The following is a 52,644-nucleotide window of genomic DNA, read 5'->3' as shown; positions in this document are numbered from 1 at the left end:
TGATTGGCTGACAGGAATGCGGGGCGGGGAGAAATGTCTTGAAGTTTTCTGCCGGCTTTGCGTTGATTCTGACTTGTTCACTTCTTACAAGTATTCCAAAAAGCGTTACTTCCTTTTTTTTAAACCTATCAAAAATACCTAGAATTTTACAAATAGGGTCTGCTAAGTGCTGTTTTTTGTTGAAAAAATATGTGTTCCTTTTCTATTTGGTGTGGAAAGGATATGAAAATTGCGATCTTATCTGTCAACCTTTTTGATGATGCCAATGGAGGGGTTGAAAATCATATCCTATTTCTCTCGAAGGAATTTATTCAACTGGGTCATGAGATTTTGTTGTTTAAACCTGTTTGGGAGGACCAGTATAAAGAGGCCGAGCGGAAGTGGGATGAAAAGTTAACCATTGCTTATGTTAATTTGGGCAAGCGCCCTTACGATTTTCGGCGTTGGACCAGTTTGGGAAAGTCTGGGTACTTGGCTGGTTTCCTGGGCAAAGTTGCTTATATGATTGCCGCAGGGGAAATAGCCAGGGCCATCGCATCTTGGAAACCAGAGTTGGTTTGGCAACATGATTTTTCTTCAGGATGGTTGGCGACCAGGAAACTCTCCCGCCGATTTCCAATTGTCTTGACCAATCATCGTGGCGAGTATCTGGTCTTTAAACGACATGCCCTGGGAAGGCTATTGCTCCGATGGGCGTTGAAGCACTATAATGCGGTGATCGGTCCCAGTAAAGAGTTGACACCGGATTTTGTCAGAAATGCTTATACAATTCATAATGGTGTGGATACAAGCCTCTTTTTCCCTTTGAGTTTGGAAAAACGCATTGAGAAAAGAAAGCAGCTATATGGAATGACTGACCGGTTTGTGATTTTATGTCCGAGACGATGGGCTCCGACCAAGGGAATTATTTTTCTTGCTAAGGCAATTCGCCAGTTGGATCAGGTTGATGAATTAAAATCAAAACTAATTTTTGCTTTCGCGGGTAATGATACCCAGTTCCCTTTGTATACTGAAAAAATTAATTCAGAACTTAACGATCTAAAAATACAGGTGGTCAGACTGGGGGAGTTAAAAGTTGGCGAGACGATACCCTATTATCAATCGGCTGATTTGGTCATTATTCCATCTCTGATGGAAGCGGTGAGCTTGGCGGCATTAGAAGCTATGGCTTGCGGAACCCCAGTACTCAGCACAAATGTGGGGGGAATGCCGGAAATCATTGAAGAGGGTAAAACGGGATTTTTAGTTAATCCTGGCCAGCCTGATGAGTTGGCTCAAGCAGTTCACAGAATATCTAATGAGCCTGGACGGACTGACGTAGCGATGGAGGCGTTAAATATGGTCAGGAGGCAATACGATTGGTCTGCCATTGCCAAAACTACTGAAACCGTTTTGAGGGAAACCCTGCATGAAAGACAGGCAATAAACTCATGAAAAATGTGATCCTGGCTTTTGGAACTCGGCCAGAGGCCATTAAAATGGCACCTGTTTATTTCGCATTAAAGGAAATTGCAGGTCTTGAGCCAGTGGTTTTCCTTACAGGCCAACATCAGGAGCAGCTGCACCAGGCTCTTTCCATATTTAAGATTCCGATTGCCGCTGATCTGGAAGTTATGACCGACCGGCAATCACTCACTGATCTGGCTGCCCGTGTTCTTCCTCGAGCTGCAAAAATTTTTGAAACTCTGAAGGCGGATTATGTTCTGGTTCATGGCGACACGATGACAACGTTTGCTGTGGCCTGGGCGGCATTTCTAGCTCAAATCCCCATTGGCCACGTTGAGGCAGGACTGCGTAGCTTCAATTTGCAGGAGCCATTCCCTGAAGAAGCCAACCGACGCCTAACCGATATTCTTACGGAACTTGATTTGGCCCCAACCGCACTTGCTAAATCGAATTTAATTCGAGAGGGAAAATCCCCTGAAGGGGTTGTTGTCACTGGACAGACAGGTGTTGATGCTGTGCTCTATGCCAGGGAGTTTGGCCAGCTTTCTTTGGACCTGCCTGATACGCCTTATGTGACGGTGACTCTTCATCGACGGGAGAACTGGTCTCGCCTCGGTGATATTGCCAGAATTCTGGCAAAGGTAGCGGGGTGTCATCCCGAATTCACCTTCATTTTTCCTGTGCATAAGAATCCCATCGTGAGGGAGCAGGTGTGGCCTATCCTTGAGTTGGTCCCAAATTTCAAATTGACGGAACCCTTGGAATATTCAGCCATGGCATCTTTATTGGCACGTAGTGAATTGATCGTGACTGACTCTGGAGGTTTGCAGGAGGAAGCAACAACGTTGCAGGTTCCCGTGGTGGTTGTGCGGAATTGTACCGAACGACCTGAGGGGGTGGAAGCGGGGAACATTAAACTGGCGGGAACGGAGCCAGAAAAGATTTTTCAAATTGTTGACTTTCTCCTCAAAAACCCCAGTGAGCGGGCCAAAATGCGAAACGGTAAAAACCCTTATGGGGATGGGTTTGCCAGTCAGAGAGTTGCCCAAGCGGTTGCCTGGAAGTTGGGACTTGCTAAGAGACCTCAGGACTGGGAATTTTAGGCTACGATAAATGGGCGTTTTACTGCATTGACTCCCCACCTTCATCTTGAAAATGGTTAGATTTGTCGGTTGAAGGTTTTAATAATTTAAGCTATCCTCTTCCGATTACTAGAAACAGGTGGAAAAGAATTATCCCATAGGCCTGTTCTTGATTAACCAATGCCGCAAAATCCCCGTTTTTCAGTTGGTATTTTAGTGTGATTGGGAACCCTCATGAACCCGAATTGATTAGAAACCATGCATTTCAGTTTGATTTAAATATTTTTTCTGATCGCATTCAGCGCTTTATTGAAAACCGGTATCGAAAACATCAATGCTGAAAAAGCACGGCCAACTTTTCCTTTCCGCAATTTTTATTTCCGACAGTCTAGCTATCTTCTCTTCCTGGTTACTGGCGTATTTCATCCGGTTCCAGGTTCCGTTCATTCCAGTGACGCAGGGGATTCCTCCGGTAGGAAATTATTTTGACGCCCTGATTCCAATCTGGATCGTTTTCCTGATCAATATTAAAATTTGCGATCTTTACCAGCCCTTGCGGGGTAAGTCGGGTGCGGGTGAAATTTTTCCTATTCTAAAAGTCACCTCCATTTCCGTTTTGATACTGACGGCCATCACATTTTTTTACCGGGAGTTCAGTTATTCACGGGTTGTGGTTGTTTATTTTTGGGTTTTGGCCACTTTGTTTATGGTCATTTCTCATTGGCTGGTCAGGAAAATTCTTTCACTGGTCCGTGGCCGGGGATGGAATTTACAAAAGGTATTGATTGTCGGGGCTGGAGAGCTGGGGCAAACGGTTGCCGAAAAGTTGAACCTGCATCCTGAGATAGGATTTCAGGTCGTAGGCTATTTGACTGGACATGCAGGGAAAATCGGTAGCAGCTTCCAGGGACACCCGGTTTTGGGCGAATACCCCGAAGTCTCCAAAGTGATCCGCGAACACGAGGTGGACCAATTGTTTATTGCCCTGCCGCTGAAGGCCCATGATAGATTGGAGCAGGTCTTGAAGTATTTAGGGGAGGAGACGGTCGATGTCAAAGTGGTTCCCGACCTCTTAAAGTACATGAATATTCACTCTGGCGTGGAGGAGTTTGACGGGTTGCCCATTGTGAATCTGGCGGAGTCTCCTCTTCACGGTTGGAATGTTGTGATCAAGCGAACTTCCGATATTATTTTGTCGAGTCTGGCCCTGATTATTTCTGCCCCTCTCATGTTGTTGATCGCGGCGTTGGTCAAAATGGGATCTAGCGGGCCTGTATTTTATCGGCAAGAGAGGATGGGGTTGGACCAGCGGGTTTTCTGGATGCTCAAATTTCGGTCGATGAAACAGGAAGCGGAAAAATCCACAGGCCCGGTTTGGGCCAAGGAAAACGATGAGCGCAGAACATGGATCGGTACTTTTTTGCGAAAAACCAGTCTCGATGAACTGCCGCAACTATTTAATGTTTTGAGCGGAGAGATGAGTCTGGTGGGTCCGCGCCCTGAGAGGCCGGTTTTTATTGAAGATTTCAAACAATCGATTCCTCATTATATGTTACGTTTAAAGATGAAAGCGGGCTTGACCGGCTGGGCCCAGGTGAACGGATGGCGCGGCAATACGTCGTTACAGAAACGAATTGAGTGCGATTTGTACTATATCAAGAACTGGTCGTTGCTTTTTGACCTCAAAATTCTGTTCATGACCCTGTGGAAAGGTTTTATAAATAGGCATGCCTACTAAGCCAAAAGTCCTCGCCGTCATTCCGGCGCGTTGGGCTTCATCTCGTTTTCCTGGAAAGCCACTGGCAATCATACGCGGCAAACCTATGATCCAGTGGGTGGTGGAACAAGCCAGCAAAGCTCGTTCTGTGTCGGAGGTGATCGTGGCAACGGACGACGACCGTATCTTGGAAGCGGTCAAGAATTTTGGCGGAACCGCCGTTATGACTTCCAGGGACCATGCATCGGGAACGGACCGGGTGGCCGAGGTGGCGCAGACCCGCTATTGCGAGATTGTCGTCAATGTGCAGGGGGATGAGCCTTTGATTCCCCCGGAAAATATTGATTTCATTGTTTCTCCCTTATTAAAGGACCCTTCCCTCAAAGTTTCTACATTGAAGATCAGGATTCACGAAGTCGAGCAAATCATTGATCCCAATATTTGCAAGGTGGTGGTGGATCATCGAGGGAATGCACTTTATTTTTCACGAGCGCCTATTCCTTTTGATCGGGACGGATGGACACAGGATTTAAAGGCGGGGGAGGGTATCTGGCCCAAGAGTAAGGGAATGACGGCGTATAAACATATAGGCCTTTACGCTTACCGGAAACCTTTTCTCATGGAGTTTTCGCGTTTGCCGGTTTCCCAATTGGAAATGATAGAAAAGCTGGAGCAGTTGCGAATTCTGGAAAACGGAACCCCCATTCGGGTGATGGAAACCGAAAAAGATTCGATAGGAGTGGACCGAAAGGAAGATTTGGCTGAGGTCGAAAAATTGTTGAGTCAAACGTCTTATTAATTGGTTTTGGGACTTTATCAGGTGCCTAATTGAAAAAAAGATCTAAAGGCAAAAACGTAAAATATATATTTGTCACCGGTGGTGTGCTTTCGTCACTGGGAAAAGGCATCGCCGCCGCCTCGATAGGAAGCCTTCTGGAATGTTGCGGATTAAAAATCACCATTCTCAAACTCGACCCCTATATCAATGTCGATGCCGGGACCATGAACCCGTTCCAGCATGGGGAAGTTTACGTTACGGATGACGGCGCGGAAACCGATCTGGACCTTGGCCACTATGAGCGGTTCACTCACGCCCAGATGCGGCGCGACAATAACGTGACGACCGGGCGGATCTACAATGACGTGATTCAAAAGGAACGCAAGGGAGAATACCTGGGGTCCACTGTGCAGGTCATTCCTCATATTACCGATGAAATCAAGCGTCATATCCTTAAAGTCGGACACAATGTCGATGTTGTCTTATGTGAGATCGGAGGAACGGCTGGGGATATAGAAAGTCTGCCTTTTCTTGAAGCCATTCGCCAGTTCAAATTTGACATGAAGTCAAAGAATGTCCTGTACATTCATCTCACCCTGGTTCCTTACATCAAAACCGCAGGCGAACTCAAAACCAAACCCACCCAGCACAGCGTGCAAAAATTGCGCGAGATCGGTATTCAGCCGGATATTCTGCTTTGTCGCACGGAGAAAAAACTTTCCAAGGACATTAAAAAGAAAATCTCCCTGTTCTGTAACGTGGAAGTGGATTCAGTTATTACAGCGATGGATGTTGAATCCATTTACCAGGTTCCATTGAGTTTGCACAAGGAAGGGATCAGTAAAATTATCCTGAAAAAATTAGGTTTCCCCTTCACCGAACCCAACCTCGATCAATGGCAGGATATCAATCAGAAGATCACCAGGCCGCAAAGTGAAGTCAATATCGGCATTGTAGGAAAATATCTCGACTTGAAGGAAGCTTATAAAAGTATTACCGAAGCCCTGGTGCATGGAGGAGTTGGAAACAACACCAGAGTCAACCTGCATTGGGTGGATGCGGAGGATTTGGAGAAGGACGGCGGATCTGAAAAGTTAAAAATCTGCGAAGGCATTCTGGTTCCTGGTGGGTTTGGGGAACGGGGAATCGAGGGGAAAATTCAGGCGGCGCATTACGCCAGGGTTAACAAAGTTCCTTATTTCGGGATTTGTCTCGGCATGCATTGCGCGGTGATCGAGTTCGCGCGCGGGGTGGCCAACCTTAAAAACGCCAACAGTGCTGAATTTTCCAGCACCTCGCCTTATTTAGTCATCGACCTGATGCAAGATCAGAATGAGCATGGCGACAAAGGCGGAACGATGCGGTTGGGAGAGTATCCCTGTCAATTGCGCAAGGAATCGCATGCATACAATGCTTATGGCAAGCGGGAAATTTATGAGCGGCACCGGCACCGTTATGAATTCAGCAACAAATACCGAATCCAAATGGAAGAAGCCGGGATGAAGATCAGCGGCATTTCACCTAATGGAAACTTAGTTGAGATCATTGAGTTGGGGGACCATCCATGGTTCCTGGCGGGTCAGTTTCATCCGGAATTCAAATCCTCTCCTGGGTCGCCGCATCCCCTGTTCAGGGATTTTGTTGCCGCATCCCTCAAGTATAGAGAAAGCAATCATAAACCCACCGACTCCTGAGGGGAGCCTTCAGGCCATTGCCCGGATCAGGTCCAGTTTGCCGATGACCCCCACCAGCTTGCCATCATCCAGCACCGGCAGAGTGTGAACGTCCTTTTCCGCCATGATCGTGGCGATTTCGCCAAGTTCTGCATCAACTGAAATGGTGATCGCATCGGTGCTGTAAATATCCCGCACCTTGTTAGCTGTAAGTTTTTTGATATCGGCTTCGAATTTTTTTTCGCTATCCAGAAATAGGACCGCATCAAACAGGGTGATGACCGTAGGAATGTGCAGGTTTTTGTTTTGTTCGATCAAATCGCCCTGGGTTACGATTCCGATCACTTTTTCATCGTCGTCCACAACGGGTAATCCGTTGATGTTGTAACTGATTAACAGGTCCGACAATTCACTGATAGGGGTGTCTTTTTTTACAGTGATGACGTTTTTGCTCATGATGTCTTTGGCGGTCTTCATTCCTTGCTCCTTGAAATCATCCACATTTTTTTGATCCTTGGATTATAGCTCAAATTGGGTGACGTTCCGGGTTTTTATTATTGGCGGGTGGGCTAAAAACAGACAGATCGTTCCATTTTTAAGAGGGGCAATCAATGCCGGATCAGTTTTTGTAGAATTCCGGTTTCGTTTTGCATTTTATAAGTCAGATAAATCGCCGGCAGTAAGGCCACGATATTGTGTATCCAGACCGATAGATAGGGATTGAGGGTTCCTAGCATCCCAAGATTTTGACTGCTGATGAGGCAGAAATAATAGGCAAGCACGATTCCGAGACAAATGGCCAAACCACCGGACTTTCCGGAATCCCCGGATTGGATACCGAGGGGGATACCGAGCAGTGCGAATACCAGGCAGGCAAATGGAATCGAGAATTTTTTGCTCAGCTCCACGGCGGGTCCAGACGCCTTCAAGCCCTGACGCTTGAACAGTTTTATACGTTCGATGAGTTCGCCGGGAGAGAGTTCTCTGTCTGCCACATAGGCCGTCGTCTTGACCGGGGCGGGAACATCCATGATCAAATCGTACCCGTCGAAATTGATCGTTTGGTAATTTCCCACGCTCCTGTTGACTTCATGAATCGTCCCTTTTTTGAGCTGGAAGTGGATTTTTGAGGCATCCGGTGATTTGATGAGAAAACCCTCTTCAGCGGAGATGATTTGCTGGGCATCCGGTTTTCTCATATTGGAAATAAAAATTCCTTTGAAATGAGAATCCTTCTCCTTCTCCTTGACATATAGAGTCAGATTATTAAGATCGCGGTTGAAGACATTTGGTTTGATGTTTATTGGAGTGTGGTTGATAGTAAGAGTGTGAATCAGATCTTTATACGATTGATTGCCCCAGGGAAGCGCGACAAAAATGATGGCGCTGGAAATAAAATAAGCGGTGCAGGCAAAAATAACCCCTGGGCCCAAAAGTCGAAAAAAACTCCATTTCCCAACTTTCATGGCGGTCCATTCGTTGGTGGATGAAAAATGATTGAAAACCACCACCGTGGCTACCAGCACACTCATGGGAATGGTGACGGCAAGATAGGCCGGAGCGAGGTAGACGATCAACCTGAGCATATCCAGAATGCCAACGCCCCAGCGGACCAGCATTTCCGCCATCAGCAGAAATTTGTCCAGGTACAGAACCCCGGTGATGGCGCCCATGCTGATGAAAAATACTTTCAGTAACTCACCAATAATGTAGCGATCGAGGATTTTCATAGAGTTAAAATAAATGGAGAGCGTTTTTTAAAGGTTTTTGGGTGCCTATAAAAACTTTCTTTTATCCCGGATTGATTATAGTATTCGTTAAAAAGTGCAAAATTTTGCACATGTCTTTTGTCTTTCTCGGGATATTGAGAGATTCTCTTAACCCTCTAATTTAAAATAGTTTCCTTATTTTTGTGTCTCCAATGAACTCTTCTTTAAATGCTCCCAAAAGACGGCTTCCGGACTGGGTCAAAGTTCAATTGCCCAAGGGAGAAAATTATTTCCGTTTAAAATCGCTGGTGCGCAAGCATTCCCTGCATACTGTTTGCGAATCGGCTTCCTGTCCCAACATTGGCGAATGCTGGGATGCGGGAACATTGACGATCATGATACTTGGCGATACCTGCACACGGGCCTGCCGCTTCTGTGATGTTCCCACCGGAAATTTGCTCTCGCCCCGGCAGGAAGAGCCGCAGGAAGTGGCCGAAATGCTTGCCAAACTGAACCTCCGCTATACGGTCATCACGTCCGTGGACCGCGATGACCTTAAAGATGGGGGAGCTTCTCACTGGGCGGAAACGTTGCGGGCGGTGAAAAGTCATTGTCCGCAAATGAAAGTGGAAGCGTTGATCCCAGATTTCAAAGGCGAGATCGGTTGCATCCGGATCGTGTGCGAGGCGGAGCCGGACGTGTTGGCGCATAATCTGGAAACGGTGCCTTCGCTCCAGGCAAAGGTTCGACCCCAGTGCCGGTACCAATGGTCATTGGATACTTTGTACTTCGCCGGTAAAAATTTCGACCGCATCACTAAAAGCAGTTTGATGCTGGGATTGGGAGAAAAAAAGCCAGAGGTGATTCAAACCATGCGCGACCTGGTCGGTATCGGGTGCAATATTTTGACGCTCGGTCAGTACTTACGCCCGTCGCGCCAGCACATGGAAGTGGTGGAGTACCTTCCTCCAGAGATTTTCGCCGAGTACAAGGTAATCGGCGAATCTCTTGGTTTTGACCATGTGGAGGCCGGGCCTTTGGTCAGAAGTTCCTATCACGCTGAAAAACAGTCACAGATTTTGAATCAAAAATAGTGTCTGTTCAGAAGTGGTATTTTTCGGCACGAGGTTTGCTCTAATTTAAGTTACTAACGGAAGGCGTCAAAGATTTAACGGTCAAAAAATGGTCGATATAAGTTCAATCAGCGCCGAGGGGTACGAAAAGATCGGGATTAAAGCGTCCCAAGGAGGGGGCTCCGATGAGCGGGACGCTTTATCCTTCCAATCTATTCTTCTTGAAACCCAACTGCAAAGGCTGAACGCCTGGAGCCAGACCGATCTGAATTCGCCTGAGCCGGTGAATTTGTTTAATGAATACCGGATCATTCTGGAGCAGGCCAGAGGACAGCAAACTCCCGAAAGCCCAACCACCACCCGTCCGTCCATCGTCAATCCCAGCCTCGTTGTCAAATATTATGAATTGGAAGCCGCGCGTATTTCTTTAGGTGCGGAGAATCAGAATACTGGAGGTTCGCAATCATTTTCTATTCCCGATCTCGCTCTGCTTGCGGGCGGAGTGCGAGGCGTGCCGGGTCCGCTATTTCAGAAATTGATTCAAAACGAGTCGGCGTTCAACCCTAACGCCATCGGTTCGCGAGGCGGCCTGGGGCTGGGTCAGTTGATGCCGGACACCGCTGAAAATTTAGGATTGCGGACCGGGGGAGATCGATTGGAAGGATCGGTTTGGCATCCTGCATCCAACCTGGACGGGTCGGCCCGTCATCTGAGTGCTTTATACGACCAGTTTATTGAACGCGGCGTATCTGTCGGTGAGGCCTGGCGTTTTGCGACGGGAGCCTATAACGCAGGCATCAGCGATATCACAAAGGCGATGGAGTTGCTGGAAGGTGGGGATCAGACGCAATGGGATCGAGTGGCCAAGGAACTGCACCGAATCACCGGCTCCAGAGCGCAGGAGACGATTGGGTATGTCGATCGTTTGAAGTGAGTTTTCCTTTTTATCCCTGGGAACGATTCAACAGTTGCTCGGCCTCCTTGATGATTTCCCCACTCCAGTCAAAGACAAACCGTTTCTTATCTTCCAGTGTCGATTCCGATAACTTGTCGTAATACTCAGGGTCTTCGATCGCACGGACTATTTTTCCGGCCAGAGCGGATGGCTGGTCGGGACAAAAATGCTGTTCGGGATTCGTGACCACCTCCCGGTTTTCGGGAACATCGCTCACCAGGCAGGGAAGGTCTGCGGCAATAGCTTCGAGAAGGGAATTGGACATACCCTCCTGGGCAGAGCCAAAGACAAACAGGTCGGCTCCCTGAATGAGTTCCAAAACGTCCTCCCTCCACCCGGTAAATATCGTTCTTTCCTCTACACCCAGTTCCGCAGTCAGTTGCTTTAGCGGTTCCTTCTGCTCCCCATCGCCGATGATTAATAGAACCGATTCCAGTTTCCCGGCTTCGGCAAACGCCCGTAGCAGACAATCTTGATTTTTTCGCTTGTGCAAAATTCCTGTAGTGGCAACGATGAAAGGATTTTCGGATAGGGCGAATTCCTGGATCAGGCGGTCTTTGCGAAAGGTTTTATCAAAATTAACTTCCTGCAAATGGTTATAAAGGACTGCGGTTTTTAGTCTCCCCCGTGGGTAGCGCTTGATCACGGCATCGCGGACTGCTTCTGAGGTAGCAAGAACCCGGTCTGAAAAAGCCAGGCCCAGTTTTTCTAGAAAACTTTCCACCCAGGTGATGAGGCACGATTCCCGATATGAAAAAATCGGGTTCTGATGTGGCGGAAAGCGAACCAAGGTGATCATGGGAACCTGTAAAACCCATTTTGCCGGAGCCGAAATGAGGGCGTACAGCGGGGAAAAAACAGAAATAAGATCAACCCTGTGTTTTATTCCAACCAACGCCATGTAAAAGGGAGCGGTGAGAAAAAAATAAATCCAGAAGGGAATAGAGTCATGGTTCCGCATGGGAGTGAGCAGGATGTGAGGAATCAGGTTTGGGTGATTGTAGGGGAAAGGTTCCACCGCGACATAATGAACCGTCCAGCCACGGTCGAGGTAGGCTTCGATTTTCATCTTGAGCCGTTTGCAGAACCCGCCCGGCTTGTGTCTGTAATAGATGGTTAGGATTTTGATTGGTTTCGTCATCCTGGTGTCTTATTTTGCCGTCAGGTTTTCATAGATGGTTTTTAATTTGGCGGATTGCCTTTTCCAGGTTCCATAATTGGCCTGAACCATTTTTAAGCCGTTTTGGCCTAATTTTTTCCGCAGGGTTTTATCCCGGATCAAAGTGGTGATTTGCCGGGCAAGTGCTTGGGGAGATTTGGGCAGGACCAGTAATCCCTCCTGCTTATCCCGGATCATATCAGGAATGCCGCCGACCGCTGTGGAAACAACGGCAAGGCCGCAAGCCATGGCCTCCAGCAGGACGTTGGGGTTGCCTTCGGACAGACTGGGTAAAACAAAGATGTCCGCAGCATTGAGCCAAAGGGGGATTTGCGAAACATTTTGCATTCCAGCGAACAGGACATATGGGTTCAATTCGCTTGCGCTCACCAGAGATTCCAACTCTTTCCGCACCTCCCCGTCACCTACGAAGATGAATTGAACATGTTTGTCCTTGGCAATAATTTCGGGAATGGCTTCTACCAGATATTTCTGTCCCTTTACAGGGGACATGCCGCCAATATTAAGGATAATTGTTTTGCCTTCGAGTAAACCCAGTTGCTGGCGGGCGGACGGCTTGTCTCCGACCTTGAATTTTTCCAGGTCAATGCCGTTGGCAATCACGAAAATTTTGCCTTTGGGAATACCCAGTTGATGCAAGAGGTCGCGAAAATAATCGCTCTCGCAAATGATGGCATCGGCTCCCCGGAGCAGGTTTCTGCAAATAAAAGCGAAGCCTGGAATTCGCAATAAAAGAAAATCAGAGCCCCACAAGTTTATGGCGACGGGAACCTTTGTGAACCACTTGACAAGCAAGGCGATCATTCCTGCCGGAATCCAGTATGCCTGGAGCAAGTCAGAATCTCGGCTTGCCCGAAGCGCCGATAAAAAGAAAGATGCCAGAAAAAAGGGAATCAACAATAGGCGCAAACCATTTTGTTTGATGCGGCTGATCATGCCGGCACCGTAGGCTAAAGTCTGGAAACTTTGCGGCAGGAAATATTTGAAATATTCCACCTTCACATCGCACCATTTGTCCGGTTCTTTCACCTCAGAGTCATGCGGGGCGATGACCTTCACATTGTAGTCGAAACGGGCAAGTTGCTGGGGTATTTATAAATGAAGTGTCCGGCAAAATCCCCTTCATAGCGGGGGAAGGAGGTGGTCAGGAGAGTGACTTTCAATTTTTCTTTTGAGTTTGTGTGAGGGGCCATTATGAAGTCAGTATGCAATTTATTTGATTTTTCTAAGGCCGAACGTTTCCCTGAACAAATTTTTTATCACAAACAGCATATTTTCCTTCTTCTCCATCAGCCGTCTTAGCGTGTAGGGGAGCCAGGCGTTTCCGAAGGGCGTGTAGATGCGAACCTGGAAACCTTTTGCCAAAAGAATTTTTTGCAAGTCCCTGCCGACTCCGTAAAGCATCTCGAAATAAAAAGAATCGGGGTCGATTTTTTCCTTGGAGATAAAGGACAGAATTTCTGCCAGTAAATATTCATCGTGAGTGGCGATGGCTGGTAGATGTCCTTCCTTTAATAATTTGAAGGCTAAGGTCAAAAAGTTCTGACGTATATCGTCCATGGACTGATAGGCGATGGATGAAGCTTCCTTGTAGGCTCCCTTGCACAAGCGGACGGAGATCTGTTTTTCAATCAATGCGTCGATATCGCCTTGCGATCGGAACAAATACGCTTGAACCGCCTGCCCCAGGTTTTTGTACTGGGAATGAAAATCAAAGCACATATCCAGAGTGGGTTGGGTGTATGTTGATCCCTCCATATCAAAGCGTACGGTCTGGCTTCCCGCAGTCAACAAGAGGCTTTCAAGGTTGTCTCTACAAAATTTTTTATCAATGTCCAATCCCATCTGAGTCAATTTGACCGAATAGTCCATCGTCAAATTTCCCTGATCAACGGTTTTAATCAGATCGATATAGACCTCTCGAGCCGCATTGGCCTGTTCACGGCTGGTGACATTCTCGCCAAGGATATCCAGCGATGCCAGGAAACCTGCTTTATAAAGTTTTTGAATGGATATCAGAGCGGAAGGTGAGTCTTCCCCGGCAATAAATCTTTTGGCAAAAGGATATAAAAGGTGCATAAAGTCTATCCACGGAAAGAAAATAGCCTCCCTCTGGCGGTCGGAAAGGGCGAACCAGTGGAAAGCGATCTCACATTTCAGGGTGTGTATGGCATCATAATAAACAGAAGGCAGGCGGTAAACCACTCACTGCCCTTCCAATATACCGCCAATAAAAAATGAAGTAAATGATTGATAAATCAGGAACTCAGGGAATTCAGGCAGAAAAGGTGCTGGAGTTATTTGGCAGGGAGATTTTCTTTGCTGAAGTCCAAGCCTTCCGCAAAGTTGACTGTGTCAATTTGGGAATTGCCGAGTAAATATTTTTCAGTTTGAACCATTATATCATTGCCTATGGAGGCAGGCTCTTCGCGACTGGTTAATTTTATATCAACTTGCATGCGGGTGGAGGATTGCGTCACCGATATCAATTCAATGGAAATATCCTGATCCAAAGTGGCGGCTTTAATGGATTTGCCATTAGGGGAGGGGGTGACATCGATAACCATTATTTCCATTTGATCAAGAACTTCAACAATGGCTTTATCCACCCATTGCAAAGAATAGTTATGAGTAACAGAGGTCGCTTGCGTATCATTTCCTCCCAAATTGGTTCCCTGCCAATTTTTGGGAACTACAGAGCAACTGTACAAAAGCAGAGTTGCCATAAAAGCTATAAAAATCGGAACTTGTTTCATGAGCACTTTCGCTATATTTAAATTAGTCCAGTAGTCGCATTAATAGCAATCCTTGTGCCAAAAGTAACATTCGAAAAATCAAAGTGGGTTTATTTGAATAGTAGTGAAAAGTGACAAAATATGTAATTAGGCACTAAGCTTGATTAAATAATGATAATTCCTTGCCTGAATTGCCTGAAACGGCATAAAGGAAGAATGGTTGAGAAATCGCGGCTTATTTATTTTTCAGTTAATTGTACAATATATTGATTTTTGAATGAATATTAAGTTTAATAGCGCGAGTATCTTGAAGAGAAAGTGATTTTATCCCCAGATTTCCAACCCTGATAAAATCTGGAGCTGGTCGGCGGGAAGATTCCTCAGGACAATTTGAAACGCAGGCCATCAAATCATCCTGAGTCGGCCGCTTTTTGCAAAGCCTTGGTCAATGTGAACCGGAGAGAAAATTATGTCTATAGGGTGTTTGTTTGCATGGGGGATAACGGGGATTGTGATTGTCGCTGTTCTGTTTTACTTCTATTCTTCTGCAAAGAAGTGATTTCCTGAATTTCAAAGTTTTCCTGGTATGGGGTAGCCGGCGGCGTGGCAGGCGACAAAGTCCGTTTCGGTTCCGGTTTTTTTGGGGTATTCGGAACGGCATTTTTGGGCCAGTGGCGATCCCTCAGGTTCGTTTAAATAGATGGGGCAGCGCTGGTGAAAATGGCAGCCTGCTGGAGGGTTGCGAGGGGACGGGACATCTCCCACCAATGGATTAAATGGTTTTCGCTCCTCCAAGCTGGGAACGGCATCCAGAAGCGATCGGGTATAGGGATGACGGGGATTTTTGAACAATTCCGTTACCGGTGCTTGTTCCACGATTCGGCCCAGGTACATGATGGCCACCGTGTCGGCCATATAGCGCACAACGCTCAGGTTGTGGCTGATGAACAAATAGGTCAGGGAGTGTTTGCTTTGTAGTTCTTTCAGCAGGTTTAACACTTGCGCCTGAACGGACACATCCAGCGCGCTCGTCGGTTCGTCCAGCACCAGGAACTCGGGTTCGAGGACAAGCGCCCGGGCTATGGCGATTCTTTGCCGTTGCCCTCCTGAAAACTCATGAGGGTAGCGTTCCCGCACTGATTCTGCGAGTCCTACTTCTCCCAATACATCAGCAATGCGCTTGCTTTTTTCTTCCGCACTTTGCTCGGCAAAATGGATTTCGAGCCCTTCACCAATGATATTCTCCACTGTCATTCGCGGCGACAAAGAACCATAGGGGTCCTGAAAAACAATTTGTAAGTGCTTGCGGATGAGTTTCAGTTCCGGGGTTTTTAATTTCATGATGTCTTTGTCATGAAACATCACGGTCCCTTTGGTGTTTCGATTCAAGCGCAAGAGGGATTCGCCAAAGGTTGTTTTTCCGCACCCGGATTCCCCCACCAGCGCCAGCGTGGAACCGCGTTTGAAATTCAGGCTGACATCATCCACGGCTTTGACGTACTCCGCCACTCGTCTGAAAACACCTTTCCGGACGGGAAAATGGGTTTTGAGCGACTGCACGGAAAGAATCTCGGTGGGTTCAATATTTCGGGGTGGGGCGGGGTGCCGTTCACGGTCGTGATCCAATGCCGGGTTTTTCCCCTGATCAAACAGGTGACAGGTGACCTGATGCTTAGGTTCCATCGAATAGACAGCACTTTCCTTTTTAGTACAAATGTCCATAACGAATTCACAGCGATTGGCAAACAGGCAACCTTCGCCATACTCGGTCGCTGGCGGAACCATGCCTGGAATGGTGTTCAAGAGGTATGGGGTGTCGCCCGGCTTGGGAATGGAGTCAAAGAGCCGCCGCGTGTAGGGGTGAAACATATTTTGATATACTTTTTCCCTGGGGCCCTGCTCGGCGATTTTTCCGGCGTACATGATGCAGATGGAATCGGCCATCTGATTGACGATGCCCATGTCGTGGGTGATCAGAAGAATGCCCATCCCCGTCTGCTGTTGGAGCTCGGACATCAGATGCAGGACCTGCGCCTGAATGGTGACATCCAGGGCGGTTGTGGGTTCGTCGGCGATCAGCAGTTTGGGTTCGCAGGCTAAAGCCATCGCGATCATCACTCTCTGTTTCATGCCGCCCGACAACTGATGAGGAAAATCGTCGATGCGTTTTTGCGGTTCGGGAATCCCGACTCGATCGAGCAGTTCGATGCAACGTGTTCTTGCCGATCCCTGATTAACTTTGCGGTGCAGTCTTAACGGTTCTTCCAACTGGTTGCCGATGCGGTACAGGGGATTCAGGGAGGACATGGGTTCCTGGAAAATCATGGCGATGTCGTTGCCGCGAAGCTGGCGCATGGATTCCTCGCTGAACTGGAGCAGGTCCTTCCCTTGATAAAGCACCTTTCCCGAGGGGTTGGTTCCGTTTTCGGCAAGCAACCGGATGATCGAGTAAGCGGTCTGGGTTTTCCCGCATCCCGACTCTCCGACCAGGGCCACGGTTTTCCCCTGTTCCAATTGGAACGACACGCCATCCACCGCTTTGGCGGTTTTATCGAAGCCGACCTTGAAGTGCGTTTTAAGATTTTGTACGTCTAACAGCATGGCGTTGTCTCTAACGAATGCATGGTCACACCGATTTTCTCGGATCGAAAGCGTTGCGGACGCCCTCACCCACGAAGGTCAAGCTGGTGATCATCACCGTTAATACCGTGAAGGTGGGGAGAAGAATCCACAGGGCATGCAGATTATTTTTCCCTTGTGCCAGTAATTCTCCCAGGCTCGGCGCCGGACTGGGCACACCGAGATTGAGGTAGTCGAGACTCACCAACGCCAAAATGCCCGCCGTGACTTCAAAGGGAAAAAAGGTAATCACCGGAGTCAGGGCATTGGGCAGAATGTGCCGACGCATGATTTTAAAATTAGAAACTCCCATAGCTTTGGCGGCTTTGACGAATTCCAGAGTGCGGATTTTTAAAAATTCCGCGCGGATATACGCCGCGATTCCCATCCATGCGGTCAAATTCAGGATGGCAAACAGCAACAAAATTGAAGGCACAAAAAACGAACTGAGAATGATTAATATATAAAGTCTGGGAATCGACCCCCAGATTTCCGTTAGCCGTTGGCCGATAAGATCCACCAGACCGCCAAAAAACCCCTGCGTCCCGCCGATCAGGCAACCAATGAGAGTCCCAAATACGGCCAGGGACAATCCGAATATCATGGATATTCTGAATCCGTAGATGAGACGGGCAAGAACGTCACGTCCGCGGTCATCGGTCCCCAGGTAATGTTGGTCTCTAAGGGACGAATCGATGGTTTCTTTTCCATCGTAAGAAAGAGTTTTGTAGGGAGCGGCTAAAACCACCCTGCCTGTTTTGGATTGGCTGGGAATGTATTTATAATCGTAGGGTATGATGGGCCAGAGAATCCAGAAGTCTCTTACTTTGGTTGACAGTGTTTTTACTGTGTCCGGTGGGCTGATGACAGTAATGTTTTCATCTTCTTCGTCCTCAAAATCTCCCAAGTTCAGGCCCAGGTTTTCTTCACCAGCATCGTCTTCCTCAAAATCCATTAGGAGTTTATTGGCGGCGACGGTTGCGTCTTGCTTTCCGCTGATGAGCTGGAGGAACCGGTCGGATTTATAGTCTGGTTCGCTCAGTAGATCGCCTCCAAAGTCTTTCTCATTGTATGAAAATAAAATAGGGAAGTAGAGCCGACCATCCACGGATAATAGAACGGGACGCACGTTGCATAACCATTCGGCGGGAAGCGACACGAGAAAAAATATGGTGATAAAGAGAAAACTATAAAATGCCCGTCGATCGCGCCGAAAACGTTGCAGTTTAATTTTGAATTCTTTATTCAAGGACAGCATGGATTATCTCTAACCCTGGCTTTCATCAAAACTGATTCGCCGGTCGATGAGAACGTAGGAGAGGTCAGTCAGGAGTTGACCTAAGAGAGCGATCAGGGAAAAAATAAACATTGAGCCCAGCACAATCGGATAATCACGTTGGATCACAGCTTGGTAAGAGAGCAGACCGAACCCGTCGAGGGTGAATATCTGTTCGATGAGAAGTGACCCGGAGAAAAACATGGTGAGAAAGCCGATGGGAAATCCGGTCACTAGAGGGATCAAGGCGTTCTTCAAAATATGCTTGAACAGCACTTTTTTTTCAGATAATCCTTTGGCTCGTGCGGTGATGACGTACTGCTTTCTCATTTCCTCTAGTATTGCGTTCTTGGTCAGCATGGTGAGGGTGGCGAAGCCCCCCAGCACATAGCAGAAGAGGGGTGCGGCCAGATGATGCAGGTAGTCGATAATTTTCTTTCCCATGGACCAATCCGCATATCCGGGAGTTCCTTCGGAAGTGAGACCGGCAAGGGGGATCAAGTGGGCGATGGCTCCGTCACCGGGGCCGATCAACACAATGAGAAAAATTCCCATGACAAATCCGGGAACGCTGTATCCAACCAGAACGATCACGCTACTCACAGTGTCAAATCGCGTCTCATTTTTTACGGCTTTAGCGATTCCCAAAACGATGCAAATGATATAGGTCATGAAAAAACTGGAAACGCCGAGAGAAACGGAGACCGGGAGTTTTTCCTTAATCAGCTCTAAAACAGACCGATTGCGGTAAAAAGAATCGCCGAACTTAAAAACCAGAAACCCCTCCCAGTTATCATAATTGAAAAAATTATCTGCCAACGGAGCTTTTGGGTCTTGCGGCGAATACCATAAGAAGGTCCGCAAATACCTTTCCCAAAGAGGGCGGTCGAGATGATAGATTTTTTTTAACTGCTCCATCTGCTTGGGGTCCAGTTCTCCGGATTTTGAGCCCTGTCTTTCCATTGCTCCGCCTCCCGCTTCTGTCAGGACCCCACTGTGTCCTCTGAGGAGGGTCCGCAGTTGGTCGATGGGGCCGCCGGGAACGAACTGCGTGACGATAAAGGTGATCGTTACGATTCCGATAAGGGTGGGAAACATCAGGAGTAATCGACGGAGGATATAACTGGGCATTGAAAAACTTAGGAAAAGGGGGGGTAGTTTTTAATATTCAGAAAGACACAATTTATTCTACTATGATTACATTTTAGTTTCAGTCACTATTTTGCATTGCACGAATCATTTCAGGGCATCTCTAAAAATTGACTAAATGTTCTTATATCGTCAATTCAAAGAGGTGTCTTTGTTATAGTGGGACAGGCGACCTACCCTTAAAGGTTATACGGAAGTGCGGAATTTAATTCCGCCTTTCCAGCCTGTTCGCACGGGCTGGAAAGCCCGTGCCACTGATTTAAGAAACTCTTTACAATGTTCGATTCTCTTTTAAAAACTAATTTTTAGAGGTGCCTTTCAATAATTGAAGATTTATTTTTCGGAATCAGATAGACGCGAAACAACATAGTAGGCGTTTTCAAACACGACTTCCCCAATTCTGGGCCTTTTTGGGGTCGTAACATAATAATCCAGTTGATATTTTTTTCTCAGAGCCGCCATCTGTTCTTCATTTTCCACCTGCACCTGAAGACGCTGATACCACTCGTACCATTTGTTTTTGTCTATGGGGACAAATTTTTTCAAAACAAAAACATCTCGGTCAGAATTTCTGGAGAACGTCCAGCTGGTACTTTCGGGAATTTCTTTAATTAGAAAGATGGACTCCTTCTTCGTGTGATTCTTTGCGAAAGATGTCACTTCGTTCCAGGCTGTTTTTTCTCCATCTTGCAGGAAATAAACATTAATATATTTTTCATTTATATTGCGACCGATGCCGTAAGTGAAAAGAACAGCCAGGATGGCTATGGATAGACTCGATACAAGGGAATTTGGGCTGGTAAGTTTCAGTTTGCTATAAAGAACTATCCATATCAGAACAAAAAATGTGAAAAGCGAGGCTCCCCGGAAAGGACGGTATTTTAAAATATCGCCCGAACGATCAAAATAGGCCACTACCAGAAATATAAAAATAAAGGAACCTATTATTAGAATAAAACGAGTGAGAAATTTTGCTTCCGCTGGAAGCCCATTTTTGCGGTATAAAAATATTGCGAAAACGAAACAAACAGCTACTGTGAAAATTCTCAGTCCCTCCCAACTTGCGGCTACATTTAATTCTCCATCCACGAATGGAGCTAAATTAGGAATCCGATAAAAGACATAGATCCAATTGAGATGAAGTCCATTCACGTCACTGGGGCCTGAAAGGACCGTGGGAGCTAGATAGACCGCTAGAGGAAGGGTGCCTGCCAGATAAATTCCCGAAACCTTGGCCACGGTGAGTAGATTTGTTCTGTTCCAGATCAAGTAAATTATAAAGTAAATAAAAAACCAGCTCACAACCAGCACATGAAAATAAGTCGCCCCAATCAGGTAGAGCGTGGATAGTTTTAGATTGCCTCTCAAAAGTTCCGTCAGGCTGAGAAAAACTAACGGATAAGCAAAAACTTTGGACTCCACAGACATAAATACCCAATCGCCGGGAAGAAAATTTTGTCCCATTGAAATAAACACCATCAGCACTAGCAACGAATCCAGATTGGTAAATTTTATTTGTCTGAATAACCTGGACAGTGCATAGGCCATGGCGGTGGCGGCAAGGAGTCTGCCAATCACCACGACGGTTTCAAAACTGAGATGGCTTAGCAGGAATCCAAAAAATATTTCGAAGGCATATCGGTGACTCACCCAGTGATCGTAGACGAATGAATTGGGCAGCCAGTCTGGATCGAAATAAGACTTGGCCCAGCCAAGGTAAATTTCTTCGTTCCCTGTGACCACAGAGTTCAGAAACAGGCAACAGAGGAACGTGAAAATCAGGTAAGCCGGATTTCGATCATTGATAAAGTTTATGAATTTTTGAATTTGCATGGACCTGTCTGGGGTGCAATTAAAGTTTCGATGTAAACGTTCCTGGTAGTATTAGGATAAAATTTAAAAATAGGTTGAATGGTGTAGGATGGAGATTAATTGTTTAACCCTAAAGCTTCTCCCGAGGCTTGAGCTTTCTCTAAACGTGCCGCCTTTTCTTTGTCCCACCACCACCATTCGATGATGTTGTTCAAAATGGAAGCCTGGGATGGATTGATTTTAGGACGGGAAAATTTGTTCCAATAGACGACCCGGTCGATACGGATATACCAGTGGGGAACGACGTAGTATTGGTGGGTCAGAATGCGATCCATCGCCTGAATGGCGGTCACCAGTTCCTTGCGGGTTTTTCCCTCCACGATCATTTCAATCAATTCATCAATGGCCGGGTTTTCGATTCCCATGTAATTCCGGGAACCTGGAGTTTTGGCGGCTTCGCTTCCCCACATGGACCGTTGCTCGTTTCCCGGTGACCGGCTTTGCGGGTAGCCGACAACCAGCATGTCAAACTTAAAGTTCCGCAAGCGCTCTTCATATTCGGCGACCTGCACGATTCTTATTTTCATATCGACGCCGATTTTAAGCAGGTTGTTTCTATAAGGTTCTGAAATTCGCATGAAATCCGGGCTGGTGAGCAATTGCTCAAACTCGAACCGCTTTCCGTCTTTTTCCCGGATTCCGTTCTTTCCCACTTTCCAACCTGCGGAATCCAGAAGTTCATTGGCCAGTTGAATATTTTTTTCCAGAGGCTGTCCTTCTCCAGGTGTGCCGACGGGTTTGGTCAATGCTGTTTTAGGCACATGGGTTTTATATTTTTCTCGCAATCGTTCGAGGATTTGCTTCACCTCTCCTTGCGGCAAACCTTGAGCTTTCATTTCCGGGTTATTATCGAAATAGTTTTCGTTGCGGGTGTATTGCTCGTAAAAAAGATTTTTATTGCTCCATTCGAAATCGAAGACCAAGGCAATGGCCGCCCGGACTTTGCGCGATTTAAAAAGCTCGTTGCGGGTGTTCATCGCGTATCCCTGCATGCCCGTCACGCGCTGATGAGGAACTCCCTCGCGGATGTAATAGCCCTTTTTGACGAAGTCTCCCTTGTAATCCAAAGCCCAGTCACGGGAACTGTTGACGAGGTTGACATCGAATTCGCCGCCCTTGAACCCTTCGCGAATGGCCACCGGGTCGAGAAAAATTTTCCAGGTAATATCGTCAAAGTTATAGCGTCCGCGGTTTATCGGCAGGTCTTTGCCCCACCAGTTGGGGTCGCGCTTGAGGGAGATGTATTTTCCAAACTCATATTTATCGACCACATAAGGGCCACTGCCGATGGCGATGTTGTCGAAATCCGCTCCGAAGGATTTTCCTTTCTGACCGTAGATGTGCTTGGGGAAAATTGGCATCTGCCCGGTGATCAGCGGCAGTTCCTGATTGTAAATGGCGAAATGATATTTGACGGTGTGCTCGTCGATTTTTTCGGCCTTTTTTATATCTTTGAAATATTGCTTATACACCGGGTGGTATTCCGGGTCTTTGATGATATCAAAAGAGAAAACGAAATCATCCGCCGTGACCCGATGTCCGTCGGAAAACCGGGCATTTTTATAAAGATGGTAGACCATCGACATGTGGTCCTTGGCCAGATCGACCGTTTCCACGAGGTTGCCGTATTGCGAGAACGGTTCGTTGTCGTCCGAGGAACTGTCCATCGGCGTTTGAAACACCAGCCCGGATATTCCGGGAGCGGGAACACCCTTCAAAGATGAGGGGTTTAGTTTGGTGAAGGCGCCAAAATCTGAAAGCACGAGGTGCCCGCCTTTCGGGGCCTTGGGGTTGGCGTACTCGTAGGCGGCGTCCGCCTTGTATTTCAGTCCCTCGGGACCATAAAGGGACAACCCGTGTTGCGGTTCCGCGATGACCGGCAGAGCGCTGGTCATCAGAAAAAGGGTGATTAAAAACAGTCTATTGAAAAGGATGGATTTCAGGGGCATTTGTTTTTTGTTTCAAAAATGGTGTAAAATTCCATAATAACACCGTCGCATGACCGAAAACCAGTATCCATTATTCAGGAAAACAAATGCAAGCGGCTTATCTCAATTTATCTCCAGGCGAATTGCAGCAAAGGGCGGAAGAAGCTTACGCGCTGTATCGCAATTGCACCGTGTGTCCGCATGCCTGTGAAGTGGACCGTACCGGAGAGGGCAGGGGCGTGTGCGGACAAAGCGACCGCTTGGTGGTAGGAGCATCGGTCCAGCACTTTGGAGAAGAACCTCCCTTCACGGGGACCCGAGGCGTGGGAAACATCTTTGTCACGTCCTGTAATCTTCGTTGCGACTATTGCCAAAATTTTCAGATCTCGCAAGATAACCTGGGCAAGGAGTATTCCTGTCAGCAGGTTGCGGAGCAGATGCTGGACCTACAGACGCAGGGAGTGCATTTTATCGGCTGGGTGTCGCCTTCGCATGTGGTTCCAGGATTGCTGAGAAGCCTGGCTCTGGCGAGGGAAAAGGGACTGCATCTGCCCGTTATATATAACACCAACGGCTACGATGCATTGCCCACTTTGAAACTTCTGGACGGCATCGTCGATATTTATCTGCCCGACCTCAAGTATGCCAAAAATGAAGTGGCCCGTGAGTTTTCGCATATCAAGAATTATGTAGATCATTCCCGTTCCGCCGTGCTGGAGATGCACCGGCAGGTGGGGCCGTTGACCCTGAACGAATCCGGATTGGCCGAGAGCGGTGTGGTGGTCCGGCATCTGGTCTTGCCGGACGATACCGCCGGAACCTGGGAAACGTTGTGTTTCATCGCCCTGGAATTGTCCCCGAAAGTTCCTGTGAGCTTAATGAGTCAGTACCAGCCCGTCCACAAAGCAGGTGCGAACCCCCGGATATCCAGAAGGATATATTCGGAGGAATATGAAGCGGCCCTGCAAATGACGCGGGAACTGGGAATAGAAACCGTGTTTACCCAGGACCTTGAAGATGAACAGCACAACCTTCCGGATTTCCGCAAGAAGGAAAACCCGTTTCCGTTGGATGGGGCGAGTTTAAGGGAGAGGATTGAAGCGGGATAGGGCAAGAAGAAAGAAGCTATGAAAGTTTTTGATGTTAAATAATCACAAATAGGGGATGGAAAAATGGAAAATGAAGAATTAAGGAGGGATGACCCAGATGAGCAAAGAGAAATATTACATGCCCATTTGCTAATGCTTCATCTAATGCGAAGCCCGGAATTCCAAGAAGCGTTAGAAAATGGATATTTCAGTGTGATTGGTAAAAAGATCAATCTTTATCAATGTAAAGATTTCAGTGAAGAAAAAACAGAATTTTTTGAAGTTAATGCAAAGCATCCTTCTGGCATGATTCATTATGTATTTTTGTATGGTTGCGATTCAAACGATTCAATCTGATGGCGGACACAAATTGAAGAATAAAAATTGATCGAGTGGTTAAATTATTGAAAACAAAGTAGCCCCAAGGGGAATCGAAACCGTGTTTACCCAGGATTTTGAAGCCGAACAGCACAACCTTCCGGATTTTTGTAAGAAAGAAAACCCGTTTCCGTTGGATGGACCAAGTTTAGAGAGCTCCACAGGGTGACAGGCCCGGTTAAAGGGAATTTTTCCCCTTCACCTGCGATTACAAACCGGGGAATTTCAAGAAGAAATGAATTCGATCTTATAGTATTATATTCTTCACATTTTATTAATGACGGAGGTCTTAATTAAAATGGCTTTACACTCCACCGAAGAAAAAGAGCCGTTCTTTAGTAAAATTATCGAATTGGCGGCGGACTCTGTTGTGGCCCTCAACGAAAAAATGGAATTGTTTTATTTGAATAAGGAAGCTGAAAAAACATTTGGCTATACCTCCGAAGAAATTCAAGGGAAGCATTTAAATATGCTGATCCCCGAGAGATTTCACAAACAACATGCTCTTCATGTGCGGGACTTCTCTGAGGGTGAGGTTGTCGCCCGGTTGATGAATAAGAGGAATAATCTGACGGTTCAATGTTTACGCCACGATGGCAGTGAATTTTCCGGCGAAATATCTTTGCTGAAGATGGAGTTTGATGAGAAAAAAGTTTTTGTAGCTATTGTGAGGGATATTACAAGGCATAAAGAACTGGAGAATGAACTGAGAATTTTATCCGAGTACGATTCTTTGACGGGTATCTTGAACCGCCGGAAAATTGAGGAAGTTGTGAAGCAGGAAATGGACCGTGCGTTACGGTATGACCGGGCGTTTTCCCTGTTGCTCCTCGACATAGATCATTTTAAAAAAGTGAATGATAATTTTGGCCACGATATTGGTGACCGGGCGTTGAAGCATCTGGTCGCTGTTTGCCAGGATAATTTGCGCAAGGTGGATTTTTTTGGAAGATGGGGAGGGGAGGAATTTATTGTTTTATTGCCGGAAGTCGGTTCGGAAGGAATTTCACTGGTGGCTGAAAAACTGCGCAAGGCCATTGAACAAAACCCCTTAATCATCGATGGCACAAGAGAAGTTCCTTTGACCATCAGCATAGGAGGAACGGTATATGATAAATCTGAGATACCATGGGAAACTTTATTCAAACAAATGGACAACGCTCTTTATCAAGCCAAGAACCAGGGCAGAAACCGGTGCTGTATCAATCAGGCTCAATTCTCAGAATGAAGCAGCCAGTTTGACCCGCGATTCCAGTTCAATTTAAAATCCCGCCTTATTGACCTCGAAATCCACACCAATTCAAATATTTACCTCTGCAATCCTCATCGCTTGTGAACCGGTTGTATTTCTGCTAACATCTTTATTTTCCGTTCATTTCATGGCTCCTTCAAGGTGTCTTACTTAACTTTTCTATCGATAAACTTATGAAACCCAGACCGACCCGTAAAATCCATATAGGCTCCCTGGTCATTGGCGGGGATTCGCCGATTGCCGTGCAAAGCATGGCCGCCACCCAGACGCAGAACTTAACGGCCACCGCCCGTCAGATCGAGATTCTAGAAAATGCCCATGCGGATATCATTCGCATCGCCGTTGATAGTGAGAAGGATGTGGAGGCCCTCAAAATCCTGCGCAAACAGTTCCCGAACAGCATTTTATCGGTGGATTTGCAGGAAAACTACAAGCTGGCCCCCATCGTCGCCCCTTTGGTCAATAAAATCCGGTATAATCCAGGGCATCTGTTCCATCTGGAAAAAGACAAATCCATTGCCGAAAAGGTACGATTCATCGTCGATGCCGCACGAGAGAATGATTGCGCCATCCGCATTGGCGTCAACTGCGGTTCCGTCGATCCGGATTATAAGGCAAGGTATCCTGACGACTCGACCGAGGCGATGGTGCGTTGCGCGGTGGATCACTGTAAAATGCTCGATGATCTGGGGTTTGAGAATTATGTGGTGTCGCTCAAGGATTCCGACACCAATCAGGTCATTGACGCCAATCGCCGCTTTGCGGCGGAGCGGCCCGATGTGCCTTTGCACCTGGGTGTGACGGAGGCGGGATTGCCGCCGGAGGGAATCATCAAAACCCGCATCGCCTTCGAGCAGCTCATTTCCGAAGGCATTGGCGATACGATTCGCGTTTCCCTCACCCTGCCCAATGAGGAAAAGGGGCAGGAGATCACGGTGGGCCGCGAAATTTTAAAGGATATCAGCGAGGGCCGGTTCCGTTCGGTGCCGAAGAATTTTTTCGATGGCATCAACATCATTGCCTGCCCGAGTTGTTCCAGGGTGGAGAACGATAAGTTTGTCGATCTCGCGCAGGATGTTCGCAAGATGACGGAATATGCGGCAAAATATAAGCTCACCATTGCCGTGATGGGTTGCAGGGTAAACGGGCCGGGGGAAACGGACGACGCCGATCTCGGGTTGTGGTGCGGCCCCTCAAGAGTGAACTTGAAAAAGGGCACGGAGGAACTCGGGTCTTTTTCATATGATGAGATATTGAATAAGTTAAAAACTGAAGTCGATCAATTAATCAGTGAACGGCACGGAACGCCGGAACCGGCCCGGAATTAGAAAGGTCAGATCATGGAATTTGCAGTTGAAGAGTTGGACAACCTGAAGCGGAAGTTGAATATCACCGTTCCCGAGGATGAGGTTTGCAGCCGGGTGAACAATGCGTATAAAATATTAAACCGTCAAATCACCATGCCGGGGTTTCGCAAGGGTAAAATTCCACAGAAAATTTTGGAAAAGCAGGTGCCGATTCAGTCCCTGAAGGATATGTTTCAGGAAATGATGCAGGAATATTATGACAAGGCCCTGAAAGAATCGGGGATCATTCCTGCCGGTGCGCCGGAGATCGAAAACACCGAACTCGAAAATATCAAAAAAGACGCGCCGTTTAAATTTTCTGTTGTTCTCGACATCAAGCCGACTCTCGAGGTTAAGGACTATAAGGGCCTTAAGTATAAAATGAAGGAAGCCAGGGTCAGCGAAGAAGAACTGGAAAAGGCCATTAATGACATTCTTGTGCGGTACGGGAACCTTGAGCATTATGAAGATGAGGAACATAAAATCCAAAAGGGTGATTTTTTGCTCCTCGATTTTGAAGGCTTCATGGAAGGTCAACCTTTGGAAGATGGAGCCGCCACCGACTATAAAGTCCGTGTGGGCGATAAACGCATGATCGAAGGTTTTGAAGATCAATTGGTCGAGCATAAAGTGGGAGAGGAATTTGAAATCAAAGTCGCGCTACCGGCCAACTGGAATAACAAAATCCAACGGATCAGTATGCCTGTCCCCGGTACCGAGGGGGAAAGCCATGATGATCGAGCAACTTTCAAGGTGAAAATCAAGGAAGTCAGATACCAGGTGCTTCCAGAGTTGAACGACGAAATTGCAGAAAAAGAAGGATTCAGCAACGTTGATCTCTTCAGGCGAGGAGTCAAAACCGACCTTCAGGCATACAAAGAGCAGCAAGAGGAAATTCGGATCAAAGAGGATATCTTCAATAAACTGGTTAAAGAGAACAAGGTTGAGCCTCCTGAAACAATGGTTAAGAGAGAACTCAGGTTCATGATTGAGGGCATGAAATATCAGATCGAACAATCCGGAATGAAACTGGAGGACTCAGGGTTCGAGCAGGAAAAGGCCGAAGAGGAGTGGAGGGATAAGGCCATATTCAACACGAAAGGTTACCTGGTTCTGGAAGCCATTGCGGCGAGGGAAAATATCCATGTAGCCCAAACGGACCTGGACGAGGAATACAAGAAGCTCGCCGAGCAGACCAAGCAAAGGGTCGAGGATATCAAAAGAAGGATGATGGCCAATGCCGAATCCCTCAACCAGACCACTTCCAAAATCCTGGGTCTGAAGACCATGGACTTTGTCTATTCCAACTGCGAGTTTGAATACGTTAAGGAATTGGACGCCGAGGAAACCGCCAAAACCCCTTAAGCTGGACCGCGTCGCCACACTACGAGGGCGAAGGAAATAATGAGTTGGAAGATACCTGCAATCCCCCCTTTGGGGAACCTTCCCCTGTTTTAATAATAAAAAAAATTCCAGGGCAAGACCACAACCGCTTCGGAACCTCTGATGCGCTCTATTTTATATGCGTGGGCGATGTAAAACTTGAGTGTGAGAACTTGTAATTTTAATCACATTGGATTGTGATGCCCTTCCTAAGGAAAGGGAATTGACAGTGGTATTATTTCTCTAATGTAAAACCGTGGATGAAGGGCATCTCTAAAAATAGACTGAATGTTCCTAATCGTTAATTTAAGGAGATGGCTTTGTTTTAGTGGGACAGGCGACCTGCCCTTAAAGGTTATACGGAAGTGCGGAATTTAATTCCGCCTTTCCAGCCTGTCCGCACGGGCTAGAAAGCCCGTGCCACCGATATAAGAAATCTTGTGCAATGTTCGATTTCCCGTAATAAACTAATTTTTAGAGGTGTCCTGAAATTAATAAGTAGAACAACCAACTGTCTATGGGGATATAAAATGAAAACTAAAATCGATGAGAAATGGGGTTTAGAAGGAATGGGCCGGATCAACAGGGAAAGTTCCGGGCAGATGTATTTTACCAGCCAAAGAAAGCTTTTGGAATTGAAGCGGAATTTGAGAAAAAAAACTCAAAACCAAAACAAAGACCATCAGTGAAAAGTCAGGGCTTTTCCAGCGCAATCAGAAATTGGTTATCCTGTGTTATTTCCCGCTTTTCTTTTTATTTATACCAGGTGCACCGTGATGATGTGGCTGGAACAAGTTGACTCCCCGGAGTTCGCCTTCAGGGTGAATTTTTGTCCCTCTGCAGTGTTTGCGGGCAGAGTGAACCGGATGGGGCCGTCGGTTGATTTTAAGGTCCAGACCTTATATTTTCCAAGGCTCTCTTTTGGGATGCGTACCTTGTAATAAAATGTCGGGTTTGTCGGGCTCAGGGCTTCGTTATTTGGAACATGAATGTTTAAAAGCAGGTCGCCACGTTTTTTAGAGAACAGACTTTTATTGCCTTTATCGGGAATCCTGATGAACATGCGGGTCCAGGGCCCCGGCGGAATTCTTACCTGAAAAGTATCCTCTCCCTTCTTTATCCGAACAATGTTTGCCTGACTGGCCAGGCGTTTCTTTATATGGATATTTTTATTCGTATCAAGAAGGAATAATGTTTTTTCCCATTCAAACAGGGTTTGCCGTAAAGACCTCAACCCGTTACCCAAACCAAAAATTTTTCCAGATTCATGCCTTTTGTAGGCATCCAGTTGGGTGAGGGAATTTTTATGCGGGACGGCTACCAGAGGTTTGGTTGGCTTTGAGGGCGCCGAATTTCTGGTCGGGACTGCCCTGCTGATGGAGGGTTTTCTAATCTCGTTATTATTAACATTCGCTTTACTACTGGTCGCTTTATAAGAAGCTTCCAGAGTTTTGAAAGCATGGTTTATTTTTCTAAATTTGTATGAGAGTCCCTGCTTCCCCGCATTAACGTCAGGATGGTATTTTTTAGCCAGATAGTGATATGACCTTTTGACCTCCACCCAGGCTGAGTCAGGGGTTACATTCAATGTACTATAGCATTCAGATAATCTCATAAGAGCAAGTCCCTTGGCGTTGAATAAATTGCTGATGTGTCTAAATTGCCAGACCTGCGTTGAGAACCTGTTAAGGATTTGTTCCGGTTTGCATACAAGATCAGAAATTATTTAAATTGTTATACTCACATCCAAAAAAATCCCCTACCATTGCTTCAGAATTGATTAAAGCGACAAACATGACGGTTTTGTAACAATCCCTTGATCGTTTTGGGATATCCAAACCCTAATATTCACTATGAAATGCCAGTGTGAATGGCTGGAAAGGCTGATTGAACAAAAATATCAACGGTGAGTTTTAGCGAAATTATAATGACATGGGTTTTTTAAGAAAGAGTACCGACTCAACCATCCTGCCCGCCATTTTTGGGGTCAATCTTAGCCGTGGCGATTTGAGTTATGCGGACTTGAGAGGCGCTGATCTGGCAGGCGCTATACTTATTGCGACTAATCTTTGCGGGGCAAAGCTAGAGAGAGCCCATCTTCAGAACGCAAAGCTCATTGGCGCCAAACTCATTGGTGCTAAACTCATTGGTGCGGACCTCAGTGGATGCGATCTCAGTGGGGCCGACCTGAATAAAGCGGACCTTCGTAGAGTCAATCTTTTTGAAGCCAACCTCAGCGGAGCCAACTTGAGCGAAGGCGACATGGGGGAAGCCGATCTTAAAGGTTGCGATTTTTCCGGAGCCAGATTGGTTCGGGCAAACCTTATAAAAGCGGATTTGAGTGGGGCCGATTTGACCCGAACGGATTTGCGAGGTGTTGATTTTGCGGAGTGTGATTTGACTGGCGTACTTTTTACCGATGCGGATATGAATGGTGCCAGTCTCATTCGTGCAGACCTTCGGTTGACAAAAGATCTTTCACTGGAACAAATACGTTCCGCTAAAATGGATCAAGCCACAAGACTTCCGGATAATTTTAAAGTAACCTGGAAAGGGAAAACTGACTACGAACTCACACAGAGACGGTAAATATATTTTTACCAGACAACTCTCCCGCTTGACCTTCAGAGATATTCTACCGAATTAAAAATCGCACCCGGTAGCAGAATGAGATAGTTTGATAATCCGTTAGATAGGGCCCGCCTTTAAGAGATCCATTGACATAAATAGTATAACCCCTTAAATTATAAATAGATGGAGGGCTTTATTTTGCAGAGAAATTACTACAGATTTGTGGGGTTTTTAATTTTCCTGGCTATTTTCGCGGTTCACTCCCCAGGGGTGGCCTCCCCGATTCACGATGCCGTTTTGGAGGGGGAAATAGAGCTTGTCGAAATTCTGATTGCCAATGGCGCTGATGTGGATGAAAGGGATGTTCATGGTTATACCCCCCTTCATCTTGCAATTCAGCAGGGAAATACTGGTGTGGCGAAGGTTCTGATTAATAACGGAGCGGATGTCAATGCCAAAACCATTGGCGATAATGGAAATGATTTGTCACCCCTGTATTTATCAATCATTCTTGGCCGTTCAGCCGTGGAATCGCTTTTATTGGACAACCGCGCCGAAAGATGAAGCAGTTTTATTGGAGGCTGTACAGCATGATAAACAATAAAAAGTATGTATTTTTGGCTTTGGTTGTTTTAATTGTCACCGCTATAGGAGCTCAGGCTGTTGTTCTCAATATGATCCCTCAATAATCAACAAATGAATATGACTAAAAAACTTGTTCAGACCCTGAGTCTTGTTTTAAGTGTTGTATTTCTTTATTCGTGCTCTGAAACTGAAACCATATCCTCCGAAATAAAGAGAGGGGTTCATGTGGTCCAGTACATGGCCGCAAAACGTCAAATACAAAGATCTTCCTTTCGATTTACCCACCCCGAGGGAAAGCCCTCCGATTATGTGAATTGGATGTTTTCAGCGTTGGGTGCTGCAGTATGGCCAGACACCGAAGACATGGCTGAAATGGACCCAATGATAGCAGAACAGGCAAAATCCATTGGCGCTCCCCTCATACCTAAAGGTGTCAGGATCTTACCGTTGTCTCCAAACCCAGAATTTGAAAAACAGATAGTTGTAAAATTTGATAATGACCGTCGCCTCCTCATCGTCGAAGGTTATCTGGACTCTAAAGGAATTCCGGTCATCACCAAGGAATTGAAGTTTCCGGATTGGAATTCCTCTAAAACCTGAACTTCGCTGTTCAGGTCTGGATAGCTCATTTCTTTTGTCACCAAATAGCTGTAAAATCTGACATTTAATCTTAGTAAAAATGAGTGTCTGATTTTTCAAATCGAAGGTTTTACCTCTGATGCATGATCTCCTTATTTTTGATACGACTTTGAGAGACGGTGGGCATTGCCGCGATTTCAGTTTGTCGCTAAAAGATAAACTGGAAATGGCCCGACAACTGTCCCGGCTCAAGGTGAATGTGATTGAGGCCGGTTTTCCTTCGACCTCTGAGGAAGATTTCCTGTGTGTCAAGGAGATCGCTGGCAATATTCGCGGTTTAAAGGTGGCGGCTCTTGCCAGGGGCGTGCAAAAGGATATAGAGTTAGCGGCAAAGGCTCTGGAAAAAGCCGATGCGGCCCGAATTCATATCTATGTAGCCACGGGTAATTCCGGGGAAGCCGGAGAAAACCCCAATGCCCGTCAGGAGGTGTTGGAAGAAATCCGTAACGCGGTCAGGCTTGGCAAAAAATTTGCTGATGATATTGAGTTTTCCCCATTGGATGCCTCACGGACTGATGAAACAGTTCTGACCGATTTGCTGGAGGCGGCGATTGATGCGGGAGCCACCACGGTCAATATTTCCGATACGGTTGGTTATTCGGTTCCCGAACAGTTTGGGAATTTGATCGCCTATTTAATGGCCAATGTGAAAAATAGTGACCGAGCGGTGTTAAGCGTTCATTGTCATAACGACCTCGGGCTTGCCGTTGCCAATTCACTTGCGGCGGTAAAAGCGGGTGCACGGCAGGTGGAATGCACGATCAACGGAATTGGCGAGAGAGCCGGTAATGCCGCTTTAGAAGAGATCGTCATGGCGCTAAATTCCCGCAAAGACTATTTTGGAGTCGAAACAAGCGTGGATACAAGAGAGATCAGCCGCACCAGTGAGCTTGTGAGCCGTTTGACCGGCTATATTCTTCCCCAAAATAAAGCTGTTGTCGGGAAAAATGCCTTTCGCCAGCAATTGAAAATTCCAGACAACGCTTTTCAAAAATCGGGAGAAACGATCCAATTCATGGCTACAGAGAAGATCGGGGTGGAAACTTCCGGGAAAAATTAATTATAATAAAACCAATTCGGGAACTTTATTCTAATAGGCTAATGAACAGGGGCTTCGGTTCTGTTTGATGATTGGCACGCCGCTGGTTGATTGGAGAAATGGAATTATGATCAGGTTTATCAAGGTGCTCAAAGTAGAAGATCTTCCGATAGGGAAGTCGGCCATCGTATTGGTGGACGATGTGGAGGTCGCTTTATTTAATTATAAAGAGGAAATTTACGCCGTTGCCAACAAATGCCCGCATAAAGGGGGACCGTTGGGGGAAGGACGAGTTCAGGAAGGGGTGATTGTTTGCCCCAGTCACGAGTGGCGGTTTGAGTTGAAAACCGGCAACAGCATGCAAAATCCGGAAATGAGAGTTGAAGTATTTCCTGTCAGGGTCAAGGATGAAAAAATTTATGTGGGGTTCAAGAAAAACGATAAGAAAATATACGGGAAAGAGGCGTCGGTTGTTCCATCGGCCTTGAATTTCAAGGTTCCGACGATTCAAAAACCTATCAATCGCGAGGAGGAGCTTTAGGCTAAAGGGCACCTCTAAAAATTAGTTTTTAAAAGGGAATTGAAGATTGTAAAGAGTTTCTTAAATCAGTGGCACGGGCTTTCCAGCCCGTGCGGACAGGCTGGAAAGGCGGAATTAAATTCCGCACTTCCGTATAGCCTTTAAGGGTAGGTCGCCTGTCCCACTATAACAAAGACACTTCTTTGAATTGACGATATAAGAACATTTAGTCAATTTTTAGAGGTGCCCTAAAGTAACTTTTAAAAGCAGTAGCCCCCTTCATCATCCGGTGGGATTTTCATCCACAATTTCTACCCATTTAGGGTCCCCATGAGTTTTATAGTTTTGGGTGCCGGCAAAGGTACCCTTTTGGTAGATATTGACTTTGAACTTTCCTCCACCAAATGTCTCTTGAATAAAAGGCACCGGGTCTTCCAGGTGAACCAGTTCGGGTGTTTCGTATTTGCCGATCAATTTAAACTCCATTCCCATTCCGGAGGGAAGCAAGACAAAAATTTTTAAATTGGTTTCAGCCAGAAACTCCATCATGTCTTTATCCATGTGGTCTCTTGTATAATCGATCCCATGTTTTTGTCGCGCCCTGCGTTTTAAATGATCTTCAAGCAGATTAAAGAACCACCAGTTTTTCCCTTTTCGTTGATCGTGTAAAAACGGATATTCCACAAACCCGTATTTATTGATAAAAGGTTTTTTTGCCATTAGAATTTTCTCCGTAAGTAACCATGATTATGTTCAACAGTATATTCAGTTGAACACGCAGACTCAAGGTCGTTTGAATGAATAGAGGGGGGAGGGAACAGTCATAAAATGTGGGGGAAATTTTATCAATTGAATTACTGGCGGCTCGGTTTTAAAACCAGTTTATACGATCTTTTAACACCCCAGGCCTATCGAGAGTCCGCCCGTCGCTGTATCCAGAGCATCCCCATCCAAAAAGGGCAGGTGCTATTGGATGTCGGATGTGGGTCTGGATTACTGATTGAATATTTACAGGACCAGCTGGAATTTGGTGTGCGGTATTTGGGGACCGATATTCAGTTTCCGGGCCTGAAACGAGCTATGGGAAAGACGCCACAAGGAAAAGAATTGCAGACATTATTTTTTAATAGTGATTTGACTCAGCCCCTTCCCATTAAAAAAGAATCTATTGATATCATTGTGGCACACTTTTCGCTGTACACCATTATCGATGTTGAAATCCGAAAAAGAATTTTATCAAATTTGAAAGAAATTCTCAGACCCAGAGGTTTGATGGTGATCGTCAACCCTTCCAGGCAATACGATGCAAAGCGTATTATCAGGGAAAGCGCTGAAGAGGTGAGGGCGCAAAGAGGGGTTTGGGCCGCATGGACTAAAAGGTGGCTTGTATATCCCTTCACCTACTATCTGGGATTGAAGTTCATCGAACGACAATTAAAGCAGGATAAGTGGCAGGCTTTCAGTCTGGAAGAATTATGTGAAGAGATAGAATCCGTGGGATTACCAGTGGTTCATACCGAATCCCTGTATGCAGGCGGTGCGCATCTGGTGACGGGACGGCGGCCTTCCGAGACTTCTTAATAAATTGCCAGCCCTGATTCCTCATAATCCTCAATCAGTTTAGTCCGGGAACATTCGATGGTGGAGCAATCCATTTTTTTCCTCACAAGGGAAACTGAGAAGGGCAGGGTGACTCCGGCCCTGAGGCCGGAATCGATTAATGAGTCCCAGGCCAGAGGGTGTTTACAGCCCCGCATCTTTTGCCAATGCCTTGGCTTTATCTGTTTGCTCCCAGGTAAACTCCTTTTCCGTGCGTCCAAAATGGCCATAGGCGGCGGTCTTTTTGTATCGAGGTTTCATCAAATCCAAAGATTTGACAATCCCTGCAGGTTTGAGAAGAAAGTGAGAGCGGATCAAATCCTCCAGAATTTCGGGATTGACTTTACAAGTTCCGAAAGTTTCCACGTAAATGGATACCGGGTCGGCCACTCCAATGGCGTAGGCGAGCTGGACTTCACACCGATCGGCGATTTTAGCGGCAACCAGATTCTTTGCAATGTAGCGGGCCATATAAGCCGCGGACCGATCCACTTTGGACGGGTCTTTTCCGGAAAAGGCGCCGCCGCCATGACGTGAAAACCCACCGTAGGTGTCGACGATTATTTTTCTTCCGGTCAAGCCGCAATCCCCATGAGGACCACCAACCACGAACCGGCCTGTCGGGTTGATGTGGATCTTCATCTTTTTGGCCCGATATTTTTCCGGTATGACTTTATTGATGACCTGCTCTGTGATCTCAGCACGCATTTGTTTATTTTTAGTCTCGGGGGTGTGCTGGGTCGAGATGACAACGGTTTCAATGGCGACAGGTTTGTGATTCTCGTAGCGGACGGAGACCTGAGACTTGCTGTCTGGCCGGAGATAGGGGAGAACTCCATTTTTTCTTAATTCAGCCAGTTTTCTAACCAGTTTATGCGCATACATGATGGGCATTGGCATCAATTCTTTGGTTTCATTGGTAGCATATCCGAACATCATTCCCTGGTCGCCCGCTCCCTGCTCGTGTTTGTCGTCGTTGACTCCCTGAGCAATATCTCTGGATTGTTGGTCAAACGACACCAGAACCCCGCAGGTTTCAAAGTCGAATCCCATATCCGAATGGCTGTAGCCAATGTCTTTGATGGTATTGCGGACAATTTGAGGAACCTCTATGTAGCAATCGGTGGTAATTTCTCCGGCAACGACGGCAAATCCCGTGGTGACCATAGTTTCGCAGGCAACCCTGGCTTTGGAATCCTTTTCAAGAATTGCATCTAAAATGGAATCGGAAATCTGGTCAGCGACTTTGTCCGGGTGGCCCTCGGAAACCGATTCGGATGTAAAAAGAAAATTGCCTAAGTTCATTTTTTGTCCTCTGAGTTAGATGGTCCTGGAATTATGATGGGGGTTTTGGTAAGGAAAGTCAGCATATGATTTAAATTGAGTTTGTATTTTTCACGGTAGGGATCAGTTTTTCCGCAAAAGATAGATCCCGGTCAAAATCAGAAGGAAATCTCGATTGCATTTCCTTCAATATGAAACGGTTGATTTCTTCCGTGGAAGAGAGGCTTAAAACATGATTCGCCATCTGCCTGGCTTCTTCCAGAGTTATTTTTCGGATTATTTTTTTTACCTTGGGAATGGAATGGGGTTCCATACTCAACTCCTGATGATTTCCCAAACCTAACAGGACAGCGGTGGCCAGCGGGTCTCCCCCCAGTTCTCCACAAACGGAGAACTCTTTCCCGGAATTTTTTCCGGCTTCAAAAATACCTTTCAAAGTTTTAAGAACGGATGGATGAAAGGGCTGATACAATTGCGCTACATTTTCATTGGTTCGATCCACAGCGAGCAGGTATTGAATCAGGTCATTGGTCCCGACGCTGATAAAATCAGCCTCTTTCAGCAGGTGCTCGACACAAATAGCTGCGGCTGGTGTTTCCACCATGGCTCCGACGGGGATATCCTCATTGAAAGGGATTTGTTTTTTTTGCAGGTCATGCTTTGCAATTTCCAGAAGCTCTTTTGCTTCAATGAATTCATCCACAGAGGATATCATGGGAAAAAGGATCTTAACATTTCCATAAAGACTCGCCCGCAGGATGGCTTTTAACTGGCGCATGAATATTTCCGGGTTGGAAAGCGACATGCGAATTCCCCGCAATCCCAATGCAGGGTTGTTTTCGGGGTCCCCGTTCATAACCACGAGTTGTTTGTCCATGCCGATATCCAGGGTCCGAATGACCACTGGTTGCGGGGCGATCTCCTGTGCCACCTTTTTGAAATTTTCGTAGAGGTCGTTCTCGGTGGGGAGCGTTTTCGCCATCAGGTAGAGAAACTCCGTCCTGTAAAGTCCGACCCCTTCAGCACCGTATTTTCTTAAGGATTTTACGTCTTCCGGCGACTCAATATTGGCCATGAGTTTGATGGGAACGTCATCCAGAGTTCGAGCCGGTTCGTGAATATTTTTCAGCAGCGTTTGCTCGTAATGCCGGTAATTCCCCTGCTTTTTCTGATAGTTCCTGAGTTGTTTTTCTGACGGATTGACGATGACGCTCCCGTCGATCCCATCGACTATTATTTGATCGCCTGAGTTGACCCGGCCAGTCAAATTCCTGATGCCTCCTACCAGAGGGATTCCCAAAGCGGAAGCGAAAATTGCTACGTGGGAAGTTTTTCCGCCCACTTCAGTGGCCATTCCCAATACCAGGTTTTTGGGCATGGCAATGGTATCGGATGGGCTTAAAGTGTGGGAAATCAGGATGACAGGTTCATCAATTTCCGAAAGTTTTTCCTGGCTGTGGCCGATCAGATTACGGATGATCCCATGGACGACAAGGTCGAGATCGTCCTTTTTGCCTTTCAGGTAATCGTCGTTGATGTTATTGAAGAGTTTGGTGAACTTGGAAAGGGTCTCGGTTAATGCCCACTCCGCATTTAACTTGTTAACTTTTATATTTTCGATGGTGTCATTGACAATGACCTCGTCTTCCAGCAACAGAGAGTAAGTATCCAGGATAACCGCATATTTGTCTGCAACTTTGCTGGCGCGTTGTTTGATCTCCTGCATTTGTTGTTTGGACAGTTCAATCGCCTGCCGGAATCGCTTGACTTCTGCTTCCACCTCATCTGAGTCCAACTTTTGTTTGAGGATGCAGAACTTGGAACTATCCAGAAGATACGCCTTGCCAATGGCAACACCCTTGGATAATGCAATTCCTTTGAGCACGTAAGATACCTTTAAAATTGGCTGGTTAAGTGAGATTTGATTTTTATGGAAGATACCAAAAGATCATATAAACTTTGAATCCTCATCCAAAAGAATGGAATAGATTTCATCTTTATTTTGGGCTTTCAAAATTCCTTCGCGCAGATTCTGGTTTTTAAGGAGTCGGGAAATTCGCGCCAATGCTTTCAAATGATGCCCCGTGGAGTTGGTAGGGGCAACAACCAGGCAGACAAAGTGAACCGGTCTTTTGTCCAGAGAATCAAAATCAATCCCCTCAACGGACCTGCCAAACAGGGTGAGTATCTGCTCAACTTCTTCAGATTTTGCATGTGGAATGGCAACGTTTTCACCAATTCCCGTACTGCCCAGTTTTTCTCGTTCTACAAGAGCTTCGTAAAGGGCATCCTTATTTTTAATAGTTCCATTTGTTTCGAGGAAATTGGTCAACTCTGTAAGAATGCTCTGTTTGTCTTTTCCCGATAAATCGGCAATGATGAAATCCTGCCCCAGAATCTCGCTGATCTTCATAGAAGTCTTTTATATTCTAACGGGTGAATGTTTAAGAAGGCCGGTTTATTCCAGTATTTTATTTTTTACGGCTGCGGCTTGCTTGATAGCCAAATCCTTGGCTCGATCTTTATGCTTTCTTAACTGTTTTTCAATTTTCGTTAAAGCATTATCCATGGCGACATAAAGGTCAGTGGTTTCATCTTCTCCATGAACGGTAAAGCCTTTTGTTTTTACTGTGATTTCAGCAAAGTGGCGACGTTTTTCAACGGAAAGAGCGACATGAACATCGGCTTTTTCACCTAACTCCTGGATGGTTTTTTGCATCTTGCTATCCAGGTGGTTATGAATAGCATCGGTTATTTCAATATTTCTACCAGTAACAGTCAACTTCATTAGTTATCTCCTGAGCAACGAAAATTCAAAACTTTTAGCCAGGGCCACTTATAAATTCAGGTGGTAGTGAGGATTTAAGCAGGGAAAAGCCGTAGAGTCAAAATATTTTTTTTCTTTTACTGGCCGGAGGAATATTTAGTTCTTTTCGATATTTAGTAATGGTCCTTCTAGCGATTTTAGCATTTTTCCGCATCAGAGCCTGTACCATCTCGTCATCTGTCAGCGGCTTTTTAGGATCTTCGCTGGCAACCACATCCTTGATCATATTTCTAACCCGGACCGAGGAAAGGTTGCTCCCCATATAGGATTTTATGCCGCTATGGAAAAAGAATTTAAGCTCAAATATTCCTTGAGGGGTATCGATATATTTATTGGTGGTTATCCGGCTCACAGTGGATTCGTGCATTTCGATATCCTTAGCGACATCTTTCAAGACCATTGGCTTTAAATAGGTCAACCCGCGGTCGAGGAATTCCATCTGTAGTTTTATGATGCTTTTGCCTACTTTATAAATTGTTTGCCGTCGCTGATCAATGCTTTTAATCAGCCATAATGCAGAGCGGTATTTGTTTTCAAGGTATTCTTTTGTCTGCCCTTCATTGGTCATGTTCAGCAGATTTTGATAAAATGGATTGATGCGGAGCCTGGGAACCCCTTCATCATTCAAAGCGATGTCGTATCCCTCTTCGGTTTTTACCACCGTCAAATCGGGGGTGACATAATCGATGCCTTCACTGTTGTAAAGCGATCCGGGTTTTGGGGAAAACTCACGAATTAGTTTTACGGTTTCTAAAATTTTCTCAACATTGATCTTGAGCTCGGATGCAATTTTATGGAAATTCCGTTCCTCCAGTCGTTCCAAATAAGAGTCGATCAGGGTTTCCATCAGCGGATTTCTTTCGGGCAGTGCCTGAGCCTGAATCATTAAACATTCTTTCAACCCCCGTGCGCCTACGCCTGTTGGTTCAAACCCCTGGATAAATTTTAAAACCCGGAGCACCTCATCTTCAGAAACTTGAGCAATTCCGGAAATTTCTTCCAGGTCGGCACAGAGATATCCATCGTTTTGAATATTACCGATGATGCATTGACCGATAAAATTGTCCTGCTCCGAGTTTGCCGTGAGGTCGAGTTGCCATTGCAGGTGATCGTGTAGAGAGGGGTCTTTTTTATAAGTGGCTTCAATCGGGGGCATTTCCGAATAGCTTTCGATGGAACTTCCCCGATCGATATTATTCTGAAAGAAACTTTCCCAGTCCACTTCTGGATCGGCGGGAGAATTGTCGCTTATCGGTCCATCAAAATCATCAGTGGATTCGCTTTGGGGTGATTTTTCTTCGGATTCAGATTCGGATTTGAAATCCTCTTCCTCTTCCTGAATTTCTTCCAAAACCGGATTATCGGTTATTTCCTGTCTTACAAGTTGAGCAAGTTCCATTCGGGCGAGTGGCAGTAACTTGATGGCCTGTTGAAGCATGGGAGTCATTACCAGCTTCTGGCTCAACTTCATATTCAGTCGTAATTCCATTGCCATACAATCAGCTCCGTCCTAAAAAGAAAATTGATTTCCCAGATAGATTCGTTTCACTTTTTCATCCTGTGCCACTTCGGAAGGCAATCCTGAACAGATAATTTCACCTTCATTAATCACATAGGCCCTGTCAGTAATGCTTAATGTTTCACGGACGTTGTGGTCCGTGATAAGGACCCCAATTCCCCTGTCCTTCAAGTGGGAAATAATCGATTGAATATCCGCCACCGCAATGGGATCAATCCCCGCAAAAGGTTCGTCCAGCAGGATGAAAGTAGGCGAGGTTGCCAAGGCCCGGCTGATTTCCACTCTCCTGCGCTCTCCTCCTGAAAGGGTGTAAGCCATCGAGTCTTTAATATGAAGAATATTGAGCTCCCGGAGCAAGGACCGAGCCTGCTTTTTTCTCTCAAAACTAGACAGATTCTGAGTTTCCAGGACCGCAATAATATTTTCTTCCACTGTCAGTTTTCGAAAAACAGAAGCTTCCTGAGGCAGGTAACTCATCCCTTTCATGGCTCTGAGGTGCATAGGGAAATTAGTCACGTCCTCATTATTCAGTAGAACCTGCCCACTCTCGGGCCGGGTGAGCCCCACGACCATGTAAAACGTTGTGGTCTTTCCCGCTCCGTTGGGACCAAGCAAGCCAACGGTTTCTCCCCGTTTGACATTGATCGTGACCTCTCTGACAACCTGGCGTTTACGAAACGACTTGACTAATTTTATTGCTCTTAAACCATCCACGTTTAACTTTTAATTTCCTGATGGGGAGTTGTTTTTAGCGTCTACCCAGACTTTTTTTTTACTACCCTGGGCCGCTGTATTATCGTCTTTGTCTGTTTTTTTTTCCGGGAACAGTTTCATGCGAACTCGGTCGTTGACGACGAACCTGTCCTTATCCAGTAAAAAAATCATTTCCTTCCCCTGAATGATATTTTTATCTTCCCAGGCGGTCGCGGTGGGATTTCCTGTCAGAATAATTTTCTGCAATTTGTCCAGGTAAACCGCGCGGTCTCCCTTCGCTTTTTTATTATCCCGGGTGATGATGACATTGCCGATCGCCACTATTTCATCGGTTTCCTTTTTTTCTTCGCCCGAGTTATAAATTTCAAGAATATCTGAATTGATGGTCAAATCCCCCCAAATCCCAATAACATTTCCGGAAAAAACGATTTTTACTCCGCCATCCTCGGAACGCATTCTTTCTGCCGTAATTTCAATGGGTTTGTCCTTGTTGGCGGCCTTATTGCTCTTGATGATCCCTTGCGAAAGAGCGAAATCCGGGGCCACGAAACACAGAATCAGGAAAATGACGGTTATAAAAAGGCTTTGTTTAAAATCTGCCATATTTGGAAAGAGAAAGTTATTTGTCAGGTTGTGTTTTTTCTTTGCCGACTCGTTCTTGTACCATTTGGGATGCACCAATCATTTTTACATTTCCGTCCAGAAGAATATCTTTACTTCCATTTTGGATACTTCCTGAATCGGCAACCACCCAAAACTCCTGTTTATCGCCCTGTATTATTTTTAATTCCACGTTGGTCAGCAGGGTTAAATCTTTTTCCTGGTTGATTTGGGCAAGGTCGGCCTTTAATTCCCATTTCTTTCCATCTTTAGGTTCATGGACGACCTCAAAATTCTCTATCTCGATATCAACTCCCGTATCCAAAGCTTTGAGGACAACATCCTCAACAGTAATCTGGCTTTTAAAAAAAATATGATAACAGGACAATCCCAGGATGCCAAGGGTCAGGATCAAGAGTATTTTACGAACCTTATCGACCATTAATCAATGTAAAATTAATTAATTAGAGAAATATGCAAATGGCATACCAAGGCTAAAATAATGACATATTGTTTCGTCATTGTAAAGAAAAAACCGGGAATGTTCGGGTGTCCAAATCTATCGGCTCAATGGAGAAAGATCGTTTATTTTCATTTATATAGGAAAGGCGAACTTCGACCCTGCCCTGGATTCCGAGGCCCAGGGTCTGGCCATCTTCAGGAGAAAGCAGTTTTTCAGCCCATTCCAGAATGGCGACTCCTTTATCAAAAAGGACTTCTTCCAGCCCCAGGGCTTCGATTTCCTCCTGAGTTTCCATTCTGTAAAGATCTATATGGTAGATAGGGAATTTCCCCTGATATTCGTTAATCAGGGTGAATGTGGGGCTGCGGATGTACTCTCCTCTGGGAAGACCCAATCCATAGCAAATTCCCTGTGTGAGGGTGGTTTTTCCAGCGCCCAGATCTCCAAATAACAGAACAATATCGCCGGGTTTCAGGCATTTGCCGAGTTTTTCTCCCAAACTCAGGGTTTCTTCGCGGGTATTCGTCGTCAGGATGGTCATATTAGTAAATTTTAGTTTCAGGAGAGGACTCGGCTCAGGCTTTCAGGGATGCCATTTAACAGGTCCCCGGCGATCAGACTGGCCTCAGCCGATTTTTCGGCAAATATATCGCCAGCAAGCCCATGAAGATAGGTTCCCGCTAACACCGCTTGCCGGACCTCCAACCCCTGGGCAATGAGACCCGCAATGATTCCCGTCAAAACATCGCCCGAGCCGGCGGTCGCCATTCCGGAGTTACCGGTGGGGTTGATGAAGACCGATCCATCCGCAAAGGCAAGAATGGTGCGTGCCCCTTTAAGAACCAGATGGACGGAATTTTCCTGCGCGAACCGGGACGCGGTTTCGATTCTGTTTGCCTGAATTTTCTGGGTACTCAGGCCTGAGATTCGCGACATCTCCTTGGGGTGGGGGGTTAGTATGACTTCAGAGTTTTTCAGTAACTCCAGACCCCCATCCAAAGCCAGGCAGTTCACCGCATCCGCGTCCAGAACCATAGGGATCTGGACGGCGGGAAGGACCTCACGCAACAACTGGACGGTTTCCGGGTCGGTAGAAATTCCCGGCCCGATGGCAAGGACCGATTTCCCCTGGAGGTGTTCTAAAATCAGGTTTTTTGCCTTTACAGCCAGTGTGCCATTGGGAGTCTCCGGCAGGGGAACGGTCATCACCTCCAAAGGGTGAAACTCCAGGGCTTTCTGACAGCTCTCCGGGATGCCCAGGGTCACCAGACCGCATCCGGCGCGGAGGGCTGCGAGGGCCGTGAGGCCTGCCGCTCCACCTTTTCCAAGCGAACCGGCAATGACCAGCACATGCCCAAAGTCGCCCTTGTGGGCGTCACGTGGGCGTTCTTTAAACCATGCGGCGATATCACTCTGCTCGACCATTTGAACCGGATGGGGTTGAGCGTCAATGGCCTTTTGCGGAAGACTGATATCGATGACTTCGATGTCTCCCATCACTCCGACGGCGGGAAATGTCACATGACTGCGTTTCAACATTGCCAGTGCCAGGGTCAGATTGGCCTTCACATGCGGGCCGATCAACTGGCCGGAATCCGAGTCCACCCCTGACGGGATATCCACGGAGACCACAAATTTATGCAGTTGGTTTATTCTCCCGAAAACTTCCTCAAAAAAGCCGCTTGCGGGCTTCGTCAGTCCGGTGCCAAAAATGGCGTCGATGATGAGGTCGGAATGACGAAGACGGTGATCGAAAGATTTGAAATTGCCAGCGTTTACCTCATGGATTTCCACGCCGATGTTATGCGCAATCTCGGCGTTGAGCTTTGCATCTCCTTTTAGTTCAGAGATTTTGCCAAGCAGGAGGATCGATACTTCCGTTCCCATATTCAGCAGATGTCGGGCCATCACAAAACCATCGCCGCCGTTGTTGCCCTTGCCGGCAAATACAATGACCCTTTTCGTGCTGAGATCAGGAAATCTGCATTTTAGAGAATCAACCGCCCCCCGTCCGGCGTTTTCCATAAGGATCATTCCGGGGATTCCGCACTCTTCAATAGAGTATTTATCAATGGCCTGCATTTCTGCGGCGGTGAGAATTTTTTGCAAAAATTATCTCCAAGTCAGGGTGGATTGACAGTAGTTGCGACTCTATGGGTCAAACATAGATAGAGTAAGGATAATCCTTGGATTCTTTGAGTTCCATTTCCTCAAGGGTGGGAATCAGCCCGTGAATGACCCCGAACTGGCAGGGACAATCGAATCCGTTGGCTAACTTCTCATCACGGGAGAGGGCGTCATACTTGTCCGGGTCCATAAGAAATACTAAATTGAAAAAATAATTCTTTACGAATAAATCAAACTGTATAGATTTCCCCTTGAGTTCAGGAAGAGTATTCAATCGATCTTCCTGGTTATCATGATTGTAGTTGAAGGTGTGGCGGGCCAGAATATCGTACAAAAAGCAAAAGTGGTAAGTGTTCATCTGATACCAGATGACTGGTTCCGTAAAACCAGTTCGAATAATTTCAAAAACCTTGCGAAGGATGATCAGATTGCCAATTTTGCAGGCATTGGGGAAAAATTTACTGACATCTTCTCTCCAATATTGACTCGGTTGTTTTTCGATGAACGAAAAAATTTCTTCCTCTTCGGTCAAAGCCGTTTCAATAAAATGCCTTGGGTCGAACCACGCATCATAATCCGGATCCGGTGACCTGAAAAACCCTGCAAACCCGAGCTCGTTTTGATTGTAAATATTGTTCTTGAAAATCAGCATGGTTATTTTGTGATCCGCTAACAATCAATATCAATGCATTTTAAGCCGGAACTCATGAATATTCAAAAATCTTTAAGAGTCCCTGTCGCTTTTAGTATAGTGGTCTTTGCGTGAGTCGAGAATCTTCATGAAGTTTATCCTGAGCCCATCTGATACGGCTCCGTTGGTTTCTCACAATGACGGGTTATGCAAAGCTCTATTAAATATAAGGGTTATCTATTTGCTGGAGGTTGATTTCCTCTTTTGAAGGAACCAGTCTGTTGATGGCTCCAAATAAACAGGAATCAATAAAACCCCGGTCTTCTTTTTCTTCCGAATCCATACCATTGAATCGGTCCGGGTCCATAAGAAAAGCCGTATTCATAAAATAGGTTTCAAGAAATTGATCGAAGTCGATCGGCTCGCCATTTAACTCGGGAAACAGTTCTATCCGTTGCTCTGGAGACTCGTAACTGTATTCTTCCAGGGTCGAAGTCAGGCTGTCATACAAATAGCATAGGTGGTAGGCATTCATTTGATACCATTTATCGGGATTCACCAGGCCTTCGAGAAGTTGCTTGGAAATCGCATTTATGATCCCAAGAGAACCAAACCGGGACGCGTGCGGAAAAAACAGTTTGAAACGATCATCCCCCTCCTCCTGATTGAGTTGGTCCAGGCCCAGGAAAAGATCGCGATCCGCCAGTAGAGAGTTAAAAACAAAATTATAGCAATCCAATAGATGATTATTAGTGTCGCTTGACTGGGGTCTTTCGACAGGGCTATAGATATTTCTTTTGAATACAAGCATAGACCCCCTAGACGGAAAACGTGATAGCTGTGGTTACAGGTTTAAAACGCCATAGCTGTGGTTACAGGTTTAAAACGCCGGCGTTTTTGTTTATATTAGCACATCAATTTAATGAAGATTATTTTATAGAAACGGGTTTGTAATGAATAAAGAACTGTCTCAACTTCCCCTTAGTGAAAATGTCAGGGAAAATTTTCTCCGGTTGATCGAAAAGTTTCGGGAAGGACCCTCCAGAATCAACGACTGGGACTCGGTGCAGTCCCCGGATGAAAAATATCTGCTCTCCTATACCTCATTAAAAATTCCAGACAGAAAGGTGGCTCAGGAAAGCCTTGCCAGGATTGCCGTATGCAAATTAAACGGTGGGTTGGGGACGAGTATGGGCTGTCAGATGCCAAAATCCACCATCGCCGTTCATGAAAACAAAACTTTTCTGGATCTCATTGTCGATCAGTTATGCGAGGTTGAAAAGGATTTCGGTGTCAAAGTTCCCTTGATTTTGATGAACAGTTTTTACACGCATGAAGAAACCAAAAAGGTCATCGAAAAATATAAGGGCCGTCTTGAGGTGAAAACTTTTCAACAAAATAAGTTTCCCCGATTGTTGGAAGATTCACTTGAGCCGCTGTCCGAAGAGGAGTTTGGCCAGGGCGCCTGGTACCCTCCCGGTCATGGCGATTTTTATTCCTGCATTTTCGAGTTGGGGTTTCTCGATCAATTGCTTAAAGAGGGGAGGGAGGTCCTGTTTGTTGCCAATGCAGATAATCTGGGAGCGGTGATCGACCCCGGCATCCTGGCCCACATCCTGGACAACGACATTCCTTTCCTGATCGAGATGACACCCAAAACCCCGGCGGATGTGAAGGGGGGAACGATTTATCAGGATGGAGGTCAGCTAAAACTTCTGGAAATAGCCAGCGTTCCCGAAGAGCACAAGGAAGAATTTTGCAGTCAACGCAAGTTCAAGGTATTCAATACCAACAATATCTGGATCCACCTGCGTCATTTGCGCAAAAAACTGGAAGCTGGTCCTCTGGATTTGAACGTGATCGTGAACCGCAAAACCGTCTCCGGGAAGAATGTCATTCAGCTTGAAACCGCGATCGGGTCCGCATTGGAATGCTTTCCGGGAGCCGAAGGGCTGATCGTGTCCCGCGATCGGTTCATGCCGGTCAAAACGACGAACGATCTGTTATTGGTTCAGTCGGATCTGTTTGTTTTAGAAAATGGAAAACTGACACGCAATCCGCAAAGAAAACAAAAAGAATTGCCCAAGGTTGAACTGGGAAGCGAATTTACGCAATTGGATGATTACCAGGCCCGGATTCCATCTGCTCCCTCAATGCTGGAGCTGGATTCTCTTGAGGTGAAGGGAGATGTCCGTTTTGGCAAAGGGGTGCAACTGCAAGGGAAAGTGCAACTGACGGCTCTCAAACAACCGCTGGTGATCGAAGACGGGGCCGTCCTGAAGGATCAGGTGGTGGAGCAGTAAGGAATATCCCTAACAGGTTGCTGAAAGAGGAAAAACTCTGTCAGCGAGTAAGTTTTGCAGGTTTTTGCTTGTTAGTAGCACAGCCTTTCCAGGCTGTGCCCACAGGCTGGAAAGCCTGTGCCACCATTTCTTAAGTTAAACCGCAAAGCTTGGGATTAACATTTTCTGGTCCCAATACCCCCTCGAGGCATGAAGGCAGTGGTGAAATACCGCAAAGGACTTTTTCAGCAACCTGCTAATCACCTTCCTGCAAGGCTTTCTGCGGGGCAGGGGATGCCTTGTCTCGAAAAGAGGATTTTCCTTTCATACGAAAATAAACGGTCACCAGCCCCAGCAAAAGTAGCATCATGGCGGCTCCACGGAACCGTGGCGATCCGATATCAAGCAGGGTACTGCCAAAAAAACCGAAGGCAAACGCCCTGGGGGTCAACCCTAAAATATGAGCGGCGATGTAATTGCCAAATTTCATACTCGACAACCCGGCCCCGTAATTGATGACCGTGACCGGCATCACCGGAATCAGGCTCAACAGCCATACCACAGAAAAACTGAATTTAGTGTTGTCAATGACTCCCGCTCCGAACTTCAATTTGCTTTTGACATAATCACGGCCCAATCGTCGTGCAATCCAGAACCCAACCGTTCCTCCCAGCGCCGCCCCTATCGAAGCATAAAGCGGACCCCAAATAGGGCCGAAGGCAAGACCTCCACCTATAAATAAGGCGATAGACGGAATCAGGAGCAGGGGCCGGACGATGAAAACCCCGGTATAGATAAGAGGGCCTGCGATTCCCAGCGAGAGGACAAAATCCCGAAAACTTTCCGGTGTCAGACGAACGCCTTTTATTACCGTAAGATAGCTGGTAAGCAGTCCGACCAGAATGATGATGATAAATGATATGAACCGTTTTTTCGGATTTCCACCCAGGAGAAAGGTCGAGAGTTTTTTCCACCGGGATTGGGACGAAGTTTTGCTCATAAGTTATTTCCTACTGGTCATAGGATGAGGTAGGGATAGCTTTTTAAGTTTAAAAACTGGTCGTTCTGGATGTCAACCTTCGATAAGGTGCATAATATATTTGATTTAAAAGGACTTGTTTTATTATAGAGCATCGGAGAGGAAAGAGTATTAAAATTTTTTCGGTCAGCCTTGCCGATGGTGTACAATTTTATTGCCCTTTAATCAATTAATTGCTTGTGGGAAAATTCTTATGTTTGGTAGGAAAAAATTATTGACATGAATGGATTCCCAAGTATACTTTACGCATCTTCGAGCCTGAATAAGGTTTGAGTGCACTACGAACTGTATGCGACATCAGCCGATGAGAATGGCTTGAAGATAATATTTGAGACCGTCAAAGTTAAAATAATCCCGTATTTGGGTTTTGTTCTTTAAAAAATTAAAAATCCAAGGTGTTAAATAATTGGGAGGAGGTGGCTCTATCCAAACACCTTACAGCATCCATTTTTTTGTAGAGACTGATTTTTAACTAGGGTAAGGGAGGATCATGTAATGAAAAAACTCGCACTCGTTTTACTGGTTTCTGTATCTGTTTTTTGTTTTGCAGTATCTGCTTATGCCGGAGCGATCAATCCTGGTCAATCTACTAGCTGTAAGAATGCCAACTCTATCTCCTTGGAAGCGGCAGGAACCTCAACCGCTGGTGACAGAGGGAATGCCAATGCGGTGCTTTGGAAATCTTCCAATTACACCACGGTTCCGATCACTCTGGGACCGACGGATGATCATGGGTTGGAAGGCGAAAGAGGCGTGGGCATGGCAGATAAACATAGCATGGGCAGAAAAGCTATAATTTTGGGTAAACAAAATAATTTCAGCCGCGGCGATTCTATTGGCGATATCAGTGGTGAAGTTAAAATCACCAACACCGGTACCGTTCCAATAAATGTAAACTGTGGTTGATTGATACAAGTTTATAAAATTAAAGCCGGCCTGAGCAATCAGGTCGGCTTTTTTTGTTTTTTTTGGGGCGACAGTAAATCTTTTTACCTGGAGTCAGGGCATTAACTTTTCAAAGAATCCTTTCAGCGTTTCCTTAACGGGTTTGCCGTCCAGTTCAGCTAGTTCCTTGTACAGTTCTTTTTGCTGTTTGTTCAAATGCTTCGGAGTTTCCACGATGAAGTGGACAATTTGATCGCCCCGACCATGGCCTCTGAGGTTAGGAACTCCTGCCCCGGAGACTCTTTTTGTTGCGCCTGATTGGATTCCTGGAGATACAGAAATTACTTTCGTCTTGCCCTCATCCAACATGGGAATTTCAATCTCTGCCCCCAGCGCCGCCTGGGAAAAAGATAAAGGCAGTCGACAGTGAATGTCGTATCCTTCCCGATGGAAAAAATCATGGGCTTCCATATGAATGAATACATAAAGGTCCCCTGGTGGCAATCCACCGGGGCCGGTTTCCCCTTCGCCGCGTAAACGGAGTCGGGAGCCGTCATCAACGCCTGCTGGAATATTTATGGAGACGGTCTTTTTCTCTAAAACCCGGCCTTCACCTCGGCATTCTCCACAAGGGTGGGTGATGACCTGACCGGCGCCATGACAGTCCGGACACGGGCTGCTCACGCTGAAAAACCCCTGGGAGCGGATCACCTGACCGGTTCCCCTGCAGGTTGAACATTGTTTGGGCGGGTAGCCTGTTTTGGCTCCAGAGCCTCTGCAGGTTTTGCAGGAGGCATGTTTGGAAACATCCATGTCCTTCTTGGTACCAAAAGCCGCTTCTGAAAAAGTGACGGCAAGGTCCAGCCGAAGATCAGCGCCGGTTGTGGCGCGTCGTCCGCCGCCGAAAAAATCGCCGAAAATATCCCCAAAGGCGGAAGAAATATCATCGAATCCCTGGGGACCTGAGAAGCCATTTCTTTTTAACCCTTCATGGCCAAACTGGTCATACGTTTGTCTTTTCTCCGGGTCCTTCAAGACCTCATACGCTTCTGCGGCTTCCTTGAATTTTTCTTCAGCAGCCGGATCGCCCTGGTTTTTATCAGGATGATATTTGAGCGCCAATTGGCGATAGGATTTTTTGAGTTCCGATTCGGACGCGTTTCGATTTACACCCAGTATTTCGTAGTAGTCGCGCTTTGTCATGGAGTCCTTTAATTGGTTTTGTGAGGAACGGACCCGGCTAGGAAATTATCGGAAATTCTCCGCCGGGGCAGCCTCTTTTAAAAAATAAGAGTACCGTGGGATTGAAAAAAAGGCATGGAATCGCCCTTTTTAAGGAACAAAGAGGAGTATGATACGCTTTAACTTTTTAACTTTGCAACTTTTACTTTAGCGGCTTTAATCAACTTCTCCTTGAACATGTATCCTTGTTCTAATTCTTCCAAAATCACATTGTCCTGTTCGGGATCATCGGTTTCCGTGACCAGAAAGGCTTCGTGGATTTTAGGGTCGAACTTCATTCCTTGGGTCTTAAATGCATGGACATCATTATCCTTGAGTTCCCGGACAAATTGATTGATGACCAGATTAATCCCCTGCTTTAGACTTTCGAAATCACTGGTGTTTTTTGCAGAATCCTCTGCCCGCTTTAAATTATCGAGGATTGGCAACAGCCTGGCGAATAAATTTGCTTTGAACTGATCGAGCCGGACTTCGTTGTCACGCTGAAGCCGGGCCCGCAATTCATCCGTTTGCGAAGTTTTTTCCTTGTAGGCGGCAATATATTCTTTCAGCCGCTGGTCTTTTTCCTCAGCCTCTTTTTTTAATTTTTCGACAAAAGAAGGGTAGCGTTCTTCAATATTCTCTCCATCACTTGATTCTGTGTCATCCTCCTCGGCAACCCAATGGCGGCGGTCGACAACTTGTATCTTGGGCTTTTCTTTTGGCTCTTGGTCATCGCTAGAATTATTGTTTTCCATCATAAGGGACTCTTGATTTTCTTTCTTTTGCAGACAACCTGACAAAAATAAAATTTATCGGGAGAAGCGGTATATTTAAGGCAGTTAAATAAAGCAAGGGAGGGGCTTCAACAATCCATAACCCTGATAACAGCAGGATCGTTAGAAATCCCCTCCCTGGTACCTGTTCCGGTGATGATGCTATTTTTTGCCGATATCCTCAAACTCGGCATCGACGACATCTTCATCCGACTTATCTTTACTTTCTGCATCGGGACCCGGAGCTTCACCACCCGCATCACCGCCCTCCGGGGCCTGAGCTTGGGAGTAAATGGTCTGGGCGAGGCTATGCGCGACCTGGTTGAGTTTTTCTATCTGTTCCTTCATCGGCTCAACCTCGTCTTCCAGATGTTTTTTGGCCTCTTCAATCACTTCTTCGGTAGATTTAATATCTTCTTCTTTCAACTTCTCCTTGTTCTCACGGATTGTTTTTTCCGTGGAATAGATAATGGAGTCGAGCTGGTTTTTAACGTCGATCTTTTCACGGCGTTGTTTATCGGCATCGGCATTGGCTTCGGCATCCTTGACCATTTTCTCGATATCAGCATCCGACAGACCCGTGGAATCGGTGATGGTGATTTTTTGTTCCTTGTTGGTTCCCTTGTCTTTGGCAGTCACGTTGATAATGCCATTGGCATCAATATCAAAGGTCACTTCAACCTG

The 52,644-nt window shown here is 46.3% G+C and carries 50 protein-coding genes; 21 read left to right on the top strand and 29 right to left on the bottom strand.

What is annotated here, in order from left to right; all coding sequences use genetic code 11:
- Window positions 1-222: 222 nt before the first annotated feature.
- The 5 genes from O3C58_09575 (at window position 223) to O3C58_09555 (ending at window position 6,717) form a co-directional block, all read left to right on the top strand.
- Window positions 223-1,434 (top strand): glycosyltransferase family 4 protein, encoded by a 1,212-nt coding sequence (locus O3C58_09575; GenBank protein ID MDA0692106.1) that lies wholly within the window; start codon window positions 223-225, stop codon window positions 1,432-1,434.
- Window positions 1,431-2,549: a UDP-N-acetylglucosamine 2-epimerase (non-hydrolyzing) gene (gene wecB / locus O3C58_09570; GenBank protein ID MDA0692105.1), complete on the top strand. Its 1,119-nt coding sequence runs from the start codon at window positions 1,431-1,433 to the stop codon at window positions 2,547-2,549. The genes O3C58_09575 and wecB overlap by 4 nt, the downstream gene beginning before the upstream one ends.
- A 313-nt stretch (window positions 2,550-2,862) precedes the next feature.
- The gene (locus O3C58_09565) at window positions 2,863-4,266 is read left to right on the top strand and encodes an undecaprenyl-phosphate glucose phosphotransferase (GenBank protein ID MDA0692104.1); all 1,404 of its coding nucleotides are present in this window, start codon (window positions 2,863-2,865) and stop codon (window positions 4,264-4,266) included.
- Window positions 4,256-5,044, top strand: coding sequence for a 3-deoxy-manno-octulosonate cytidylyltransferase (kdsB, locus tag O3C58_09560; protein ID MDA0692103.1), 789 nt, complete (start codon window positions 4,256-4,258; stop codon window positions 5,042-5,044). The genes O3C58_09565 and kdsB overlap by 11 nt, the downstream gene beginning before the upstream one ends.
- Before the next feature lie 29 nt (window positions 5,045-5,073).
- Complete coding sequence (locus tag O3C58_09555; GenBank protein MDA0692102.1) at window positions 5,074-6,717, top strand: CTP synthase; 1,644 nt, start codon at window positions 5,074-5,076, stop codon at window positions 6,715-6,717.
- Between the two features lie 9 nt (window positions 6,718-6,726).
- On the opposite strand, the gene O3C58_09550 is transcribed toward O3C58_09555, so the two are convergent.
- Together O3C58_09550 and O3C58_09545 are read right to left on the bottom strand one after the other, a co-directional pair.
- Window positions 6,727-7,173: a CBS domain-containing protein gene (locus tag O3C58_09550; GenBank protein MDA0692101.1), complete on the bottom strand. Its 447-nt coding sequence runs from the start codon at window positions 7,171-7,173 to the stop codon at window positions 6,727-6,729.
- Window positions 7,174-7,304: 131 nt separating this feature from the next.
- Entirely contained in the window at window positions 7,305-8,426 is a 1,122-nt protein-coding gene (locus O3C58_09545) for an LptF/LptG family permease (protein MDA0692100.1), read from the bottom strand.
- 191 nt (window positions 8,427-8,617) lie between these two features.
- Between O3C58_09545 and lipA the strand changes: the two genes are divergently transcribed.
- Together lipA and O3C58_09535 are read left to right on the top strand one after the other, a co-directional pair.
- Entirely contained in the window at window positions 8,618-9,499 is an 882-nt protein-coding gene (gene lipA / locus O3C58_09540; GenBank protein MDA0692099.1) for a lipoyl synthase, read from the top strand.
- Window positions 9,500-9,587: 88 nt separating this feature from the next.
- Window positions 9,588-10,412 carry a lytic transglycosylase domain-containing protein gene (locus O3C58_09535; protein MDA0692098.1) on the top strand — a complete coding sequence of 275 codons (825 nt, stop codon included), beginning with the start codon at window positions 9,588-9,590 and terminating at the stop codon, window positions 10,410-10,412.
- Window positions 10,413-10,422: 10 nt separating this feature from the next.
- Here the strand turns inward: O3C58_09535 and O3C58_09530 are convergent, their stop codons facing one another.
- The 9 genes from O3C58_09530 to O3C58_09490 form a co-directional block, all read right to left on the bottom strand.
- The gene (locus O3C58_09530; protein ID MDA0692097.1) at window positions 10,423-11,574 is read right to left on the bottom strand and encodes a glycosyltransferase family 4 protein; all 1,152 of its coding nucleotides are present in this window, start codon (window positions 11,572-11,574) and stop codon (window positions 10,423-10,425) included.
- Between the two features lie 9 nt (window positions 11,575-11,583).
- Window positions 11,584-12,705, bottom strand: coding sequence for a glycosyltransferase (locus tag O3C58_09525; protein ID MDA0692096.1), 1,122 nt, complete (start codon window positions 12,703-12,705; stop codon window positions 11,584-11,586).
- A 120-nt stretch (window positions 12,706-12,825) separates the two neighbouring features.
- The gene (locus tag O3C58_09520; GenBank protein MDA0692095.1) at window positions 12,826-13,818 is read right to left on the bottom strand and encodes a proline dehydrogenase family protein; all 993 of its coding nucleotides are present in this window, start codon (window positions 13,816-13,818) and stop codon (window positions 12,826-12,828) included.
- Between the two features lie 92 nt (window positions 13,819-13,910).
- A complete protein-coding gene (locus O3C58_09515; GenBank protein MDA0692094.1) occupies window positions 13,911-14,369 on the bottom strand; it encodes a hypothetical protein in 459 nt (152 codons plus the stop codon).
- 549 nt (window positions 14,370-14,918) lie between these two features.
- The gene (locus tag O3C58_09510) at window positions 14,919-16,949 is read right to left on the bottom strand and encodes a dipeptide ABC transporter ATP-binding protein (protein MDA0692093.1); all 2,031 of its coding nucleotides are present in this window, start codon (window positions 16,947-16,949) and stop codon (window positions 14,919-14,921) included.
- Window positions 16,950-16,974: 25 nt separating this feature from the next.
- A complete protein-coding gene (locus tag O3C58_09505) occupies window positions 16,975-18,222 on the bottom strand; it encodes an ABC transporter permease (GenBank protein MDA0692092.1) in 1,248 nt (415 codons plus the stop codon).
- Between the two features lie 12 nt (window positions 18,223-18,234).
- Entirely contained in the window at window positions 18,235-19,374 is a 1,140-nt protein-coding gene (locus O3C58_09500; GenBank protein MDA0692091.1) for an ABC transporter permease subunit, read from the bottom strand.
- A gap of 351 nt (window positions 19,375-19,725) precedes the next feature.
- Window positions 19,726-21,225: a hypothetical protein gene (locus O3C58_09495; GenBank protein ID MDA0692090.1), complete on the bottom strand. Its 1,500-nt coding sequence runs from the start codon at window positions 21,223-21,225 to the stop codon at window positions 19,726-19,728.
- Window positions 21,226-21,320: 95 nt separating this feature from the next.
- The gene (locus tag O3C58_09490) at window positions 21,321-23,213 is read right to left on the bottom strand and encodes an extracellular solute-binding protein (GenBank protein ID MDA0692089.1); all 1,893 of its coding nucleotides are present in this window, start codon (window positions 23,211-23,213) and stop codon (window positions 21,321-21,323) included.
- Between the two features lie 86 nt (window positions 23,214-23,299).
- Here O3C58_09490 and O3C58_09485 point away from each other — a divergent pair, with 86 nt between their 5' ends.
- The 6 genes from O3C58_09485 to O3C58_09460 all read left to right on the top strand — a co-directional run bounded on the left by O3C58_09485 (window position 23,300) and on the right by O3C58_09460 (window position 29,328).
- Window positions 23,300-24,301 carry a 4Fe-4S cluster-binding domain-containing protein gene (locus tag O3C58_09485; protein MDA0692088.1) on the top strand — a complete coding sequence of 334 codons (1,002 nt, stop codon included), beginning with the start codon at window positions 23,300-23,302 and terminating at the stop codon, window positions 24,299-24,301.
- A gap of 63 nt (window positions 24,302-24,364) precedes the next feature.
- Entirely contained in the window at window positions 24,365-24,637 is a 273-nt protein-coding gene (locus O3C58_09480; protein ID MDA0692087.1) for a hypothetical protein, read from the top strand.
- 319 nt (window positions 24,638-24,956) lie between these two features.
- Window positions 24,957-25,886, top strand: coding sequence for a sensor domain-containing diguanylate cyclase (locus tag O3C58_09475; protein ID MDA0692086.1), 930 nt, complete (start codon window positions 24,957-24,959; stop codon window positions 25,884-25,886).
- A gap of 197 nt (window positions 25,887-26,083) precedes the next feature.
- The gene (gene ispG, locus O3C58_09470) at window positions 26,084-27,238 is read left to right on the top strand and encodes a (E)-4-hydroxy-3-methylbut-2-enyl-diphosphate synthase (protein ID MDA0692085.1); all 1,155 of its coding nucleotides are present in this window, start codon (window positions 26,084-26,086) and stop codon (window positions 27,236-27,238) included.
- 12 nt (window positions 27,239-27,250) lie between these two features.
- On the top strand, window positions 27,251-28,621 hold the full coding sequence (gene tig, locus O3C58_09465; GenBank protein MDA0692084.1) for a trigger factor: 1,371 nt from the start codon (window positions 27,251-27,253) through the stop codon (window positions 28,619-28,621).
- Between the two features lie 548 nt (window positions 28,622-29,169).
- A complete protein-coding gene (locus O3C58_09460) occupies window positions 29,170-29,328 on the top strand; it encodes a hypothetical protein (protein MDA0692083.1) in 159 nt (52 codons plus the stop codon).
- A gap of 68 nt (window positions 29,329-29,396) precedes the next feature.
- On the opposite strand, the gene O3C58_09455 is transcribed toward O3C58_09460, so the two are convergent.
- Window positions 29,397-30,254, bottom strand: a complete 858-nt coding sequence (locus O3C58_09455; protein ID MDA0692082.1) for a DnaJ domain-containing protein — start codon at window positions 30,252-30,254, stop codon at window positions 29,397-29,399.
- A 317-nt stretch (window positions 30,255-30,571) separates the two neighbouring features.
- Here O3C58_09455 and O3C58_09450 point away from each other — a divergent pair, with 317 nt between their 5' ends.
- The 5 genes from O3C58_09450 to nirD all read left to right on the top strand — a co-directional run bounded on the left by O3C58_09450 (window position 30,572) and on the right by nirD (window position 34,014).
- On the top strand, window positions 30,572-31,228 hold the full coding sequence (locus O3C58_09450) for a pentapeptide repeat-containing protein (protein MDA0692081.1): 657 nt from the start codon (window positions 30,572-30,574) through the stop codon (window positions 31,226-31,228).
- Between the two features lie 180 nt (window positions 31,229-31,408).
- Window positions 31,409-31,774: an ankyrin repeat domain-containing protein gene (locus O3C58_09445; GenBank protein MDA0692080.1), complete on the top strand. Its 366-nt coding sequence runs from the start codon at window positions 31,409-31,411 to the stop codon at window positions 31,772-31,774.
- Window positions 31,775-31,906: 132 nt separating this feature from the next.
- Window positions 31,907-32,395, top strand: a complete 489-nt coding sequence (locus tag O3C58_09440) for a hypothetical protein (GenBank protein ID MDA0692079.1) — start codon at window positions 31,907-31,909, stop codon at window positions 32,393-32,395.
- Between the two features lie 118 nt (window positions 32,396-32,513).
- Window positions 32,514-33,494 (top strand): hypothetical protein, encoded by a 981-nt coding sequence (locus O3C58_09435; protein ID MDA0692078.1) that lies wholly within the window; start codon window positions 32,514-32,516, stop codon window positions 33,492-33,494.
- A gap of 106 nt (window positions 33,495-33,600) precedes the next feature.
- A complete protein-coding gene (gene nirD, locus O3C58_09430) occupies window positions 33,601-34,014 on the top strand; it encodes a nitrite reductase small subunit NirD (GenBank protein MDA0692077.1) in 414 nt (137 codons plus the stop codon).
- Window positions 34,015-34,275: 261 nt separating this feature from the next.
- On the opposite strand, the gene O3C58_09425 is transcribed toward nirD, so the two are convergent.
- Window positions 34,276-34,713 (bottom strand): hypothetical protein, encoded by a 438-nt coding sequence (locus O3C58_09425; GenBank protein MDA0692076.1) that lies wholly within the window; start codon window positions 34,711-34,713, stop codon window positions 34,276-34,278.
- A gap of 108 nt (window positions 34,714-34,821) precedes the next feature.
- Between O3C58_09425 and O3C58_09420 the strand changes: the two genes are divergently transcribed.
- Window positions 34,822-35,574 carry a methyltransferase domain-containing protein gene (locus O3C58_09420; protein MDA0692075.1) on the top strand — a complete coding sequence of 251 codons (753 nt, stop codon included), beginning with the start codon at window positions 34,822-34,824 and terminating at the stop codon, window positions 35,572-35,574.
- A 162-nt stretch (window positions 35,575-35,736) separates the two neighbouring features.
- Here the strand turns inward: O3C58_09420 and metK are convergent, their stop codons facing one another.
- The 12 genes from metK to O3C58_09360 form a co-directional block, all read right to left on the bottom strand.
- Window positions 35,737-36,897, bottom strand: coding sequence for a methionine adenosyltransferase (gene metK / locus O3C58_09415; protein MDA0692074.1), 1,161 nt, complete (start codon window positions 36,895-36,897; stop codon window positions 35,737-35,739).
- Between the two features lie 70 nt (window positions 36,898-36,967).
- On the bottom strand, window positions 36,968-38,761 hold the full coding sequence (gene ptsP, locus O3C58_09410; GenBank protein ID MDA0692073.1) for a phosphoenolpyruvate--protein phosphotransferase: 1,794 nt from the start codon (window positions 38,759-38,761) through the stop codon (window positions 36,968-36,970).
- A gap of 63 nt (window positions 38,762-38,824) precedes the next feature.
- Window positions 38,825-39,289 (bottom strand): PTS sugar transporter subunit IIA, encoded by a 465-nt coding sequence (locus tag O3C58_09405; GenBank protein ID MDA0692072.1) that lies wholly within the window; start codon window positions 39,287-39,289, stop codon window positions 38,825-38,827.
- A 45-nt stretch (window positions 39,290-39,334) separates the two neighbouring features.
- Window positions 39,335-39,664: a ribosome-associated translation inhibitor RaiA gene (raiA, locus tag O3C58_09400; GenBank protein ID MDA0692071.1), complete on the bottom strand. Its 330-nt coding sequence runs from the start codon at window positions 39,662-39,664 to the stop codon at window positions 39,335-39,337.
- Window positions 39,665-39,761: 97 nt separating this feature from the next.
- Window positions 39,762-41,198: an RNA polymerase factor sigma-54 gene (gene rpoN / locus O3C58_09395; protein MDA0692070.1), complete on the bottom strand. Its 1,437-nt coding sequence runs from the start codon at window positions 41,196-41,198 to the stop codon at window positions 39,762-39,764.
- Between the two features lie 15 nt (window positions 41,199-41,213).
- Entirely contained in the window at window positions 41,214-41,936 is a 723-nt protein-coding gene (lptB, locus tag O3C58_09390; protein ID MDA0692069.1) for an LPS export ABC transporter ATP-binding protein, read from the bottom strand.
- A 9-nt stretch (window positions 41,937-41,945) separates the two neighbouring features.
- Entirely contained in the window at window positions 41,946-42,539 is a 594-nt protein-coding gene (locus tag O3C58_09385; GenBank protein ID MDA0692068.1) for a hypothetical protein, read from the bottom strand.
- A gap of 16 nt (window positions 42,540-42,555) precedes the next feature.
- Window positions 42,556-42,978: an LPS export ABC transporter periplasmic protein LptC gene (gene lptC / locus O3C58_09380; protein ID MDA0692067.1), complete on the bottom strand. Its 423-nt coding sequence runs from the start codon at window positions 42,976-42,978 to the stop codon at window positions 42,556-42,558.
- 76 nt (window positions 42,979-43,054) lie between these two features.
- A complete protein-coding gene (gene tsaE / locus O3C58_09375) occupies window positions 43,055-43,540 on the bottom strand; it encodes a tRNA (adenosine(37)-N6)-threonylcarbamoyltransferase complex ATPase subunit type 1 TsaE (protein MDA0692066.1) in 486 nt (161 codons plus the stop codon).
- 17 nt (window positions 43,541-43,557) lie between these two features.
- Window positions 43,558-45,108: an NAD(P)H-hydrate dehydratase gene (locus O3C58_09370; protein ID MDA0692065.1), complete on the bottom strand. Its 1,551-nt coding sequence runs from the start codon at window positions 45,106-45,108 to the stop codon at window positions 43,558-43,560.
- 49 nt (window positions 45,109-45,157) lie between these two features.
- Entirely contained in the window at window positions 45,158-45,778 is a 621-nt protein-coding gene (locus O3C58_09365) for a hypothetical protein (GenBank protein ID MDA0692064.1), read from the bottom strand.
- Window positions 45,779-45,977: 199 nt separating this feature from the next.
- Window positions 45,978-46,568 carry a hypothetical protein gene (locus tag O3C58_09360; GenBank protein ID MDA0692063.1) on the bottom strand — a complete coding sequence of 197 codons (591 nt, stop codon included), beginning with the start codon at window positions 46,566-46,568 and terminating at the stop codon, window positions 45,978-45,980.
- Between the two features lie 142 nt (window positions 46,569-46,710).
- On the opposite strand from O3C58_09360, the gene O3C58_09355 reads away from it, so the two are divergent.
- Complete coding sequence (locus tag O3C58_09355) at window positions 46,711-48,060, top strand: UTP--glucose-1-phosphate uridylyltransferase (protein ID MDA0692062.1); 1,350 nt, start codon at window positions 46,711-46,713, stop codon at window positions 48,058-48,060.
- A gap of 235 nt (window positions 48,061-48,295) precedes the next feature.
- On the opposite strand, the gene O3C58_09350 is transcribed toward O3C58_09355, so the two are convergent.
- A complete protein-coding gene (locus O3C58_09350) occupies window positions 48,296-49,039 on the bottom strand; it encodes a TVP38/TMEM64 family protein (GenBank protein MDA0692061.1) in 744 nt (247 codons plus the stop codon).
- Window positions 49,040-49,573: 534 nt separating this feature from the next.
- Here O3C58_09350 and O3C58_09345 point away from each other — a divergent pair.
- Window positions 49,574-49,984 carry a hypothetical protein gene (locus O3C58_09345; protein ID MDA0692060.1) on the top strand — a complete coding sequence of 137 codons (411 nt, stop codon included), beginning with the start codon at window positions 49,574-49,576 and terminating at the stop codon, window positions 49,982-49,984.
- Between the two features lie 93 nt (window positions 49,985-50,077).
- Here the strand turns inward: O3C58_09345 and dnaJ are convergent, their stop codons facing one another.
- The 3 genes from dnaJ to O3C58_09330 form a co-directional block, all read right to left on the bottom strand.
- Window positions 50,078-51,166, bottom strand: coding sequence for a molecular chaperone DnaJ (gene dnaJ, locus O3C58_09340; protein ID MDA0692059.1), 1,089 nt, complete (start codon window positions 51,164-51,166; stop codon window positions 50,078-50,080).
- Between the two features lie 158 nt (window positions 51,167-51,324).
- Window positions 51,325-51,945 carry a nucleotide exchange factor GrpE gene (locus O3C58_09335; protein ID MDA0692058.1) on the bottom strand — a complete coding sequence of 207 codons (621 nt, stop codon included), beginning with the start codon at window positions 51,943-51,945 and terminating at the stop codon, window positions 51,325-51,327.
- A gap of 177 nt (window positions 51,946-52,122) precedes the next feature.
- Window positions 52,123-52,644: Hsp70 family protein (locus tag O3C58_09330; protein ID MDA0692057.1), on the bottom strand; the 522-nt coding region annotated here is incomplete at its 5' end.

It is taken from the genome of Nitrospinota bacterium (genome assembly GCA_027619975.1).
Classification (GTDB): Bacteria; Nitrospinota; Nitrospinia; order Nitrospinales; family VA-1; genus JADFGI01.
Note: the sequence above shows the minus strand (reverse complement) of the source record. Positions and strands in the feature narration are given on the sequence as shown.

Bases quoted from the DNA above. Each gene is read 5' to 3' on its own strand.
- tig (MDA0692084.1), top strand. From the start codon at position 27,251: ATGGAATTTGCAGTTGAAGAGTTGGACAACCTGAAGCGGAAGTTGAAT.
- O3C58_09385 (MDA0692068.1), bottom strand. From the start codon at position 42,539: ATGGCAGATTTTAAACAAAGCCTTTTTATAACCGTCATTTTCCTGATT.
- raiA (MDA0692071.1), bottom strand. From the start codon at position 39,664: ATGAAGTTGACTGTTACTGGTAGAAATATTGAAATAACCGATGCTATT.
- O3C58_09365 (MDA0692064.1), bottom strand. From the start codon at position 45,778: ATGCTGATTTTCAAGAACAATATTTACAATCAAAACGAGCTCGGGTTT.
- O3C58_09360 (MDA0692063.1), bottom strand. From the start codon at position 46,568: ATGCTTGTATTCAAAAGAAATATCTATAGCCCTGTCGAAAGACCCCAG.
- O3C58_09420 (MDA0692075.1), top strand. From the start codon at position 34,822: ATGTGGGGGAAATTTTATCAATTGAATTACTGGCGGCTCGGTTTTAAA.
- O3C58_09490 (MDA0692089.1), bottom strand. From the start codon at position 23,213: ATGCCCCTGAAATCCATCCTTTTCAATAGACTGTTTTTAATCACCCTT.
- ispG (MDA0692085.1), top strand. From the start codon at position 26,084: ATGAAACCCAGACCGACCCGTAAAATCCATATAGGCTCCCTGGTCATT.
- O3C58_09550 (MDA0692101.1), bottom strand. From the start codon at position 7,173: ATGAAGACCGCCAAAGACATCATGAGCAAAAACGTCATCACTGTAAAA.
- O3C58_09515 (MDA0692094.1), bottom strand. From the start codon at position 14,369: ATGAAACAAGTTCCGATTTTTATAGCTTTTATGGCAACTCTGCTTTTG.
- O3C58_09495 (MDA0692090.1), bottom strand. From the start codon at position 21,225: ATGCAAATTCAAAAATTCATAAACTTTATCAATGATCGAAATCCGGCT.
- nirD (MDA0692077.1), top strand. From the start codon at position 33,601: ATGATCAGGTTTATCAAGGTGCTCAAAGTAGAAGATCTTCCGATAGGG.
- O3C58_09545 (MDA0692100.1), bottom strand. From the start codon at position 8,426: ATGAAAATCCTCGATCGCTACATTATTGGTGAGTTACTGAAAGTATTT.
- O3C58_09335 (MDA0692058.1), bottom strand. From the start codon at position 51,945: ATGATGGAAAACAATAATTCTAGCGATGACCAAGAGCCAAAAGAAAAG.
- O3C58_09500 (MDA0692091.1), bottom strand. From the start codon at position 19,374: ATGCCCAGTTATATCCTCCGTCGATTACTCCTGATGTTTCCCACCCTT.
- kdsB (MDA0692103.1), top strand. From the start codon at position 4,256: ATGCCTACTAAGCCAAAAGTCCTCGCCGTCATTCCGGCGCGTTGGGCT.
- O3C58_09425 (MDA0692076.1), bottom strand. From the start codon at position 34,713: ATGGCAAAAAAACCTTTTATCAATAAATACGGGTTTGTGGAATATCCG.
- tsaE (MDA0692066.1), bottom strand. From the start codon at position 43,540: ATGACCATCCTGACGACGAATACCCGCGAAGAAACCCTGAGTTTGGGA.
- O3C58_09480 (MDA0692087.1), top strand. From the start codon at position 24,365: ATGGAAAATGAAGAATTAAGGAGGGATGACCCAGATGAGCAAAGAGAA.
- wecB (MDA0692105.1), top strand. From the start codon at position 1,431: ATGAAAAATGTGATCCTGGCTTTTGGAACTCGGCCAGAGGCCATTAAA.
- lipA (MDA0692099.1), top strand. From the start codon at position 8,618: ATGAACTCTTCTTTAAATGCTCCCAAAAGACGGCTTCCGGACTGGGTC.
- O3C58_09575 (MDA0692106.1), top strand. From the start codon at position 223: ATGAAAATTGCGATCTTATCTGTCAACCTTTTTGATGATGCCAATGGA.
- O3C58_09440 (MDA0692079.1), top strand. From the start codon at position 31,907: ATGAATATGACTAAAAAACTTGTTCAGACCCTGAGTCTTGTTTTAAGT.
- O3C58_09530 (MDA0692097.1), bottom strand. From the start codon at position 11,574: ATGACGAAACCAATCAAAATCCTAACCATCTATTACAGACACAAGCCG.
- O3C58_09355 (MDA0692062.1), top strand. From the start codon at position 46,711: ATGAATAAAGAACTGTCTCAACTTCCCCTTAGTGAAAATGTCAGGGAA.
- dnaJ (MDA0692059.1), bottom strand. From the start codon at position 51,166: ATGACAAAGCGCGACTACTACGAAATACTGGGTGTAAATCGAAACGCG.
- O3C58_09460 (MDA0692083.1), top strand. From the start codon at position 29,170: ATGAAAACTAAAATCGATGAGAAATGGGGTTTAGAAGGAATGGGCCGG.
- O3C58_09455 (MDA0692082.1), bottom strand. From the start codon at position 30,254: ATGAGATTATCTGAATGCTATAGTACATTGAATGTAACCCCTGACTCA.
- lptC (MDA0692067.1), bottom strand. From the start codon at position 42,978: ATGGTCGATAAGGTTCGTAAAATACTCTTGATCCTGACCCTTGGCATC.
- O3C58_09535 (MDA0692098.1), top strand. From the start codon at position 9,588: ATGGTCGATATAAGTTCAATCAGCGCCGAGGGGTACGAAAAGATCGGG.
- O3C58_09510 (MDA0692093.1), bottom strand. From the start codon at position 16,949: ATGCTGTTAGACGTACAAAATCTTAAAACGCACTTCAAGGTCGGCTTC.
- rpoN (MDA0692070.1), bottom strand. From the start codon at position 41,198: ATGGCAATGGAATTACGACTGAATATGAAGTTGAGCCAGAAGCTGGTA.
- O3C58_09565 (MDA0692104.1), top strand. From the start codon at position 2,863: ATGCTGAAAAAGCACGGCCAACTTTTCCTTTCCGCAATTTTTATTTCC.
- O3C58_09405 (MDA0692072.1), bottom strand. From the start codon at position 39,289: ATGAAGATCAGCGAGATTCTGGGGCAGGATTTCATCATTGCCGATTTA.
- O3C58_09435 (MDA0692078.1), top strand. From the start codon at position 32,514: ATGCATGATCTCCTTATTTTTGATACGACTTTGAGAGACGGTGGGCAT.
- O3C58_09450 (MDA0692081.1), top strand. From the start codon at position 30,572: ATGGGTTTTTTAAGAAAGAGTACCGACTCAACCATCCTGCCCGCCATT.
- O3C58_09475 (MDA0692086.1), top strand. From the start codon at position 24,957: ATGGCTTTACACTCCACCGAAGAAAAAGAGCCGTTCTTTAGTAAAATT.
- O3C58_09345 (MDA0692060.1), top strand. From the start codon at position 49,574: ATGAAAAAACTCGCACTCGTTTTACTGGTTTCTGTATCTGTTTTTTGT.
- metK (MDA0692074.1), bottom strand. From the start codon at position 36,897: ATGAACTTAGGCAATTTTCTTTTTACATCCGAATCGGTTTCCGAGGGC.
- O3C58_09350 (MDA0692061.1), bottom strand. From the start codon at position 49,039: ATGAGCAAAACTTCGTCCCAATCCCGGTGGAAAAAACTCTCGACCTTT.
- O3C58_09485 (MDA0692088.1), top strand. From the start codon at position 23,300: ATGCAAGCGGCTTATCTCAATTTATCTCCAGGCGAATTGCAGCAAAGG.